The 55780-nt window shown below is 58.7% G+C and carries 59 protein-coding genes, 1 tRNA gene, 1 pseudogene and 1 riboswitch (2 of these 62 cut by a window edge); of the genes and pseudogenes, 30 read left to right on the top strand and 31 right to left on the bottom strand.

The window, feature by feature from the left end; all coding sequences use genetic code 11:
- On the bottom strand, nt 1-380 hold the 5' portion of the coding sequence (gene lipB / locus EGT36_RS14210) for a lipoyl(octanoyl) transferase LipB (protein WP_037092803.1). 352 nt of this gene lie to the left of the window's left edge; the window shows 380 of its 732 coding nt (coding positions 1-380); its start codon is at nt 378-380; the stop codon falls past the left edge of the window.
- Nucleotides 381-569: 189 nt separating this feature from the next.
- Between lipB and EGT36_RS14205 the strand changes: the two genes are divergently transcribed.
- Together EGT36_RS14205 and EGT36_RS31315 are read left to right on the top strand one after the other, a co-directional pair.
- Nucleotides 570-654: transfer RNA gene (locus EGT36_RS14205), tRNA-Leu, on the top strand.
- 622 nt (nt 655-1276) lie between these two features.
- Nucleotides 1277-1504, top strand: a pseudogene (locus EGT36_RS31315) (PAS domain-containing protein); the annotation flags it as partial.
- A 171-nt stretch (nt 1505-1675) separates the two neighbouring features.
- Here the strand turns inward: EGT36_RS31315 and EGT36_RS31310 are convergent.
- Nucleotides 1676-1843 (bottom strand): Thivi_2564 family membrane protein, encoded by a 168-nt coding sequence (locus EGT36_RS31310; protein ID WP_003502827.1) that lies wholly within the window; start codon nt 1841-1843, stop codon nt 1676-1678.
- Nucleotides 1844-1967: 124 nt separating this feature from the next.
- Here EGT36_RS31310 and EGT36_RS14190 point away from each other — a divergent pair, with 124 nt between their 5' ends.
- A complete protein-coding gene (locus EGT36_RS14190; protein WP_004441881.1) occupies nt 1968-2396 on the top strand; it encodes an OsmC family protein in 429 nt (142 codons plus the stop codon).
- 3 nt (nt 2397-2399) lie between these two features.
- On the opposite strand, the gene EGT36_RS14185 is transcribed toward EGT36_RS14190, so the two are convergent.
- Genes EGT36_RS14185 through EGT36_RS14175 form a run of 3 tightly spaced genes read right to left on the bottom strand, consistent with a single transcriptional unit; the run spans nt 2400 to nt 5512 of the window.
- Nucleotides 2400-2894 (bottom strand): peptide deformylase, encoded by a 495-nt coding sequence (locus EGT36_RS14185; RefSeq protein ID WP_037092801.1) that lies wholly within the window; start codon nt 2892-2894, stop codon nt 2400-2402.
- 18 nt (nt 2895-2912) lie between these two features.
- Nucleotides 2913-3212, bottom strand: coding sequence for a hypothetical protein (locus EGT36_RS14180; protein ID WP_037092799.1), 300 nt, complete (start codon nt 3210-3212; stop codon nt 2913-2915).
- The gene (locus EGT36_RS14175) at nt 3212-5512 is read right to left on the bottom strand and encodes an FdhF/YdeP family oxidoreductase (RefSeq protein ID WP_037092798.1); all 2301 of its coding nucleotides are present in this window, start codon (nt 5510-5512) and stop codon (nt 3212-3214) included. The genes EGT36_RS14180 and EGT36_RS14175 overlap by 1 nt, the downstream gene beginning before the upstream one ends.
- A gap of 393 nt (nt 5513-5905) precedes the next feature.
- On the opposite strand from EGT36_RS14175, the gene mgtE reads away from it, so the two are divergent.
- Together mgtE and EGT36_RS14165 are read left to right on the top strand one after the other, a co-directional pair.
- Nucleotides 5906-7333 carry a magnesium transporter gene (gene mgtE, locus EGT36_RS14170; protein ID WP_022556183.1) on the top strand — a complete coding sequence of 476 codons (1428 nt, stop codon included), beginning with the start codon at nt 5906-5908 and terminating at the stop codon, nt 7331-7333.
- 74 nt (nt 7334-7407) lie between these two features.
- The gene (locus EGT36_RS14165) at nt 7408-7794 is read left to right on the top strand and encodes a MerR family transcriptional regulator (protein WP_004441868.1); all 387 of its coding nucleotides are present in this window, start codon (nt 7408-7410) and stop codon (nt 7792-7794) included.
- Nucleotides 7795-8039: 245 nt separating this feature from the next.
- Here the strand turns inward: EGT36_RS14165 and EGT36_RS14160 are convergent, their stop codons facing one another.
- Together EGT36_RS14160 and EGT36_RS14155 are read right to left on the bottom strand one after the other, a co-directional pair.
- On the bottom strand, nt 8040-9005 hold the full coding sequence (locus EGT36_RS14160; RefSeq protein WP_125270481.1) for a heparan-alpha-glucosaminide N-acetyltransferase: 966 nt from the start codon (nt 9003-9005) through the stop codon (nt 8040-8042).
- Nucleotides 9006-9073: 68 nt separating this feature from the next.
- Complete coding sequence (locus EGT36_RS14155) at nt 9074-9766, bottom strand: DUF599 domain-containing protein (protein ID WP_006697428.1); 693 nt, start codon at nt 9764-9766, stop codon at nt 9074-9076.
- Between the two features lie 501 nt (nt 9767-10267).
- Between EGT36_RS14155 and cobU the strand changes: the two genes are divergently transcribed.
- From cobU to ccoP, 5 genes are all read left to right on the top strand, one after another.
- Nucleotides 10268-10789 carry a bifunctional adenosylcobinamide kinase/adenosylcobinamide-phosphate guanylyltransferase gene (gene cobU, locus EGT36_RS14150; RefSeq protein ID WP_037092844.1) on the top strand — a complete coding sequence of 174 codons (522 nt, stop codon included), beginning with the start codon at nt 10268-10270 and terminating at the stop codon, nt 10787-10789.
- A gap of 237 nt (nt 10790-11026) precedes the next feature.
- A complete protein-coding gene (gene ccoN, locus EGT36_RS14145) occupies nt 11027-12649 on the top strand; it encodes a cytochrome-c oxidase, cbb3-type subunit I (RefSeq protein WP_035208797.1) in 1623 nt (540 codons plus the stop codon).
- 9 nt (nt 12650-12658) lie between these two features.
- Nucleotides 12659-13390, top strand: coding sequence for a cytochrome-c oxidase, cbb3-type subunit II (gene ccoO / locus EGT36_RS14140; protein WP_006697431.1), 732 nt, complete (start codon nt 12659-12661; stop codon nt 13388-13390).
- A 12-nt stretch (nt 13391-13402) separates the two neighbouring features.
- A complete protein-coding gene (locus EGT36_RS14135; RefSeq protein WP_004441852.1) occupies nt 13403-13555 on the top strand; it encodes a CcoQ/FixQ family Cbb3-type cytochrome c oxidase assembly chaperone in 153 nt (50 codons plus the stop codon).
- Between the two features lie 2 nt (nt 13556-13557).
- Nucleotides 13558-14421: a cytochrome-c oxidase, cbb3-type subunit III gene (gene ccoP, locus EGT36_RS14130; RefSeq protein ID WP_125270480.1), complete on the top strand. Its 864-nt coding sequence runs from the start codon at nt 13558-13560 to the stop codon at nt 14419-14421.
- 123 nt (nt 14422-14544) lie between these two features.
- Here ccoP and mazG read toward each other — a convergent pair whose 3' ends face one another.
- From mazG to EGT36_RS14115, 3 genes are read right to left on the bottom strand one after another with little or no spacing between them, the layout of a single operon-like run.
- On the bottom strand, nt 14545-15390 hold the full coding sequence (mazG, locus tag EGT36_RS14125; protein ID WP_037092793.1) for a nucleoside triphosphate pyrophosphohydrolase: 846 nt from the start codon (nt 15388-15390) through the stop codon (nt 14545-14547).
- 52 nt (nt 15391-15442) lie between these two features.
- Nucleotides 15443-16030, bottom strand: a complete 588-nt coding sequence (locus tag EGT36_RS14120; protein ID WP_037092792.1) for a deaminase — start codon at nt 16028-16030, stop codon at nt 15443-15445.
- Nucleotides 15996-16304, bottom strand: a complete 309-nt coding sequence (locus EGT36_RS14115; RefSeq protein WP_022556178.1) for a hypothetical protein — start codon at nt 16302-16304, stop codon at nt 15996-15998. The genes EGT36_RS14120 and EGT36_RS14115 overlap by 35 nt, the downstream gene beginning before the upstream one ends.
- Between EGT36_RS14115 and cysG the strand changes: the two genes are divergently transcribed.
- The 5 genes from cysG to EGT36_RS14090 all read left to right on the top strand — a co-directional run bounded on the left by cysG (nt 16290) and on the right by EGT36_RS14090 (nt 21215).
- Entirely contained in the window at nt 16290-17753 is a 1464-nt protein-coding gene (cysG, locus tag EGT36_RS14110; RefSeq protein WP_125270479.1) for a siroheme synthase CysG, read from the top strand. The two genes, EGT36_RS14115 and cysG, sit on opposite strands and share 15 nt — an antisense overlap.
- Nucleotides 17746-18060 carry a DUF2849 domain-containing protein gene (locus tag EGT36_RS14105; RefSeq protein WP_004441838.1) on the top strand — a complete coding sequence of 105 codons (315 nt, stop codon included), beginning with the start codon at nt 17746-17748 and terminating at the stop codon, nt 18058-18060. The genes cysG and EGT36_RS14105 overlap by 8 nt, the downstream gene beginning before the upstream one ends.
- Nucleotides 18061-18068: 8 nt before the next feature.
- The gene (locus EGT36_RS14100) at nt 18069-19739 is read left to right on the top strand and encodes a nitrite/sulfite reductase (RefSeq protein ID WP_035208803.1); all 1671 of its coding nucleotides are present in this window, start codon (nt 18069-18071) and stop codon (nt 19737-19739) included.
- Nucleotides 19740-19749: 10 nt separating this feature from the next.
- Nucleotides 19750-20256 (top strand): DUF934 domain-containing protein, encoded by a 507-nt coding sequence (locus EGT36_RS14095; protein ID WP_004441835.1) that lies wholly within the window; start codon nt 19750-19752, stop codon nt 20254-20256.
- Between the two features lie 146 nt (nt 20257-20402).
- Complete coding sequence (locus EGT36_RS14090) at nt 20403-21215, top strand: ferredoxin--NADP reductase (RefSeq protein ID WP_022556175.1); 813 nt, start codon at nt 20403-20405, stop codon at nt 21213-21215.
- 58 nt (nt 21216-21273) lie between these two features.
- Here the strand turns inward: EGT36_RS14090 and EGT36_RS14085 are convergent, their stop codons facing one another.
- Nucleotides 21274-22560, bottom strand: coding sequence for an MFS transporter (locus EGT36_RS14085; RefSeq protein ID WP_081950689.1), 1287 nt, complete (start codon nt 22558-22560; stop codon nt 21274-21276).
- A gap of 193 nt (nt 22561-22753) precedes the next feature.
- On the opposite strand from EGT36_RS14085, the gene EGT36_RS14080 reads away from it, so the two are divergent.
- Nucleotides 22754-23257, top strand: a complete 504-nt coding sequence (locus EGT36_RS14080; RefSeq protein WP_037092791.1) for a hypothetical protein — start codon at nt 22754-22756, stop codon at nt 23255-23257.
- 28 nt (nt 23258-23285) lie between these two features.
- Here the strand turns inward: EGT36_RS14080 and EGT36_RS14075 are convergent, their stop codons facing one another.
- The 6 genes from EGT36_RS14075 to EGT36_RS14050 form a co-directional block, all read right to left on the bottom strand.
- Nucleotides 23286-24089 carry an endonuclease/exonuclease/phosphatase family protein gene (locus EGT36_RS14075; RefSeq protein ID WP_006697439.1) on the bottom strand — a complete coding sequence of 268 codons (804 nt, stop codon included), beginning with the start codon at nt 24087-24089 and terminating at the stop codon, nt 23286-23288.
- 166 nt (nt 24090-24255) lie between these two features.
- Nucleotides 24256-24813 (bottom strand): fasciclin domain-containing protein, encoded by a 558-nt coding sequence (locus EGT36_RS14070; RefSeq protein ID WP_006697440.1) that lies wholly within the window; start codon nt 24811-24813, stop codon nt 24256-24258.
- Nucleotides 24814-25061: 248 nt separating this feature from the next.
- Nucleotides 25062-27926 (bottom strand): aminomethyl-transferring glycine dehydrogenase, encoded by a 2865-nt coding sequence (gene gcvP / locus EGT36_RS14065; RefSeq protein WP_125270478.1) that lies wholly within the window; start codon nt 27924-27926, stop codon nt 25062-25064.
- Nucleotides 27926-28288 carry a glycine cleavage system protein GcvH gene (gcvH, locus tag EGT36_RS14060; protein ID WP_004441817.1) on the bottom strand — a complete coding sequence of 121 codons (363 nt, stop codon included), beginning with the start codon at nt 28286-28288 and terminating at the stop codon, nt 27926-27928. The genes gcvP and gcvH overlap by 1 nt, the downstream gene beginning before the upstream one ends.
- Nucleotides 28289-28315: 27 nt before the next feature.
- Entirely contained in the window at nt 28316-29455 is a 1140-nt protein-coding gene (gene gcvT / locus EGT36_RS14055) for a glycine cleavage system aminomethyltransferase GcvT (protein WP_037092789.1), read from the bottom strand.
- A gap of 150 nt (nt 29456-29605) precedes the next feature.
- A riboswitch (glycine riboswitch) is annotated at nt 29606-29693 on the bottom strand.
- Nucleotides 29694-29860: 167 nt separating this feature from the next.
- The gene (locus EGT36_RS14050; RefSeq protein ID WP_006697443.1) at nt 29861-30046 is read right to left on the bottom strand and encodes a DUF3008 family protein; all 186 of its coding nucleotides are present in this window, start codon (nt 30044-30046) and stop codon (nt 29861-29863) included.
- Nucleotides 30047-30217: 171 nt separating this feature from the next.
- Between EGT36_RS14050 and EGT36_RS14045 the strand changes: the two genes are divergently transcribed.
- Both EGT36_RS14045 and EGT36_RS14040 read left to right on the top strand, forming a co-directional pair.
- The gene (locus EGT36_RS14045) at nt 30218-30598 is read left to right on the top strand and encodes a hypothetical protein (RefSeq protein WP_037092838.1); all 381 of its coding nucleotides are present in this window, start codon (nt 30218-30220) and stop codon (nt 30596-30598) included.
- 89 nt (nt 30599-30687) lie between these two features.
- Nucleotides 30688-31662, top strand: a complete 975-nt coding sequence (locus tag EGT36_RS14040; RefSeq protein ID WP_037092788.1) for a copper chaperone PCu(A)C domain-containing protein — start codon at nt 30688-30690, stop codon at nt 31660-31662.
- A gap of 212 nt (nt 31663-31874) precedes the next feature.
- Here the strand turns inward: EGT36_RS14040 and EGT36_RS14035 are convergent, their stop codons facing one another.
- Nucleotides 31875-32204 carry a hypothetical protein gene (locus EGT36_RS14035; protein WP_037092787.1) on the bottom strand — a complete coding sequence of 110 codons (330 nt, stop codon included), beginning with the start codon at nt 32202-32204 and terminating at the stop codon, nt 31875-31877.
- A gap of 200 nt (nt 32205-32404) precedes the next feature.
- On the opposite strand from EGT36_RS14035, the gene crcB reads away from it, so the two are divergent.
- From crcB to EGT36_RS13995, 8 genes are all read left to right on the top strand, one after another.
- Complete coding sequence (gene crcB, locus EGT36_RS14030; protein WP_006697447.1) at nt 32405-32782, top strand: fluoride efflux transporter CrcB; 378 nt, start codon at nt 32405-32407, stop codon at nt 32780-32782.
- 66 nt (nt 32783-32848) lie between these two features.
- Complete coding sequence (locus tag EGT36_RS14025; RefSeq protein WP_022556167.1) at nt 32849-33838, top strand: RluA family pseudouridine synthase; 990 nt, start codon at nt 32849-32851, stop codon at nt 33836-33838.
- Nucleotides 33839-33844: 6 nt separating this feature from the next.
- Nucleotides 33845-34510, top strand: a complete 666-nt coding sequence (locus EGT36_RS14020) for an HAD family hydrolase (protein WP_037092784.1) — start codon at nt 33845-33847, stop codon at nt 34508-34510.
- A gap of 32 nt (nt 34511-34542) precedes the next feature.
- A complete protein-coding gene (locus tag EGT36_RS14015) occupies nt 34543-35337 on the top strand; it encodes an ATP12 family chaperone protein (RefSeq protein ID WP_037092783.1) in 795 nt (264 codons plus the stop codon).
- 60 nt (nt 35338-35397) lie between these two features.
- The gene (locus EGT36_RS14010) at nt 35398-35886 is read left to right on the top strand and encodes a hypothetical protein (RefSeq protein WP_125270477.1); all 489 of its coding nucleotides are present in this window, start codon (nt 35398-35400) and stop codon (nt 35884-35886) included.
- A gap of 200 nt (nt 35887-36086) precedes the next feature.
- Nucleotides 36087-37619, top strand: a complete 1533-nt coding sequence (istA, locus tag EGT36_RS14005) for an IS21 family transposase (RefSeq protein WP_125270476.1) — start codon at nt 36087-36089, stop codon at nt 37617-37619.
- The gene (istB, locus tag EGT36_RS14000; RefSeq protein WP_125270475.1) at nt 37609-38403 is read left to right on the top strand and encodes an IS21-like element helper ATPase IstB; all 795 of its coding nucleotides are present in this window, start codon (nt 37609-37611) and stop codon (nt 38401-38403) included. The genes istA and istB overlap by 11 nt, the downstream gene beginning before the upstream one ends.
- Nucleotides 38404-38612: 209 nt before the next feature.
- Nucleotides 38613-39002 carry a RidA family protein gene (locus EGT36_RS13995; RefSeq protein WP_004441786.1) on the top strand — a complete coding sequence of 130 codons (390 nt, stop codon included), beginning with the start codon at nt 38613-38615 and terminating at the stop codon, nt 39000-39002.
- 58 nt (nt 39003-39060) lie between these two features.
- Here EGT36_RS13995 and fghA read toward each other — a convergent pair whose 3' ends face one another.
- Genes fghA through EGT36_RS13980 form a run of 3 tightly spaced genes read right to left on the bottom strand, consistent with a single transcriptional unit; the run spans nt 39061 to nt 41064 of the window.
- Nucleotides 39061-39894, bottom strand: coding sequence for an S-formylglutathione hydrolase (gene fghA, locus EGT36_RS13990; RefSeq protein WP_037092782.1), 834 nt, complete (start codon nt 39892-39894; stop codon nt 39061-39063).
- Nucleotides 39895-39923: 29 nt separating this feature from the next.
- Nucleotides 39924-40583 (bottom strand): DUF1345 domain-containing protein, encoded by a 660-nt coding sequence (locus tag EGT36_RS13985; protein ID WP_037092780.1) that lies wholly within the window; start codon nt 40581-40583, stop codon nt 39924-39926.
- A gap of 25 nt (nt 40584-40608) precedes the next feature.
- Nucleotides 40609-41064 (bottom strand): YaiI/YqxD family protein, encoded by a 456-nt coding sequence (locus EGT36_RS13980; RefSeq protein ID WP_037092779.1) that lies wholly within the window; start codon nt 41062-41064, stop codon nt 40609-40611.
- A 162-nt stretch (nt 41065-41226) separates the two neighbouring features.
- Between EGT36_RS13980 and EGT36_RS13975 the strand changes: the two genes are divergently transcribed.
- Complete coding sequence (locus tag EGT36_RS13975) at nt 41227-41679, top strand: DUF5680 domain-containing protein (RefSeq protein WP_037092778.1); 453 nt, start codon at nt 41227-41229, stop codon at nt 41677-41679.
- A gap of 50 nt (nt 41680-41729) precedes the next feature.
- Here the strand turns inward: EGT36_RS13975 and EGT36_RS13970 are convergent, their stop codons facing one another.
- Nucleotides 41730-42386 (bottom strand): peroxiredoxin, encoded by a 657-nt coding sequence (locus EGT36_RS13970; protein ID WP_037092776.1) that lies wholly within the window; start codon nt 42384-42386, stop codon nt 41730-41732.
- Between the two features lie 219 nt (nt 42387-42605).
- Here EGT36_RS13970 and EGT36_RS13965 point away from each other — a divergent pair, with 219 nt between their 5' ends.
- Nucleotides 42606-43253 (top strand): glutathione S-transferase family protein, encoded by a 648-nt coding sequence (locus EGT36_RS13965; RefSeq protein ID WP_037092774.1) that lies wholly within the window; start codon nt 42606-42608, stop codon nt 43251-43253.
- A 44-nt stretch (nt 43254-43297) separates the two neighbouring features.
- On the opposite strand, the gene EGT36_RS13960 is transcribed toward EGT36_RS13965, so the two are convergent.
- Nucleotides 43298-43927, bottom strand: coding sequence for a DUF1062 domain-containing protein (locus EGT36_RS13960; RefSeq protein WP_037092773.1), 630 nt, complete (start codon nt 43925-43927; stop codon nt 43298-43300).
- A 482-nt stretch (nt 43928-44409) separates the two neighbouring features.
- Between EGT36_RS13960 and EGT36_RS13955 the strand changes: the two genes are divergently transcribed.
- Together EGT36_RS13955 and EGT36_RS13950 are read left to right on the top strand one after the other, a co-directional pair.
- Nucleotides 44410-45576: a S41 family peptidase gene (locus EGT36_RS13955; RefSeq protein ID WP_286083965.1), complete on the top strand. Its 1167-nt coding sequence runs from the start codon at nt 44410-44412 to the stop codon at nt 45574-45576.
- A gap of 387 nt (nt 45577-45963) precedes the next feature.
- A complete protein-coding gene (locus EGT36_RS13950; protein WP_125269937.1) occupies nt 45964-46701 on the top strand; it encodes a hypothetical protein in 738 nt (245 codons plus the stop codon).
- 5 nt (nt 46702-46706) lie between these two features.
- Here the strand turns inward: EGT36_RS13950 and EGT36_RS13945 are convergent, their stop codons facing one another.
- The 8 genes from EGT36_RS13945 to EGT36_RS13910 all read right to left on the bottom strand — a co-directional run.
- Nucleotides 46707-48128 carry an ISNCY family transposase gene (locus tag EGT36_RS13945; protein ID WP_125269936.1) on the bottom strand — a complete coding sequence of 474 codons (1422 nt, stop codon included), beginning with the start codon at nt 48126-48128 and terminating at the stop codon, nt 46707-46709.
- A 281-nt stretch (nt 48129-48409) separates the two neighbouring features.
- Nucleotides 48410-50191: a chloride channel protein gene (locus EGT36_RS13940; RefSeq protein ID WP_004441767.1), complete on the bottom strand. Its 1782-nt coding sequence runs from the start codon at nt 50189-50191 to the stop codon at nt 48410-48412.
- 21 nt (nt 50192-50212) lie between these two features.
- The gene (locus tag EGT36_RS13935; protein WP_107339682.1) at nt 50213-51043 is read right to left on the bottom strand and encodes an MBL fold metallo-hydrolase; all 831 of its coding nucleotides are present in this window, start codon (nt 51041-51043) and stop codon (nt 50213-50215) included.
- 2 nt (nt 51044-51045) lie between these two features.
- The gene (locus tag EGT36_RS13930; protein WP_037092836.1) at nt 51046-51828 is read right to left on the bottom strand and encodes a TatD family hydrolase; all 783 of its coding nucleotides are present in this window, start codon (nt 51826-51828) and stop codon (nt 51046-51048) included.
- An 11-nt stretch (nt 51829-51839) separates the two neighbouring features.
- Nucleotides 51840-53390 (bottom strand): methionine--tRNA ligase, encoded by a 1551-nt coding sequence (gene metG / locus EGT36_RS13925; protein ID WP_037092766.1) that lies wholly within the window; start codon nt 53388-53390, stop codon nt 51840-51842.
- A 250-nt stretch (nt 53391-53640) separates the two neighbouring features.
- Entirely contained in the window at nt 53641-54666 is a 1026-nt protein-coding gene (locus EGT36_RS13920) for a DNA polymerase III subunit delta' (RefSeq protein WP_037092765.1), read from the bottom strand.
- Nucleotides 54659-55333 carry a dTMP kinase gene (tmk, locus tag EGT36_RS13915; RefSeq protein WP_037092834.1) on the bottom strand — a complete coding sequence of 225 codons (675 nt, stop codon included), beginning with the start codon at nt 55331-55333 and terminating at the stop codon, nt 54659-54661. Before tmk ends, EGT36_RS13920 begins: the two co-directional genes overlap by 8 nt.
- 137 nt (nt 55334-55470) lie before the next feature.
- Nucleotides 55471-55780: the final stretch of a D-alanyl-D-alanine carboxypeptidase family protein gene (locus tag EGT36_RS13910; RefSeq protein ID WP_037092832.1), read on the bottom strand. The gene runs 863 nt beyond the window's last position; the window shows 310 of its 1173 coding nt (coding positions 864-1173); the start codon falls outside the window, past its right edge; the stop codon is at nt 55471-55473.

Genomic DNA, 55780 nt, shown 5'->3' with positions numbered 1-55780 from the left:
CGGATGATGACATCCTCGAGTGCCGCCACATAGGCGCGGACATCCTGGCGGCGGCGTTTGAGATCAAGCATGACGTAAGCGACCCGCTGGCCGGGGCCGTGATAGGTATATTCGCCGCCGCGCCCCGTGGCGAAGACCGGGAAACGATCCGGTTCGATCAGATCGGCCACATCGGCGCTGGTGCCGGCCGTATAAAGCGGCGGATGCTCCAGAAGCCAGACGAGTTCGTCTGCCTCGCCAGCTGCGATGGCGCTAACCTCGCGCTCCATTTCCTCTACCGCCTGCTCGTAAGGCACGAGGCCATCAGAGATTCGCCAGCGAACGGCCGGCGAACCGGCGGCGGGGAGCATTTTTGTCTCGATATCCGTGCGTGTGAGCATGAAAAAGTCCTTTCCACAGCCTTCTCGCAAAATGGCGTCACGGCCGCAACCCCAGCATTTCCGGGCTTCCTGCATATAGGATGGTGCAGTGCGATTTTTAATTTCAAAAAACTGTCACGACGCTCTTGTGCACCCAAAATCCTTTTGCTACATGCACCCCCGTCGGCGCAAGTCGACGCCTACCACGATGCGGTCGTGGCGGAATTGGTAGACGCGCAGCGTTGAGGTCGCTGTGGGGCAACCCGTGGAAGTTCGAGTCTTCTCGACCGCACCAAAGAAACCCGCTTCGGCGGGTTTTTTCTTTTTTAGCCAATCAGTTAGCCCTGACCCCACAAGACGCCAGGCTGCGTCGGAGCCAATTCGGCTACCGTGTTTTATCTTGCCGTCAGCATTATAAAAATTACGGGCGGCAAATCATTGACCCGACGCCGCCCGAATTGAATGGCCGGACTGAACTAGCGTCGGTAACGCTGTCCGTCCCCGACACGGTAGGGGTCCCCATCCATTACCTGATCCATTCGCCACTCGTTTCCACGATATGGGCTATGCCACGTCTGGCATCCGGCCAGAAAGACGGTTGCGGTCAGCAATCCGAAAGTAAGGGCGGCTCGCATCATCTTGAACTCCTCGAAATGTCATCCCAGCCATGTAGGCGCACGCCCGCATGTTTGCGATACCTCGTCGGAATTTGTCGTCCGTTTTAGAACGGCGCAACAATTTGGATTGCTGGAAAATTCCGGTGGATATTGATGCACGCTTTGGTAGCTCGTCTGCTCCCCCCACAAAACGAGGGGTGGAATATGAGAGGTCTGATGTTAGCTTTTGTCAGGAAATAATATCCGGGGGTTTTCGTGCAGGGGGACAAGACGGATTCAGACAATGCGCTCGGTTATTACATGTGGAGCATTTCCGACAACAGGCTGATCATGGATGCGATTACCGCGGAATGCCATGGATTTTCCGAACCGGTTGCATCACGCGGGGTAACGATCGAGGAGATTCTGGAAAGGATCGATATTGAGATGCGCGATCGGGTGGCACAGGCCATTTTCGACAGCATCACCACGGGCGTCTTTTTCGATCAGCGTTACAAGGTCAACCTGCCTGACGGCTCTAGCCGATGGATCGCGGCAAAGGGCAGGGCGATCTTCGATCCGGAGGGCACGCCTTTTCTCGGTATAGGCAGCGTCCGGGATATCACGCTGAAAAAACTTACCAGTTTGAACCACGCCAGTAACGACAACAAAAAAGAGGCGGCTTTCGCCGCCTTTTTTCGTCTGCGCCTTGCCGGGACATCAGAACACGGCGAGATATTTCAACAGCGAAATAATGCCGATAATAATGACGATAACCTGTGCGATCTGTTTGGCGCCGCCGCCAACGGGCAGTCGCGCGATGAGCCACAAGACAAGCACAATCACCAGGAAGGTGATCAGAATGCTGACGAGCGTAGATGTAACCATATGTCCCAGCTCCCTATTGAAATTCGATATTCAACGATGGTTCACCGTTGCGTGAGTAAAAAGGCGCCAGCCGGTATTTTGTTCCATGTGGTCGATTGCGCGCGATTAAATTAGGATTTTCTGAATGACCGAGAGCGTGAGGATGAAATCGAGGCCGGTCGGCGCTTCCGTCAGCGTGGGGCGGCTTGGCCGTCCTCATGTGTCGTCGGTCACCGGTGGCGCTCTGGACATCGTCACGGGGATTTCGGAGCCAGGGTTTAACCCAATCGATCTTTTATACTCCTCGCTGGCCGCCTGCCTGGCGCTCAGCGTCCGCATCGCAGCCAGCAGCTTGGGACTGCTCGATCTGTTCGAGGGTGTTCGTGTTGATGTCTCCGGCGAGAAATCGGCTGATGAGCCCTATCGCATCATCCGCTTCGACATTCGGATGGAGATCGCCGGAAACTTCAACGCTGCGGAGCGACTGGCGCTTGCGCACAGGGCGGAGGATATCTGCACCGTCAGCAACACGCTGAAGGGCGATGCGGAGTTTGTGCTGTCGATTACCAGCTGACGGTTACGGCTTCCTCGACTTTTCCCATTTCTTCACCAGCCGGTCGCGTTTCAGCTTCGAAAGCCGCTTCACCCAGAAAATGCCGTCAAGCTGGTCAATCTCGTGCTGGATGCAGATGGCGTGAAATCCCTCGACGGCCTGACGGTGCTCCGTGCCGTCGATGTCCTGAAACCTCACTTCGATCTTGGATGGCCGCTCCACTTCGTCCGTGAAGCCCGGCATCGAGACGCTGCCCTCCACATGTCGCATGGTCTGCGTGGCGCGGCCGATGATTTCGGGATTGACGTAGGTAAGAACCGTCCCCGGCGTCAGTTCCAACACAAAAACACGCTGCTTCACGCCGATATGGGCGGCGGTGATGCCGACACCCGGGGCGGCGCGCATCGTGTCGATCAGGTCGCTGACAAGATCCTGCAATTGCCCGTCAAACACCGTGACCGGCTCGCAGATTTCCGATAAGCCGGGATGCGGATAGGGCAGGATAGGCCTGGTTGCCAAGGAAATGCTCCGTTCGTTTCAAATCCGGGCGGCGGCGGCGAGCGCCTTTCCCTCCGCCGTCGCTTCCAGGAAGCTGCGCTGGGTGCGGGTATCGCGTCTCGTCACCTGCACGAAGCGCGGTGACAGACCGGCGATTTCGCGCAGAACGAGGGCATGTGCAAGACCCAGCCTGTTGGCAATGCCGCGGCTGTCTGTGGCTATATTGAAGTCGACCGCAATCAGTATCGCCGCGCCGGTGGATGTCAGCAAGGGCTGCGATCGCTCTTGAACCCGTGCCACCGCAGCCATGAAGGCATCAGCGGACTGTTCCTCATTCATCAGGAGGCATCCGGGCGCAGGCGGACGGACACGAGCACGGATTTAGACGTCGGTGTAAAACTGTCTTTGCCATAGCTCGACAGCGGCACCAGCACATTCAGTTCCGGATAATAACCGCCGATGCTGCCCCGCGGAATATTGTAGGGCACCAGCCGGAAATTCTGTGCGATGCGTTCGACCCCATCGCCATATTCGCCAACGACATCGACACGCTGGCGGGAATGGGCGCCGAGCGCTTGCATATCCGCCGGGTTCATGAAGATGACGTGGCGTTCGCCATAAACGCCACGATAGCGGTCGTCCATGCCGTAGATCGTGGTGTTGTACTGATCGTGGCTGCGGAAGGTCTGCAGGACGAAAAGGTTCTCGCGCGTGAGCGCCTGCTGGTGTTCGGTCTGTTCGGGCAGGGGGCCGCTGAAGAAGATCGCCTTTTTCGCCGGTGTGTTCCATTGCCGTTCCGCAGCCCTATTGGGCAGACGGAAGCCGCGCGGCACGCGAACGCGTTCGTTGAAATTCTCGAAGCCGGGAATGACCCGCTCGATCATGTCGCGGATAAGATCGTAATCATCAGCGAGCGCTTTCCAGTTCACAGGCCCGCTGCCCAGCGTCGCTTCTGCGATGCCGGCGATGATGGCGACTTCCGAGCGCAATTCGTCCGACGCTGGTGGATTGATGCCGCCGGAGCCGTGCACCATGCTCATGGAATCCTCGACCGTGACGATCTGCGCCCGGCCTGCCGAATTGCGGTCGATCTCGGTTCGCCCCAGGCAAGGCAGCACGAACGAGGTTTCGCCCGGCACGAGATGCGAATGATTGAGCTTGGTGGCGATGTTGACGGTGAGCTTCTGATTTTCGAATGCCTTGATAATAAGCGGGCTATCGGGCGTGGCGCGCAGGAAATTACCCCCGAGCGCAATGAAGGCTTGCGCCTTGCCCTCAAGCATGGCCGCCACAGCCTCCACCGTATTGTGGCCGGGCTTGCGCGGCATGGTAACGCCGAGTTCCTTTTCCAGCGCATCGAGAAGTGCGGGCGGTGCTTTTTCATCGATGCCGACGGTGCGGTCGCCCTGAACGTTGGAATGACCGCGCACGGGGCAAAGGCCCGCACCGGGACGACCGACATTGCCGCGCAGCAACATGAAATTGGTGATCTCGCGCACGATGACGACCGAGTGACGATGCTGAGTGACGCCCATGGCCCATGTCGCGATGACGGAGCCGGCCTTCATGTAGATGTGGGCGGCTTCTTCGATCTCCTCGCGGGTGAGGCCGGACTGGTCGAGAATGGTCTCCCAGCTCGTCGCTTCGACGGCGGCACGGTAGGCCTCGAACTCCGCTGCATGTTCGGCGATGAAGTCGTAGTCGATGATGGCGGGTTCGCCCGCCGCCCTTGCGGCGTCGTCAGCGGTGAAGACCGCCTTGCTCATGCCGCGCACCGCCGCCATGTCGCCGCCCTGGCGCGGCTGGTAATAATTGGTGGCAATCTTCGTGCTGCCGCCACTGATCATCTCGATCTTGTCCTGCGGGTCTGCAAAGCGCTCCAGCCCCTTTTCGCGAATGGGATTGAAGACGGCGATCCGGGCGCCGCGCAGGGCGGCGCGGCGCAGGTCGCCCAGCATGCGCGGATGATTGGTGCCCGGGTTTTGCCCGATCACGAAAATCGCGTCGGCCTTTTCAAAGTCCTCGAGCAGCACCGTTCCCTTGCCGACACCGATCGATGCGTTCAATCCGACACCGCTTGCCTCGTGGCACATGTTGGAGCAGTCGGGGAAATTATTGGTGCCGTAAAGCCGCACCATCAGCTGATAAAGGAAAGCCGCCTCGTTGGAAGCGCGGCCGGACGTATAGAATTCAGCCCGGTTCGGGTTGTCGAGATTGTTGAGGATGCTGCCGATTTCGGTAAAGGCCTCGTCCCACGATACGGGCAGGTATTTGTCGCTCATCCGGTCATAACGCATGGGATGGGTGAGACGCCCCTGTTTTTCCAACTCGTAATCGGACCAGCCGCGCAGTTCGGAGACGGTGTGGCTGGCGAAGAACTCCGGCGGCACGCGGGCTTCGGTCGCTTCCCAGGATACCGCCTTGACGCCGTTTTCACAGAACTCGAAAGAGGAGCCGTGTTCCGGATCGCCCCAGGCGCAACCGGGACAGTCAAAACCATCCGGCTGATTGGTCTTCAACAGGGTGCGGACGCCCGAGATCGGTGCCCCGGATTCCAGAAGGCGCTTGCCGACGCTTTTAAGTGCGCCCCAACCGCCTGCGGCGGACGATGCCTTGCCGATGAAACCCGTCTTGCTCATGGTTTGCTACCCCGAAACTGACTTTCCGCGTCCGGTCGGCGCGGTTTGTCCTTTGTCAAAAATATCTTCAGAAGCGCCCATCCGCATCGGCTGTCAACGCCTTTGTTGTGCGTTGCGGTAAAACCGGCGTCATGGCTCTCAACCTCGGCTGCGGAACGGCGTAAAGGGTGCGGGCGTTGTCGTAAAATAAGCGGCACGGATCGGCTATTCATGCTTATAAGCCGCACTCCGCCCGGTCCTGCCGGAGAGGCGAAGAGGAATGACGAATGGAATTTTCGCGACACGCGCGAAGCTTAGGTATTTGCAGCTATCCGGTTGTTGACAATATGCTTTTTAACGCCATTCTGCCTTCGAATCCGAGCATTGCGGCATTTGAATACAAGGGGACGCCAGATGACAGACCGTGACGACGACGCTGTCGCGCCCGATGAATTGAAGCCGTCGGATGCCCCGTCGGATATTTATGCCGAAGATGGCTCGGTGCGTTCCGATTTTCTGACGATGGTGGGTGCGGCAATCGCCGATCGCGACCTCTTGTTCCTGCGCAAGAATGTGGCGCGACTGCATGAATCCGAACTCGGAGACCTGCTTGAATCCATTCTCCCGGAACAGCGCCACGCGCTTGTGCGGCTGCTCGGTTCCGATTTTGATATGACGGCGCTGACCGAGGTGGATGAAGGTATCCGCCTCGATATCGTCGATCAGATGTCGAACGAGCAGATCGCTGCCGGTATCGGCGAACTCGATTCGGACGACGCCGTCTACATTCTTGAAGACCTCGACGACGAGGATCGTAAGGACATTCTCTCGCAGCTGCCCTTCACCGAACGCGTGCGGTTGATGCGGGCGCTGGACTATCCTGAGAGCTCGGCCGGTCGGCGCATGCAGACGGAATTCGTCGCCGTGCCGCCATTCTGGACTGTCGGGCAGACTATTGATTATCTGCGAGAGGAGGAGGAACTCCCGGATTCCTTCACCCAGATTTTTGTCATCGATCCCACTTTCAAGCTGGTCGGCGCGCTCGATCTCGACAAGGTGCTGCGGGCCAAGCGCCAGGTGAAGATCGAAACGATCATGCATGAGACAAACCATTCCATTCCAGCCGAAATGGACCAGGAAGAGGCAGCGCAGCTCTTCGAGCAATACGACCTTCTGTCCGCCGCCGTGGTGGACAATAACGGCCGGCTGGTCGGCGTGCTGACCATCGATGACGTGGTCGACGTCATCCAGGAAGAGGCCGAGGAAGACCTTCTGCGTCTCGGCGGTGTGGGTGACGAAGAGTTGTCGGACTCCATCGCCAGCACGTCGCGTTCCCGCGTTCCGTGGCTCGCCGTCAATCTCATCACTGCCTTTCTGTCCGCTTCCGTCATCAGCCTGTTCGATGCGACGATCCAGCAGATCGTCGCGCTGGCGATCCTGATGCCTGCGGTTGCCGGCATGGGCGGCAACGCCGGATCGCAGACCATGACGGTATCGGTGCGCGCTCTCGCCACCAAAAGCCTCGATATCAACAATGCCGCCCGCATCATCCGGCGCGAGGCGGGGGTGGGCATTCTGAACGGCATGCTGTTCGGCTGCGCCATCGGCGTTGTCGCGGCGCTATGGTTTCAGGACATCCATATTGGGGGCATCATCGCCACGGCCATGTGTCTCAACATGCTCGCGGCGGCCCTGGCGGGAATTCTCATTCCGCTCGTCCTCGACAAGTTCGGAGCTGACCCTGCCGTCTCATCTGCCGTCTTCGTAACGGCGGTGACGGACATTGTCGGGTTTTTTGCCTTCCTGGGAATAGCGACCTGGTGGTACGGAATTTCGGGATAGGCAAGGTCGGCCATAAAATTGACTTTTACGTGAAGGTCAAATAATAATGATCCGGTTAGGAATCGGATAGGCCCGTGAACAAATATTATAGCATAACCGAACTGACCCGAGAATTCGGTGTTTCCACCCGCACACTCAGATTTTATGAGGATGAAGGGTTGATCCATCCTGAGCGGCGCGGGCGCACCAGGCTTTTCCGCGCTGCGGACCGCCGTCTCATTCAGGAAATCCTGCGCGGTCGCCGTATCGGTTTCACGATAGCCGAAATCCGCGAGATCATTCAGGTCTACAAGGAGCCGCCGGGGGAATCGGGCCAGCTTGTGCTTCTGATGAAGAAGGTCGATGAAAAGCGCGCCGATCTTCGGCAGAAGCGCAAGGATATCGAGGAGACGCTGGCGGAGCTCGACAATGTCGAAGAAGCCTGTCTGACGCGTCTTGCCGAAATCGGCGTTGGGACCTGAGCACTGCTTTTTAGTGGTATCGGATATTCCGTTGACGCAACTGTCGTGAACGTCTCCAAGACGCTCCGCTTTACTTCATTGGAAACGAGCGGGTTCCGCTAGCCTTTTCCCAGCCGATGAGAATGTCGCGGGGACATTGTCTCGATTTATCACCGACGTTTGCCCCCTGATCCGACCCTTCGGGCCACCTTCTTCCCGGAAAGGGGGAGGAAAGACGGCGACCGCTGACGCTCTGGCTGCCTGCGCTACTGCGCCTCAACAGTGCACTGCTGTGCCACTTCGCTGACCTTCGTCTGCTGATCCGCGGTCAGCTTGCCTTCCATCATGATGTCGAAAAGGCTTTCCGCCTGGAGCTTCTCCAGCGTGCAGCCGCAGAAGCGCTGGCACAGCTCCAGCCCGTTCGCCTGTTCGACGCAGCTTTTTTCGCAGCTTGATTTGTATAGTTCGACCTGATCGACAGGCGGGGGCGGGGCGACGAGCGACAGGGTGTAAACAAGGCCGATTAATACCGGCTGGTGGATGAGATAGAAGGCAAGGCTGTGACGGCCGGCGCTTGCAAAAAGGTTGCGAGGTGAACTCGGGCTTCGAAAGCGGTCGAGCCAGCCGCGCGGCGAGACGAATTGCGAGACCGCAAGCCCGGCGAGGAACGGCGCAAGCCAGGGCAGCAGCGGGACATAATCATTCGAACGGGGTGGCTGGGTGGAAAAGCCGATCCAGGCCAGCCATTTTGCATTGAACAGTTCGGATTGCAGATATTGCGGCAGGATAAAAGCAATCACAGCGAAAAGCAGTGTCACGGCTGCGGGTGCCCTGAGGAACAACAGTCCCACGAGGCTTGCGGCGGCAATATTATGCAGGATGCCGAAGAAGATGAAGCTGTCCGGAAAGGCAAAATAGGTGGCGATGGTGATGAGCAGCGCCGAACCGGCCACCGTGGCGAAACGCTTGCCGAAGGATGGCCAGTTCACGCCCTTGCCGTGGGCGAGAAACAGGCTGAAACCCGCAAGGAACAGAAATGACGTGGCGATGCCGCGTGCGTAAAGCTTCCAGAGGCCCGTGGTTGCCGTGCCTGGTTCGAGATAACCGAAATATTCCAGATTCCACGTGAAGTGGTAGGACGCCATGGCGATGAGGGCCAGCCCGCGGAGCGTGTCGAGGCCGCCTATGCGGCCTTTACGGCGGTTTTCGTCGGCGACTGTGTTTGTGTCCATGGTTTCCGTTTTTCAGCTTTCGGTAAGGCCGGTGTCTTGCTCGGCTTGGCCCTTGAAGTGCGGCTATTTCAAGGCCTGTTTTCTTCCATGATGGCGCGTCGCGCCTCGGAAAAGAACTGGCGGCGCAAGAGCGCGACAATGATGATGACCGTGCTGGCGATGAAGACATAGGGGCTGATGAACCAGCCGAGATAACCGATGGACAGAAAGATGGTCCGCAGGCCGTCATTGAAGTTCTTGGCGGCGATGATGTTCATCTTGATGACGTTCTCGGCCGCGCGTTCCGCCGCCTCGCGGTCGGCGCCGACGTCGTGCACCATGGGAATGGCGCCGAAGAGGATGGTGCAATAGTTGAACAGCCGGTAGGACCAGCCGAATTTGAAGAAGGAGTAACCGAAGAGACAGGTGAGCCCGATGACCTTCAGTTCAAAAGCCGTGCGACCGGCATAATGCACGAAAGGCATGTCGCGAAACACCGACTCGACCTGCTCGGTCGCCCCCAGAAGGGCAAAACATCCGCCGATGGCGAAGATGGAGGTGGAAGCGAAAAAGGCGGTTCCGTTCTGCAGGCCGGCCATGATCTGTGTGTCGATCATCTTCAGGTCGCGCTTCAGCGAATTCATGATCCAGTCACGACGGCGCTCGGCCATGGCCTGGTTGAGGCTGGCGCGCGAAAACAGCCTCGTTCCCGTCGTCACATGGGTGTAGGCGGCCCATAGAAGGATGAAAACGACAATCGCGATATAGTCGATGACGGTCATTACGGGCAGGCCACCTTGCTGTTTGCGAATCTTCGAAACCATATTGATTTGAAGGCCATGGCAAGGCAATGGCGGCGGCTGACGTCACTCCCATATTCTCTTTTGGCGTTGCGGTTTCATCATTCGGTTTAACGCTAACTTTCCGGTAACCAAGTCGCTTTATCAGTCCTGTCGCGGACGACAGGTCTGCCGGTTCCGGGTTAAGGTTTTGCGTACCGGTTCCGCCTGGTTTTTCACCAAAGGCAGGGACGGATTGACAGGATGGACGTTCGCACCTAGCTTTTCTTCCGGACCGGTGTTTCCGGTATCCGGAGCATCAAGACTGATATGCCCCGCATCCTGCAGGCAGGTCTTGTTTTTTCCGGCCCGGTATCAGCGGCAGTCCGGCGTGAGCAACCGGGGGACGCCTTTTCTACGAATCGTTCCCTTCATGTCCGCCTGTCACTGGCTCGCGACCCGGCGAAGATGCCGGTCCGTTTATTTTCTTCCTTCAGGTTTCCCATGACAGATAATAACCGCTCCGTTTTCATTCTTGGCGGCGCGCGCTCCGGCAAATCGCGTTTTGCGGAAGAGCTTGCCATAAAGGCGGGCGGAAACCTGCATTATCTGGCCACCGGCCGGGCTTGGGATGACGAGATGCGTGACCGGATCGCCCATCATCAGGCGCGGCGTGGCGGCGAATGGACCACCCATGAAGCGCCCGTCGATATCGCCGCCATGTTGGAGCAGCTGGACCGGCCGGACAATGTCGTTCTCGTCGATTGCCTCACTTTGTGGCTTACCAATCTGATGATGGAAAATGCGGATTTCGATGCTGCCTTCGCGGCACTTGAGGCGGCGATCCTGTCGGCTCGGGCGAAGCTGATTTTCGTCTCCAATGAAGTCGGTCTCGGCATCGTGCCGGAAAATCGGATGGCGCGGGAATTCCGGGATCATGCGGGGCGGCTGCATCAGCGAATCGCCGCCGTTGCCGGTGAGGTCTTTTTCGTCGCCGCCGGGTTGCCCCTGAAAATGAAGGGCTGAAGCGGCACCCGCGAAAGCGCGGTCGACATCGCCGCACTCCAGCTTAGAGGCAAATTTCCCCTGCAAATGCGAGCCGCATTTTGGCGAGGCTGCGGGAGCTTTGCTTTCTTGATCTGGATCAAGGTCGCTTCCCATTCCCGGTGGCAATGCTCCAACCGACGCAAAGGCGCACGTCCGCTCTCCCAGGCGCATGCAGTGCCTTTCGTCGGTCGGCTTGCACGTTGGGGGAAACCAACAATGAACTACACACTGGAAACCGCGATCGTGGCCCTTGGGGCCTTTCTCGCGTTGCTCGGGGCGGCATTCGCCCATGACAGTCTTTTCGCCGCCCATATGTGGGTGCTGTTCTTTACGCTGCTGGTCAGCACGGTGCTTCTGTTGCGCCGTGTCTCCTTTGCGCCCGTCGATCCGGCCGCGCGGGCCCGGCGCAAGTCGGAATATTTCGACGGAGTCGTACGATACGGTGTCATCGCCACCGTCTTCTGGGGCGTCGTCGGCTTCCTGGTCGGCGTCGTGGTGGCGCTGCAGCTTGCTTTTCCGGATCTCAACATTGCGCCCTATTTCAATTTCGGCCGTGTAAGGCCGCTGCACACGTCGGCGGTGATCTTCGCTTTCGGGGGAAATGCGCTGATCGCCACCTCATTCTACGTGGTGCAGAGAACCTGTCGGGCACGCCTGTTCGGCGGCGATCTCGGCTGGTTCGTGTTCTGGGGCTACAACCTCTTCATCGTCATGGCCGCCACCGGCTATCTGCTCGGCATAACGCAGGGACGCGAATATGCGGAGCCGGAATGGTATGTCGATATCTGGCTGACGATCGTCTGGGTTGCCTATCTCATCACGTTCCTCGGCACGATCCTGACGCGCAAGGAGCCGCATATCTATGTGGCGAACTGGTTCTACCTGAGCTTCATCGTGACGATTGCCATGCTGCACATCGTCAACAACCTCGCCATTCCAGTCTCTTTTCTCGGCGTCAAGAGCTACTCCGCCTTTTCGGGCGTGCAGGACGCGCTGACGCAATGGTGGTATGGCCATAACGCCGTCGGCTTCTTCCTGACGGCCGGCTTCCTCGGCATGATGTATTACTTCATTCCGAAGCAGGTGAACCGCCCGGTTTATTCCTACCGCCTGTCGATCATCCACTTCTGGGCGCTGATCTTCATGTATATCTGGGCAGGCCCGCACCACCTGCATTACACGGCACTTCCGGACTGGGCTCAGACGCTTGGCATGGTGTTCTCGATCATGCTGTGGATGCCATCGTGGGGCGGCATGATCAACGGCCTGATGACGCTTTCTGGCGCCTGGGACAAGATCCGTACCGATCCCATCGTGCGCATGATGGTGATGGCGGTTGCCTTCTATGGCATGGCCACCTTCGAGGGCCCGATGATGTCGATCAAGGCCGTCAACTCGCTCAGCCACTATACCGACTGGACCATCGGCCATGTGCATTCGGGCGCTCTCGGCTGGAACGGCATGATCACCTTCGGCGCGATCTATTATCTGACGCCCAAGCTGTGGGGCAGGGACCGTCTTTACAGCCTGCAACTCGTGAACTGGCACTTCTGGCTCGCCACGCTCGGCATCGTCATCTACGCCGCCGTCATGTGGGTGGCCGGCATCCAGCAGGCGCTGATGTGGCGCGAATATGATAGCCAGGGCTTCCTTGTCTATTCCTTCGCGGAATCGGTGGCAGCGCTGTTCCCCTATTATGTGATGCGTGCACTGGGCGGCCTGATGTTCCTCAGCGGCGCGCTGATCATGGCCTACAACGTCACCATGACCATCCTCGGTCATCAACGCGAGGAGGGCGCCAGCAAAGGCGCGGCTCCTTCGCTGCAGCCCGCTGAATAGGAGGGGCCGATGTCCATACTCGACAAACACGGCGTCATCGAACGTAACGCCACCCTGCTTCTGGTCGGCTCGCTGCTGGTGGTCTCGATCGGCGGTATCGTGGAAATCGCACCGCTCTTCTACCTCGAAAACACCATCGAGAAGGTGGAAGGCATGCGGCCCTACACGCCGCTGGAGCTGGCCGGGCGCAACATCTACATTCGCGAGGGATGTTATGTCTGCCACAGCCAGATGATCCGCCCGTTCCGCGACGAGGTGGAACGTTATGGGCATTACAGCCTGGCGGCGGAATCCATGTACGACCATCCGTTCCAGTGGGGTTCGAAGCGTACGGGGCCTGACCTGGCGCGCGTGGGTGACCGTTATTCAAACGAATGGCACGTGCAGCATCTGGCTGATCCACGCTCGGTGGTGCCGGAATCGATCATGCCGTCCTATGCCTTCCTCAAGACAACGCCGCTCAAGATCACTGACATCTCCATGGAGCTGAAGGCCAACCGTGCTGTCGGTGTGCCCTATAGCGACGAGATGATCGAGAAATCCGCGGCCGATCTCGCCGCCCAGGCGGACCCGAATGCGGATTCGTCGGAACTGCTGACGCGCTATCCCAAGGCCAAGGTCGGCGATTTCGACGGCGATCCGGCAAAGCTCACGGAGATGGATGCGCTGGTCGCTTATCTCCAGATGCTCGGCACGCTGGTCGATTTCTCGACCTATGACGATGCCGCCGGTTACCGGTGAGGAGGCGGAACGATGGAAACCTACACGGCCATGCGCCACTTCGCCGATAGCTGGGGCCTGCTTGCCATGACCCTGTTCTTCGCCGGCGTCGTCATCTTCACGCTTCGCCCAGGCTCGAAAAGGGCCGCGGACGATGCGGCCAGCATTCCGCTCAGGGAGGACTGAACATGTCCGAAAAACACATCGATAAAATCAGCGGCGTCGAAACCACCGGCCACGAGTGGGACGGTATTCGCGAATTGAACAACCCCATGCCTCGCTGGTGGGTGTGGACATTCTACGCCACGATTGTCTGGGCCATCGGCTACACCATCGCTTTTCCGGCATGGCCGCTGATTTCAGGTGCAACCCAGGGCGTCCTCGGCTGGAACAGCCGTGCCGAAATCGCCGCGGACCTGGCCGATGCCAGACAGTCTCAGAGCATCTATGTCGACAAGATCGCCAATTCGTCGCTTGCCGACATCCAGGCGGACCCGACGCTGATGCAATTTGCCCTTTCGGGCGGTGCTGCCGCTTTCAAGGTCAATTGCATTCAGTGTCACGGTTCTGGCGCGGAGGGCGGGCAGGGTTATCCCAACCTCAATGACGACGACTGGATGTGGGGCGGCAGCGTCGATGATATCTATACGACGGTGAAGCACGGCATCCGCTTTCAGGATGATCCAGACACACGTGCTTCGGAAATGCCGGCCTTTGGCGATATACTGCAGCCGGATGAAATTCGTCAGGTTGCCGCTTATGTGTTCAGCCTCACGGGAACGCCTTCCAACCCGGTGCTGGTGGAACCCGGAAGGCAGCTGTTTGCCGACAATTGTGCCTCTTGCCATGGGGACGATGCCAAGGGCAACCGCGAATTCGGTGCACCCAATCTTGCCGACGTCATCTGGCTCAAATCTCATGGCGAAGAGGGGATCGTTTCGCAGATACGCTCTCCCAAGCATGGCGTCATGCCCGCCTGGGGTGAGCGCCTCGGTGACACGACGGTCAAGCAGCTTGCGATCTTCGTGCACTCGCTGGGCGGCGGCGAATAAGAGCGTCTGAGCAAAAGCAGGGGCCGCATCATGCGGCCCTCGACTGTTTCCATTCTTCTTCGATGATGCAGCTCGGCTGCGGGCGGAGAAAACCGGCGCTCGAGCCGCGAGGCGTCCCGCCCCTCAGGACGTGACCTTATCGAGCGAGCGTTCGATGCGCTTTGCCGCTTGCCAGAGATCCTCCATCCTTTCGAGGCTTGCTTCCTCCAGCGTCTCGCCATTTTCGCCAAGCGATTTTTCGATGTGGTTGAAGCGCCTGCGAAATTTCGTGTTGGTGCCGCGCAGCGCGTTTTCCGGATCGGCCTTGACGTGACGGCCGATATTGACGAGGGCGAAGATCAGGTCGCCCAGTTCATCTGAGACCTTTTCAGGCCTTCCTTCCTCCAGCGCTTCGCGCAGTTCGGCGATTTCTTCTTCGATCTTGTCGAGAATGGGGGCGGGGTCCGACCAGTCGAAACCGACGCGCGCCGCCTGCTCCTGCAGTTTGAGCGCTTCGGTCAGCGCCGGCTGGCTGCGTTGCACGCCGCCGAGAAAGCCGGCCTTGAAATCCTCCGTGATGCCCCGGCGCGCACGGCGCGCTGCGCGCTCGCGTTTTTCCTCGGCCTTGATCCGGTCCCACTGCAGCTTGACGCTGTCGGGCGTATCGGCCTCGGAGGCGGCAAAGACATGCGGGTGTCGGCGGATCATTTTCGAGGTGACGGCATGCACCACATCGCCGAAGGCAAACTCACCGCGCTCTTCGGCGATACGCGCATGAAAGACGACCTGCAACAGAAGATCGCCCAGTTCTTCGCAAAGATCGTCCATGTCCCTGCGCTCGATGGCGTCGGCGACTTCATAAGCCTCTTCAATCGTATAGGGCTTGATCGTCTCGAAGGTCTGGACGACATCCCACGGGCAACCGGTTTCCGGCTGGCGCAGGGCTTCCATGATCTCGATCAGGCGGGAAATGTCCTTCGAGGCTTCCATATGCTCAAACCTTCGCTTGTGTTTATGCCGGTCCGGCCGTCCAGTTCCGCGCTTAATTCAGAGGAATATCGTTGCCGCCCTTCGACGACTGATAGCTGGTGGACAGATCGTCATAGGCCGCCTTGATGCGGGCGGTCTGCGCCTTCAACGTGCTTTTCAGCGGATCCTCCTCGACTTCCACCAGATCGGTGATGAAATACGAGTTCCAGAAAGCGTTGTTGCGGCGATAGCCGCCCGGCTCCAACCCGAAGACTTCCTTCAGGATTTTCAGATCATGCGGGATAGCGAAAGCGTCGCGCGAATCCTCGTGGCTGAAGAAGGAGTAGAAATTGTCGAAACCGGCCCAGGTGATGGCGGACATGCACATGGTGCAGGGTTCGTGGGTGGAGAGGAAAATCAGGTCCTTCGTATTCGGCTTTTCGCCCAGTTCGTAAAACCGCTTCAGCGTATGCACCTCGCCGTGCCAGAGCGGATTTTCCAGCTCGTTGTTGGTTTCCGCAACCACCAGCGACAGGTCGGACTTACGCAGGATTGCCGCGCCAAAAACCTTGTTGCCAAGGCTGACACCGCGCGCCGTCAACGGCAGGATATCGTGTTCGATGACATCAAGAAGGCGGGCGGAAAGTGGCTGGCTGGTCAAGGGGGCGGTCCTTCTTGCCGCTTGTATAAAGCGGTCTTCGCATGGAAAACAGATGGCAAATTGTCTTCCCTTGTTCGGCGCGGGGGCCGGGTTTGTCAAGGGATTCGCGCTGCGCTTGGAAGCCTCCAGGCGTGCGGGAAACAGAGGCCGGTTTGTTTTCCTCCAAAACCGGGGTGTTCGAGAAATAAAAATCCAGGTGCCGGAAAGGCTTGAATTTCTGTTTCTTCAATCTTGCGCCGCGATGCGGGATATATGTCCAATGCACAACGAACATGATTTTTCCGCTGCCAGCGATCGCCTTTCAACCTTCCCCGCGTTCTTCCGGGTCGAGGGCAGGCAGGTTGCGGTCTTCGGAAATGGCGATGAGGCCTTCGCAAAGGTCAGGCTTCTTGCCAATACCAATGCGCATATCGTTGCCTATGCCGACGAGCCGGAGGCTGATTACGCAACTTATCTCCGCGAACACGGCATCGATCATCGGCCTCATGCTTTTGCCAGCCATCTGATCGACGGTGCGACCCTGGTTTTTGCTGCAACTGGCGAGGCTGTTCTGGACAGGGACATCGTTGCTGCCGCGCGTTCCCGGAAAATCCCCGCCAATGCGGTGGACCAGCCGGAATTCTGCGATTTCTTCACGCCGGCGCTTGTGTCCCGGGCACCCGTCGCGGTGGCTATCGGCACCGAAGGGGCAGGGCCGGTGCTCGCGCAGATGATCCGCGCGCGCATAGACCAGATGCTGTCGCCGTCACTTGGCAAGCTCGCACATCTTGCCGTGCAGTATCGCGGTGCAGCGGAACAAACCGTACCGAAGGGCGCGTTGCGGCGCAATTTCTGGCGGCGATTTTTCTCCGGTGCAGTTGCGGATGCCGTCGCCGTCGGCGACGCCCCGGCCGCCCATCAGGCTGTCGACCGTCTTCTGCGGTCGCCTGAACGCAGCGAAGGCCGCGTATGGCTTGTCGGCGCAGGGCCCGGTGCGGAAGATCTTCTGACGCTGCGCGCGCAGCGCGTGCTGATGGAAGCCGACGTCATCGTTTACGATGCGCTGGTGCCGCAGGCGATCATCGATATGGGCCGTCGCGACGCCGAGAGGCTCTCGGTCGGCAAGCGCAAGGGCTGCCATAGCAAGTCGCAGGACGAGATCAACCGCCTGCTGGTGCGTCTCGGCAAGGACGGCAAGCGCGTCGTACGCCTCAAATCCGGCGATCCCCTGGTTTATGGCCGTGCGGGCGAGGAGATGTCAGCGCTGCGCGATGCCGGCATCGCTTACGAGATCGTGCCTGGCATCACGTCGGCCTTCGCCGCCGCTGCGGATTTCGAACTGCCGCTGACGCTGCGTGGTGTCGCCTCGTCGCTGATTTTCACCACCGGTCACGATCTGACAGGCGATGTTCTGCCCGACTGGGCCCGGCTTGCCGTTTCCGGTGCGACCATTGCCGTCTATATGGGCCGCAGCGTCGCTGCCTCGGTGGCCACAAGGCTTATCGAAGCGGGGCTCGGTGTGGAAACCACCGTCGCCGTTATCGAAAACGCCAGCCGCGCGGATCGCCGCCTGCTGCACGGAACATTAAACGATCTGCCCGACCTCGAACATCGCGATGAACTGACCGGTCCTGTCATGGTCATCATCGGCGATGTGGTGGCGGGCGCCAATTTCGACAGGTCCGAGGCGCTTGCGCTTGCCGGAAGGCCAGCGGACCTCAAACGGGAGTATGTAAATGGCTGACAAGGTTTTGACCGCCAACCGCCTGAGCGATGGCATTGCCGTCTGGCTCGACGCCAACGGCGAATGGACGGAAAACCTGCAGGGCGCAATCGTCGCCCGCCATGCGGAAGCGGTCGCCTCGTTCGAGGAGATCGGCAAGCGGGATTTTTCCGCCAACAAGGTCGTTGACGTTAATATCGTCGACGTTGTGGAAGAGAACGGCAAGCTCTGGCCGACGCGCCTGCGCGAGCGCATTCGAGCCGCCGGCCCGACCGTGCACTATGCGACCGGCTACAAGCCTGCCGATGCAGCATTTATCGCAGTCTGAGGAAGAATATGTACCGTTACGACGAGTTCGATCACGCATTTGTTGAAGGCCGCGTGGCGCAGTTTCGCGATCAGGTTGAGCGCCGGCTATCCGGTGAGCTGGCCGAGGACGCATTCAAGCCATTGCGCCTGATGAATGGTGTCTATCTTCAGCTGCACGCCTATATGCTGCGCGTCGCCATCCCCTACGGTACGCTGAATTCCAAGCAGATGCGGATGCTGGCGCATATCGCCCGTAAATACGACCGGGGTTACGGCCATTTCACCACCCGTCAGAACATCCAGTATAACTGGCCGCGCCTCTCTGACACCCCGGATATCCTCTCCGAACTGGCAAGCGTGGAAATGCACGCGCTGCAGACCTCTGGCAACTGCATTCGCAACGTCACGGCGGATCATTTCGCTGGCGCTGCGGCCGACGAGGTTGCTGATCCGCGTCCTTATGCCGAGATCCTGCGCCAATGGTCTTCCGTGCATCCGGAATTCTCGTTCCTGCCGCGCAAGTTCAAGATTGCAGTGACGGGTGCCGAACGCGATCGTGCGGCCATTCAGGTTCACGATATCGGCCTGCATCTGAAAAAGAACGACAAGGGCGAGATCGGCTTTGCCGTTTATGTCGGTGGTGGACAGGGGCGCACGCCGATGATCGCCAAGAAGATCCGCGACTTCCTGCCGGAAGAAGATCTCCTGTCCTATACCACGGCCGTGATGCGGGTTTATAACCTGCATGGTCGTCGGGACAACAAATACAAGGCGCGCATCAAGATCCTCGTGCATGAGACGGGTGCGGAAGAACTGGCCCGTCAGGTCGAGGTCGAATTTGCGGAACTCAAGAACACCGAATTGAAGCTGCCGGATGCCGATATCGCCGCCATCACCGCCTATTTCGCGCCGCCGGCGCTGAAGGACCGGCCGGAAGGCTGGGAAAGCCTGGCGCGCTGGAAGCGCGCCGACGAGGGCTTTGCCCGTTTTGTCGAGCAGAACGTCGCCCCGCACAAGCATCCGGACTACGGCATGGTAACGATCTCGCTGAAGCCGATCGGTGGCATCCCGGGCGACGCGACGGATGAGCAGATGGAGCTGGTCGCCGATATTGCCGCGGAATATGCCTTCGACGAAATCCGCATCAGCCATGAGCAGAACATCATCCTGCCGCATGTGGCGCTGGCTGACCTCGAGCCGGTCTATCGTGCACTTGCAGGCGCGGGTCTTGCGACCGCCAATGCCGGGCTCATCACCGATATCATCGCCTGTCCCGGGCTGGATTATTGCGCGCTTGCCAATGCGCGCTCCATTCCGGTGGCGCAGGAAATTTCTACCCGCTTCGGTTCGCCGGAGCGTCAGGCGGAAATTGGTGAGCTGAAGATCAAGATTTCCGGCTGTATCAATGCCTGCGGCCACCACCATGTCGGTCATATCGGGCTGCTGGGCGTGGAAAAGAAGGGTGCGGAACTCTACCAGATCACGCTTGGCGGATCGGGTGACGAAAACACCTCGATTGGTGAGATCATCGGTCGCGGCTTCGAACCGGAAAAGGTGACCGACGCGGTTGAAACCATCGTCGACACCTATCTCGGGCTTCGCCTTTCAAAGGAAGAGAATTTCCTTGAAGCCTATCGCCGCGTCGGGCCGCAACCGTTCAAGGATGCGCTCTACGGTTCCGCCGCCGAAGCCGCCTGAGGAGAATGTCATGACGAAAATCTGGACCCGCGACGGCTTCGTGGAGAACGATCCCTGGGTGATCGAAACGGAAGAATTAAAAGCGGTGGCTGAGCAGAAGTCCGTGCTGCCGCTTGCCGATTTTCTGGTTCGTGCGGCCGAAAGCAACGATATCGGTCTCGGGGTGCTGATTGCGCCGGCCGATGATGTGACCCGGCTGGAACCTTATCTCGACCGTATCGAGCTTGTCGCGGTGAGTTTCCCGGCTTTCAATGACGGCCGTGGTTTCAGCCACGCGTCGCTGCTGCGCAGCCGCCTCGGTTTCACAGGCGAGGTGAGGGCGATTGGCGACGTGCTGATCGATCAGGTGCCGCTCATGCTGCGTACCGGCTTCACAAGCTTTGCGGTGACGAATGGTACGGCGATCCGCCGCCTGTCCGAAAATCGCCTGCCGGAAATTCCGGTCTATTACCAGCCGACGGCCAGGCCTGCGAGCGACGGCGAGGCTTATAGCTGGCGTCGGCGTGCGTCTCTGTGACACGTTGCACGGAAATATGAGTTTCTGATACATATTTCCTACGCACATGGCAGTATTGACATTCTCATGCCTTCAAACCGGAGCAGAAATGGTATAATTGCCCGGTCGGAGAATGTCGCTCATCGAATAGAATGGACGGAACCTAAATGAACGCGCCAGCCAAGACGGAAGATTTCGCGATCAAGATACCCGATGGTGTTTATGCCGAGACGGTTTTGTCGGTGGAACATTATACGGATCATCTGTTCCGTTTCCGCATGACGCGTCCGGCCGGCTTCCGTTTTCGTTCCGGCGAATTCGCTATGATCGGCCTGATGGTCGGCGACAAGCCGATCTATCGCGCCTATTCCATCGCCAGCCCCGCCTGGGACGAGGAGTTGGAATTTTTCTCGATCAAGGTCCCGGACGGCCCGCTGACCTCCCATCTTCAGGCGATAAAGCCTGGCGATACCGTTTTGATGCGCAAGAAGCCGACAGGCACGCTGGTTCTCGATGCGCTAACGCCTGGCAGACGGCTTTACATGTTCTCCACCGGCACCGGCATTGCGCCTTTCGCGAGCCTGATCCGCGATCCCGAGACCTATGAGAAGTTCGAAGAGGTCATCCTCACCCATACCTGCCGCGATGTGGCCGAACTGAAATACGGTTTCGATCTGGTCGAGGAAATCAAGAACCACGAGTTCCTCAGCGAGATTGTCGGCGACAAGCTAAAGCATTATGCCACGGTGACCCGCGAAGATTATCCCTTCAAGGGCCGCATCACCACGCTGATCGAAAACGGCAAGCTGTTTTCCGATCTCGGCGTACCTGCGCTCGATCCGGCCATTGACCGCGGCATGATCTGCGGTTCCTCGGCGATGCTCAAGGATACCAAGGAACTGCTTGAGAATGCCGGTCTTACCGAAGGCGCCAACAACAAGCCTGCCGAATTCGTGATCGAACGCGCTTTCGTCGGCTGACGGAACACGGTCTACGACATGTAAGGAGGCCAGATGGCCTCCTTTTCTGTTTGCGCCGTTACTGCCTTCCTTGAGACAGGCCATCATTATTCTGTTTAGGCGCTATCTCGTTGCGATAGAGCAGGAAAAGCCCGATGGCGATTGCCGCAATGCCGCCGCCGACAAGGTGCGACAGTGAATAACCGCCCTTCGTCACCAGCCAACCTGCGACGACATTGCTGAATGACGCGCCGATGCCTTGAACCATCATGACGCTGGCAAGACCGACATTAAAGCGGCCCGTGCCCTTCAAAATTCTCTCCACCGCAACCGGCGTGACTATTCCGAGCAGCCCCGCTCCTACACCGTCCAGAAACTGGACGGGGAAAATGACCCAGAAGTCCGTAAAGGCGGAAGCGAGAACGCCGCGGATCGGCAGCGCGACGAGCGCGATGATAAAGACGGTTGAGAGACCGAAACGTCGTATCAGCCAAGGCGCCATGGCGGCGACGAAAATCATCGCAAATTGCGCGACGCCGGTAATGATCGCAGTCGTGCGGAAGGGTGTCTGAAGTTCGATGGCGAAATCCTGCGCGATCAACCGGCCCATCGGCGCGTTGCCGAAGTGGAAGACGAGCAGGATGATGGCCAGAAAGATAAGTCCGCGTTCCTGCAGCAAGACCGCGATGCCGGATGGACCGGGTTCGCCCTTGTCTTCGCCAAGGCCGCGCGCCACCTTGTGGTCGATGCGTTCGGGGTCGATGGCCGCCGTCGCGACCAGAGCGCCCGCAGCGGTCAGCAGCATCAGGCCGATGATGCCGTCCATGCCGAAGAAAGTGACGACCACATAAGTCGCGAAGAGCGATGCGAAATTGCCGCCGTGGTTCCAGAACTCGTTGCGCGAAATCTGATGGGAAAACAAGCGCTCGCCGACAAGGCCGAGCGTGAGGCCGGCAAGCGCCGGGCCGACCACGGCGCCGACGACGGCCGTCATGATCTGGCCGGTCCAGACGATCCAAACATCGGGAAAGATCAAGGTGATCAGCGCGCCGATGGTCACGAGGACGACGGGTATGGCAATCAGCGTCCTTTTCCACGTCGTTCCATCTACCAGGGCGCCACAAAGCGGCGTGGCGAGCAGACCCACGAGGCCGCCGACCGTGGCGATCATGCCCAGCGAGAGCGAAGACCAGCCCCGTGTCGCCAGAAATGCATCCAGAAACGGCCCGAGACCGTCGCGGGCGTCGGCGAGAAAGAAATTCAGTGCAGCAAGGGCAAAAAGCGTGCGATCCGAGATGCCACCGCTATGCGGCAGGCCGCCGGAAGGAAGGCGGCCGTGTGGTGCCGCAACGCCTACAGTCGTCATGAAAATACTCCGATAAATATGCAGGGAATCGAAAAATTGATCGAGGCTGGCGAGAAACATCTGTGCCCGCATTTGGTTGCATTGGCACGACATCAGCAGGGATGTTCCGATATTTTTGCCCGTTGCGGGATTAGCTGGAGGAACGTTTAACGGCATTTGTGAGTTAGGCTTCGTGGAAAAACGGATAATCGCCATGAAGATCAAGGCTCTTGCAGTTTTATTTTCGGTCGGATTGCTCGCGACCCAGCCTGCTTACGCGGACGAGGGCGCTTTTCTCTCCTCGCTGAAGGGCACGTGGGCGGGAAAGGGAACCGTAATTACCCGGATCGGCACACCACCCATTAACGTCAGCTGCACGCTGAATTCCAACGCGGGATCATCGTCACTCAACATGTCCGGCACTTGCCGCGGTCTTCTGGTGGTAAGGCGCGCGATCGCAGCCGATCTCTCGGAGAAGGGCGGGCGCTATAGCGGCGCCTATAGGGGCCCTTCCGGTCGGCCGTCCGCACTATCGGGCACAAGAAAAGGAAACGCCATCAATCTGACGGTGCGATGGAACCGCGATATCAACGGCGACCGCGTTGCCGCCATGACCATCGAAAAGGTCGGTGCCAACGGCTTGCGGCTGCGCACGACCGATAAGGACGGCAGGACCGGCAAGACAGTGGTGACGAGCGACATCCAGCTGGTGCGTTGAAGAGCTTAGGCATAGCATCTCCACTTCTTCAGCTGAATTCAAGCAGCAACGGGCAATGATCCGAGACTTCGGGCTGCCTAACGACGTCGAAATGATCAACTTTCACAGCCGGATTGACCAGCAGGTAGTCGGCATATCTGTTCTGTTTGGCGTAATGTGAGGTTCTGGTATCTGTGAATCCGCGGGTCGTGACGAGCTCGACAAGATTGAGTTCATTCAACACGGTAAAGGTTTCGCTGTCGGGCAGGACATTAAAATCGCCGCAAACGATGACCCGGTCGCCATCCTCCGCAATGTTCTTGACGAGGTTCACAAGTCGTTTTGCCTGCGCCAGGCGGGCGGCGGTATCGTGTTTGCCGTCGAGGTCGCGTAGCCCATGCATATGGGCAATGACAGCCGGCTGTCCGGTGGCAAAGTCGAAAACCCTAATGGCGTGACCGGTGCGTGACCGTGGATGATCGCCATATCCGTCCGCAGAAAAGGTCCCATGGACGAAGCCCTGTGCCTGGGCAACGATGGCGATGGACTTGCGAACGAATGTGGCCAGTCCCCATTGGGAAAAATATCTAGTCGTACCGTGCCAGAGATCACCCTGCGCCGCGGGGCAGAATATCGCGACATGATCCGGCAGGGCATCGGCGACATCGCGGAGGAAATTCGCTCTCTGCGGAAGCTCGATGCCGTGATCACGATAGGTCAACCAATCCTCTTGGGCAGCGGGCGTATGCACCACTTCCTGCAGGCACAAGATATCCGGGTCGGACAGGGAGATGTAAGGGACGAGTTCGTCGTGGAGCTTTCCGCCCCAACCGTTCAGGCAGATAAGGCGCATGCACACTCCATCGCTTGATTGTGTGATCCGATTTAGCATGGAAGCGATGAAGATCAATCACACCCCATTCTTTTTCACTGCCGGGATTACGCCCACCTGAATGAGGAAGGCCCGAATTGCTTCGGGCCTTAGTCGTTCGAGCCCACATTGGCGCTGCGGCGCTGCCTTACATTTTCGGCAGCAGCACCTTGTCTATGACATGTATGACGCCGTTGGATTGTTTAACATCAGCGATGGTGACATGGGCGACCGTGCCATTCTCATCGGTGAGTGTGATTTTTCCCATGCTTTCTTTTGCCTTGAGTACGCAACCGCCGACCGTCTTCACGTCGTGCTCGCCCTTGTCATCCTTGATCATTTTTTCGATGGCGGATGACAGTGCATTGGCTGCAACGACGTGGCAGGTGAGAACCTTGACCAGCTTCTGCTTGTTCTCTGGCTTCAGAAGATCGTCGACCGCGCCTTTCGGAAGGGCCGCGAAAGCCTCGTTGGTGGGTGCAAAAACCGTAAACGGTCCTTTGCCCTGAAGTGTTTCCACAAGTCCGGCAGCCTTTACCGCGGCGACGAGGGTCGTGTGGTCTTTCGAGTTCACCGCATTTTCAACGATGTTCTTGTCCTCGAACATCGCCGCGCCGCCCACCTTGGGGTTCGCGGCATAGGCCGAAACCGTGCCGATGGAAAGAGCTGCAGCCAGCGTCAGGGCGCGAACGGAAAGCTTGTACATCATTATTCCTCCTTGTGACATCCAAGGCCCCGAAAGGTGGCTCTTCCAGCGGCCGCTATCGGTTATCCGTAGCGACACAAGAGACGGAAGCCGGTCTCGCAAAGTTTCAGGCGAGCCGGAAAAAAAAGATAAATGGCTGATTTAAAACATGGTCCCGGCGCGCGAAAGCCGAGGGTTCGTCCTGCGACGGGACGGAAAACGAAAAAGCCCGGATCGCTCCGGGCTTTCTGTCTCGAACGAAGGACAGCTTATTCGGCCGCCTCGGCATAGGCCTCCATCGGCGGGCAGGTGCAGATGAGGTTGCGGTCGCCATAGACATTGTCGATGCGGTTAACCGGCGACCAGTATTTGTCGATGCGGAATGCGCCGGGCGGGAAGCATCCCTTTTCGCGGCTATAGGGACGGTCCCATTCGCCGACGAGGTCCTCGACCGTATGGGGCGCGTTCTTGAGCGGATTGTTCGTCTTGTCCGCGCGGCCTTCCTCGATGTCGCGGGCTTCCTCGCGGATGGCCAGCATGGCATCGCAAAACCGGTCGAGTTCCGCCTTGGTCTCGGATTCCGTCGGCTCGATCATCAGCGTGCCGGCAACCGGCCAGCTCATGGTCGGCGCGTGGAAACCGCAGTCGATCAGGCGCTTGGCCACGTCATCGACAGTCACGCCGCAGCTGTCTGCCAGCGGGCGGGTGTCGATAATGCATTCATGTGCCACGCGTCCCGTTTCGGATTTGTAGAGCACGTCATAAGCACCCTTCAGCCGCTCGGCGATGTAGTTGGCGTTGAGGATCGCAACCTTGGTTGCCTGCGTCAGCCCTTCGCCGCCCATCATCAGGCAGTAGCTCCAGGAAATCGGCAGGATGGACGGCGAACCGAACGGGGCGGCAGACACCGCACCCTCGCGGCCGTCGGTCGCCGGATGGCCGGGCAGGTAAGGAGCAAGATGCGCCTTGACGCCGATCGGCCCCATGCCCGGACCACCGCCACCGTGCGGAATGCAGAAGGTCTTGTGCAGGTTAAGGTGCGAAACGTCGGAGCCGATATCGCCGGGACGGGCAAGGCCCACCATGGCGTTCATGTTCGCGCCATCAAGATACACCTGACCGCCATGCTTGTGGGTGATCTCACAGATCTCGCGAACCGTCTCCTCGAACACGCCGTGAGTGGACGGATAGGTGATCATGCAGCATGAGAGGTTTTCGGCGTACTGCTGTGCTTTTGCACGGAAATCATCAATATCGATATCACCGTTGTCCCGCACTTTCACCGGCACCACCTTCATGTCCACCATCTGCGCCGAGGCAGGGTTGGTGCCATGCGCCGAGGTCGGAATGAGGCAGACATCACGGTGTGTCCCGCCATTGGCGAGGTGATAATTGCGGATGGTCAAAAGCCCGGCATACTCGCCTTGCGCACCGGAATTCGGCTGCATGGAGAAGGCGTCGTAACCTGTGACCGAGCACAGCTTTTCGGAGAGATCGTCGATCATCTCCTTGTAACCGAGTGCCTGATCGGCCGGTACGAAGGGATGGATGTCGGAAAATTCCGGCCAGGTGATCGGCAGCATCTCTGCCGTCGCATTGAGTTTCATAGTGCAGGAACCGAGCGGGATCATCGAGCGGTCGAGCGCCAGATCGCGGTCCGAAAGACGGCGGATGTAGCGCGTCATCTCGCTTTCGGCACGGTTCATGTGGAAGATCGGATGCGTCATGTACTGGCTGGTACGCAGCAGCTCCTTCGGCAGGCGATAGTCCGGCGTGAAATCCGAGACCGAGAAATTGCCGCCGAAAGCGCGCCAGACGGCTTCCAGCGTTGCCGGGCGCGTACGCTCGTCAAGGCTCATGCCGATCTTGGTGGCGCCGACCTTGCGCAGGTTCACACCTTCCGCGACGGCCGAGCGCAGGATGACGCCCTGCATATGGCCGACCTCGACGGTGATCGTGTCGAAGAAGGTCTCCGGCTCGATGGTGTAACCGAGCTTTTCCAGTCCCTTGGCCATCAGCACGGCCTTCTGGTGGGTCTGCTGGGCAATCGCCTTGATGCCCTGCGGGCCATGGAAGACGCCGTACATCGAAGCCATGACTGCCAGCAGCACCTGCGCCGTGCAGATGTTGGAGGTGGCCTTCTCGCGGCGAATATGCTGCTCGCGGGTCTGCAGCGACAGGCGATAGGCGCGGTTGCCGCGCGCATCGACGGAGACGCCGACGAGACGGCCCGGCATGGAGCGCTTATGCGCATCCTTGACGGCCATGTAAGCGGCATGCGGACCGCCATAGCCGACCGGCACGCCGAAACGTTGCGAGGTGCCGATGGCGATGTCAGCGCCCATTTCGCCGGGAGATTTCAGCAGCGTCAGGGCCAGAAGATCGGCGGCGACGGCGGCAATCGCGCCTGTCTGATGCAGGCGGGAAATCAGGCCGGAGAAATCGCTGACATGTCCGTGCGTGCCGGGATACTGGAAGATCGCGCCAAACACGTCGACCGGATCGAGATCGGTGAATGGGTTGCCGACAATCACCTTCCAGCCGAGCGGGGCCGCACGGGTCTCGATCAGCGCGATGGTCTGCGGATGGCAATTGGCATCCACGAAGAAGGCGGTCGCCTTGGATTTCGCGACGCGCTGGCACATGGCCATGGCTTCGGCGGCCGCAGTCGCTTCATCGAGCAGCGAGGCGTTGGCGACGTCAAGGCCGGTCAGATCGCAGACCATGGTCTGGTAGTTCAGCAGCGCCTCAAGTCGGCCCTGGCTGATTTCCGGCTGGTATGGCGTATAGGCCGTGTACCAGGCCGGGTTTTCCAGAATGTTGCGCTGGATGACCGGCGGCGTGATGGTGCCGTAATAGCCCTGACCTATCAGCGAGGTCAGGACCTGGTTCTTGTTTGCCGTCTCGCGAAGACGATCCAGCGCCTCACGTTCGGTCAAGGCCGCACCCCAGGTGAGAGGCACTTTTTGACGGATGGAGGAGGGAACGGTGGCGTCGATGAGCGCGTCGAGGCTCTTATAGCCGACGACCTTCAGCATCTCGGCCATTTCCGACGGCGACGGCCCGATGTGACGCCGGTTGGCGAAATCATAGGGCTGATAGTCGGTGAAATGGAATTCGGTGGGCGTCGTCATTACGCGATCAGCTCCTTGTAGGCTGCCTCGTCGAGCAGCGTATCGGCATCTGCAACGTTGGAAAGCTTGAGCTTGAAGAACCAGCCGGCGCCTTGAGGATCGGAATTGACCAGCGAGGGGTCGTCGACGATGGCCTGGTTGATCTCGACCACTTCGCCATCCAGCGGACAATAGACATCGGAAGCCGCCTTGACGGATTCAACGGTTGCGGCTTCTCCATCCTTGGAGAAGGTGGCACCCACTTCCGGCAATTCGACGAAAACGAGATCGCCGAGCTGTTCAGCGGCGTGGCTGGTAATGCCAACGGTGGCGACATCGCCTTCGAACTTCAGCCATTCGTGTTCTGCAGTAAATTTCAGCATCGTGTTCTCTCCGGAGATGGGATGAAATTATCGTTTGTAGGTGGGCTTGATGAAGGGCAGGGCGGCGACGGTGACGGGCAGATATTTGCCGCGCACTTCCGCGAAGATCGCAGTGCCGGGAGCGGCGTAAGAAACAGGCACGTAACCCATGGCGACGGGGCCTTCGACCGAAGGACCGAAACCGCCCGAGGTCACTTCGCCGATTTCCGTCTTGCCTTCAGCATCCGCAAAAAGCTTCGAATGGCCACGCACCGGTGCCTTGCCCTCGGGCTTCAGGCCGACGCGGCGGCGCGATGTGCCGTCCTTCAGTTCACCAAGAATGCGTTCCGCGCCCGGGAAACCGCCTTCGCGATCACCGCCGGCGCGGCGCGCCTTCTGGATCGCCCATTCCAGCGATGCTTCGATGGGGGAGGTCGTGGTGTCGATGTCATTACCGTAAAGGCAAAGGCCTGCTTCCAGCCGCAGGCTGTCACGCGCGCCAAGTCCGATGGCTTCGCAATCGGGATGTTCGAGCAAGGCCCTGGCGATCTCTTCTGCCTTGTCTGCCGGCACGGAAATTTCAAAGCCGTCTTCACCGGAGTAACCGGAGCGGGAGACGATGCAGGCAACATCGTGCAGCGGCACCTCCTGCACGTCCATGAATTTCATCTCGGAAACGCCCGTCCAGAGTTCGGCCAGTACCTCCTCGGCGCGGGGGCCCTGCAGCGCGATCAAGGCGCGGTCCTCGAGAAGGGTGATTTCGCAGCTGTCTGAAAGATGCGCCTTCATATGGGCGACGTCGGCATCCTTGCAGGCCGCGTTGACGACGACGAAAAGGTGATCGCCGCGATTGGTGATCATCAGATCATCAAGAATGCAGCCCTTGTCGTCGGTGAAGAAACCGTAGCGCTGGCGGCCTTCCTTGAGGCCGAGAATATCCACCGGCACCAGCTTTTCCAGTGCCTGTGCGGCATCTGAGTTGTTGCCGGACTTTGCCTTCACAATCACCTGACCCATATGGGAGACGTCAAAGAGGCCGGCTGAGGTGCGGGTTTGAAGATGCTCCTTCAAAACGCCGGCCGGATATTGCACGGGCATGTCGTAACCGGCGAATGGCACCATGCGGGCGCCAAGCGACAGGTGCAGGGAATGAAGCGGCGTGGTTTTCAGCGCGGCGGTATCGTCCAAGGACGCCTCCAGGGTTGCGCGAGCAATCGCGCGGGCTCAGGTCGTGGCGCAGATGCGCCGGTTCAAGAGCCCCCTCTGTCCTTGTCGCCTGAGATTGTTATCCCTTCGGCGAGCCGTCCTTATGAAAGGTGGCTTCTCTCCAGAGTTCCGTCGTCATCGCTGGTCCTTTTGCCTGAGAGTTTCCGGGGCGGTTGCTCCTTCGGCACCGCATTGAAGCGGTTTCTCCCAACGATGATGCGACGCTCATTATCTTCGAAGACCCGCTATTGGCAAGGACCAAATGACGCATCTGAACAGATTCTTGCTCCATCTGCGCCATCATCCCTCATCTCTCTCGCAACGACGTTTTGATATTGTCATTCCGTCATCATTCCAACGAATGGGAATGGCGGTGGAAAGACGCCGTCATTCCGATTTTTTTGCCGGCAGACCCTTGCGTTTCGTTGAGGCAAAATCCTCAAGTTCCTTTTCCGTCATGGACTTCTCCATGCTTTTTGAAGCACCTTTTAAACTGGATTTCTTCGTTTCGCCCCTTTTGGCGGCGAGTGCTGCACCCGCGGCTTTCTGCTGGGCTTTCGATTTGGCAGGCATGTCATGTCTCCCTTAAACGATCCGTGTTGCAGGAAAATGCCGCCTTGCGGCGATTGTTCCTCATACACGTCAAGCCTGCGGCAAAATTCCCCTTTGAAATCGAAGGGAAGCGCGATATCGCATGAGATCATGGGCGCACATCGAAAAAGACGGCTGACAGGGATCGAGAAAATGCTTCGCATTTTCTGTGCAATCCTGATGCTGTCGCTCGGTTTTGCCCATAGGCCGGCGCTTGCCGCAGCCGCCGCAGTCGCGCTCGATGAGAGCTACCGGCTGCCTGATGGCACCTTTGCGGAGATCTGCCTCGGCCATGGCGGCGGGGTGAATGCCTCGCATGCCAAGGAGGGGCCCGCCCATTCGGGCGACGCGATCCTGTTTTGCGAGGCCTGCCTGCTGGCCTCGTCCATTCTTCTTCCGGTCCCCGACAAGGAAAGCTGGCTGAAGACCGAATTTGCCTGGCTTGAGAACCGCCCGTCCACCGATTGGCGTTTCCACCCGGTCCCGACGATCCGCAAACCGGTCGCACGCGGCCCGCCAGCCTTGTCCGCCTGATTTTTCATCTTACAGGATCATCGCCGCCGAACCGGTGGCAAGAAACGGCTGCTTGAACCCGAAGGGCTGGCAGTCGCAGGGACAGACAAATGAAAACCACCAAGATCATCACATCGACCCTTTTTATCGCCGCGGTTTCCACCGCGCAGGCTTCTGCCCACGCCACCTTCGTTGACGGCTCGGCCGAACAGGAAAGCACTGTCGTCGCCGCTCTTCAGGTGCCGCACGGTTGCGAAGGCGGGCTTGCCACGACGGAAGTGCAGATCAAGCTGCCGGAGGGCTTCATTTCCGCCAAGCCGCAGCCGAAGGCCGGCTGGGAGCTGGAGGTCATCAAGGGCGATTACCGGAAGGCCTATAAAAATCACGGCAAGGAGATCAAAAGCGGGCCCGTCGAAATTCGCTGGAAGGGCGGCAATCTGCCGGACGAATTCTACGATACCTTTGCCGTGCAGGGGAAGGTTTCGAGCGTCGAGGTGGGGCAGGAACTACCCTTCAAGGTGACACAGCTTTGCGGCGACAAGGGCAAGGTTTCCTGGGATGAAGTGGCTGCAGCCGGTGTCGATCCCCACTCGCTGAAAAATCCCGCGCCGACCATCAAGGTCACCGCCAATGCCCATGCGGGCGGACACGATCACGCAGGCATGAGCATGGATATGGATGTCGTGAAGGCTGGCAATCTCGAAGTGTCTGGCGGCGCGACGAAGGCCATGTTGCCGGGCCAGCCCGTCGGTGGCGGTTATGTGACGATCAAGAATGGCGGCGATAGCGACGACAAGCTGATCGGAGTCGAATCGTCTGCCGCCGGACGCGCTGAAATCCATGAAATGGCCATGGTCAATGACGTGATGAAGATGCGCAAGCTGGACGAGGGCATCGTCATTCCCGCCGGTCAGACCGTGGAATTGAAACCCGGCGGCCTGCACATGATGTTCTTCGACGTGAAGAAGCCCTTTGCCGAAGGAGACAAAGTGCCGGTAACGCTGATCTTCGAAAAAGCCGGGAAGGTCGACGTCATACTGTCTGCGGGAGCTGCCAAGGGCGGCGGCGACCATCAACATAATTGACCAATGAAAAGCGGCTACCGGAACGCGTGACAGGTCCGGTAGCCGCAAGATTTCTCATTTGTCCGGTCTATTGTTTCGGCGCCGCGGCGGAAAACGGATGACGCTCGCTTTTGGTGATTTCCGGAAGCCGGGTGTAGATATCTAGAAACTCAACCTGACACCAAGCTGAATGCCACTCCCGCAACGACAGGGTTGAAATCTAACAAGCGACATCAGGATGTCTGTATATCATCCTGATTCAAAAGAATATCATCTGCTTTTTGGGGGAGGTTGTTTTCCTCGTATGCCTCCACGGCCTGCTCAAGCGTCGCCTGCGGTTCCTGATGCTGGCTGGCGACGGTCAGGAAATAGAGGGTGAGGGCTGGTGGCTTGATCACAGTCATCATGCCGCGAAGCTGGAAGTCGTCGCTGTTCTCGGCCTTGCGCGCGAGTTCGTGAATGGCCTCTTCGACCTCGCTCCGGCGCGGCACGCGCTGTGACGGTTTTACAGCCTCCAGCGCATAGGCTGCCGTGTTCGCAGAAACGGAAAGAACCTGTGTCATCCAACCTCCGGCCATCGTTGCCGACCTTCAAAAACCGCAGGTTAGCATCTGCGTGTTGTTGGAAGGCTAAATCGCGGAGGCGCAATTTAATCGTATTTTAACAGCTGGCAGCGCCCGGCCAAGGGTTTCGCCGGCGGTTTACGTGGTCTAAAAATCTAAGCGGACCGTGAGGTCCGGCCGTTCCCTCCGGAGATAAATGCATGATCAATATAGTCCTCGTCGCAGCGGGCGGCGCCATCGGTTCCGTCTTCCGTTATTTGGTCGGCGTCTGGAGCGTCCGGCTGGCGGGGGTGAATTTCCCCTGGGGAACGCTTACGGTCAACGTGGTGGGTTCTTTCCTGATCGGTCTCCTGGTGGAGCTCGTGGCACGACGTCTGAATGCCTCGATGGAAATGCGTCTTTTTCTCGTGACCGGCGTGCTCGGCGGTTTCACGACGTTTTCATCTTTTTCGCTCGATGCTGTCTCGCTTTTTGAACGCGGCGCGCTCGGTCTTTCTGCCGTTTACGTTCTTGCGAGCCTTTCGGTTTCCATCGCTGCGGTTTTCGCCGGGCTGGCCTTGGGCCGCAACTTGTTCTAAAGGCTTGATCCAAACGGCGCGCCGAAGAAACGGCTGCGCGATCAGGACAGAGAGACTGGAAAATTTATGGCAGGTATCGAGCATATCAAGGTCGAGGCCGACGAGGCCGGTATGCGCCTCGATCGCTGGTTCAAGATTCACTATCCGGGGCTTGGGTTCGGGCAGTTGCAGAAGCTGCTGCGATCCGGCCAGGTGCGTGTGGATGGTGGCCGGGTGAAGACGGACGCGCGGGTGCAGCCGGGACAGATGGTGCGCGTGCCGCCGGTCGATTCCGATATGAAGACCAAAAGCGGTCCGATCGGCTCTAAGGACCTCAAACATTCCGCCGATGGCGAGCTGTTGGCACGAATGCTGCTGCATGAAGACGACAAGGTGTTCGTTTTCAACAAGCCTGCTGGCATCGCCGTTCAGGGCGGCTCGGGGGTGACCCGGCACATTGACGGCTTGCTGGAAGCCTGGACCAACCAGAAGGGCGAAAAGCCGCGTCTCGTGCACCGGCTGGATCGTGATACGTCGGGTGTGCTGGTGGTTGCCCGTACCAGAGGTGCCGCGCAAAAACTGACCGCCGCCTTCCGCGAACGCGACACCAAGAAAACCTATTGGGCGCTCGTCAAAGGCGTGCCGCGCAAGCACCAGGACAAGATTTCCACCTGGCTGGTCAAGGAACAGACGATCGACGGCGACCGCATGCGCATCGCCAAGCATGGCGAGGAGGGCGCCGATCACGCCGTGTCCTATTACCGCGTCATCGATACCGCCGCGCAGAACCTCGCCTGGCTGGAAATGGAGCCCTATACCGGCCGCACCCATCAGCTTCGCGTGCACGCGCTGCATATGGGGCACCCGATCATCGGCGATCCCAAATATTACATCGACGATCCAAACTGGGATTTTCCGGGCGGCATCCAGAAGCGCCTGCATCTGCATGCGCGCCATATCGACATTCCGCATCCGAATGGCGGCCGGCTTCGGGTCAGCGCACCCCTGCCGCCGCATATGGTACAGACCTGGAACCTGCTCGGTCTCGACGTGGCCGATGGCGATAGGGAAGACTGACGGCAGATGAAACTGGTTCTTTTCGATTGCGACGGAACGCTGGTGGACAGCGCGGGCCTGATCCATGCGGTCATGGCCGATACGTTCGCCGATTTCGGCAAGCCGCGCCCCGATATCTCCGAAACCAAGGCGATCATCGGTCTGACGCTGGATATCGCCATCGCCCGCATGCTCGGCAAGGCGCATGTTGATGACGAGGTTCAGGCGATGACCCAGCGTTATAAGGAAATCTACCATCCGATCCGTGCACGTCCGGGGATGATCGAGCCGCTTTTCGAGGGCATCGCCCCGCTGATCGACACCCTTTCAAGGCGGGATGACGTGCTGATCGGTGCGGTGACGGGCAAGGGGAGGCGCGGGCTGACCCACATTCTCGAAACCCATGGATTTGCCAGGCACTTCATTGTCTCGCGCACGGCGGATGATTGCCCTTCCAAGCCGCATCCGGCCATGGTGATGGAATGCTGCCATGAAACCGGCATGGTTCCGGCCGATACTGTCGTTATCGGCGACGCGGTCTATGATATGCAGATGGCAAAAGCTGCGGGCGCAAAAGCGATCGGCGTCGCCTGGGGTTATGCGTCCATCGACGAACTCTGGACGGCGGGCGCCGATGCGGTCGTCAGCCACCCGCGTGAAATCCCGGTCTATGTTCCGACCGATAATCCTTAATTATCCTTTCTACCGACCGATGAGGATGTGCCATGCGTGATCTCCTGAACGACCTTTCGGAAGGCCTGAGTCACCCCGATCCGATCTTGCGCGCGCAGATCCAGATGCAGAAACCGCTGCCCAAGCGGTTCTACAAGGATGTGACGGTCGGCGAGGCGGCAGAGGAAGGCTTCACCATCCTTCTAGACGGCAAGCCGTTGCGCACCCCCGCCAAGAAGCCGTTGGTCGTGCCGTCGAGGTCGCTCGCGGAATTGCTTCGCGATGAATGGGACGCCCAGACCGAGGTCGTCAATCCGGTTGTCATGCCGGTGTCGCGCCACGTGAACACGGCCATCGACGGCGTCGCCAATGATACGCAGGCGGTTTTCGAAGATATATTGCGGTTTTCCTCCTCCGATCTCCTCTGCTACCGCGCTGGCGAACCGGAAGCGTTGGTCGCGCGCCAGACGGACCATTGGGATCCCTTGCTCGACTGGGCGGCCAATGTACTTGGCGCGCGCTTCATTCTGGTGGAGGGAGTCATGCATCGCGACCAGCCGCGGGAGGCCATCGCCGCCTTTGCAGTGACGCTGAAAAAATACGATACACCGATCGCGCTCGCGGCACTCCACACCATGACGTCGCTGACAGGGTCTGCCATTCTGGCGCTGGCGCTGGCGGAAGGAGAGCTGACGCTTGAGGAAGCCTGGGCGCTTGCCCATCTGGATGAAGACTGGACTGCGGAACAATGGGGTGAGGATGAGGAGGCGCTGGAGCGCCGGGCCGTCCGTCTCATCGACATGCGTGCCGCGGTCAATGTTCTGGAGTCTCTGACGAGCGCATCTTAACGCTTTTCTAACCCTGATCGACGATCATCAGGCTACCTCACGTAAGGGGAGCCGCAGATCATGACAACCATGCTGAAACGCCTTGGCATTATTGTGCTGGCGTGTTTCATGCTCATGTCTTTCAGGCTTGAACCGGAAGCGACCAGTGCCGATCGGCTGCTTTACGACGTGCGCGGCGCGTTTGTTGCAGCACGACCGGATGTGGCGCCGGCGCTAATGCAGTCCATTCATGCGCAGGTTCAGAATGCGATCAAGACCACAGCACGGGGAGAGACCCGACCGCGCGTGGTGCTGACCATCCGCCTTGCATCCGTCACACGCGGTCCCTTCCTTTTCGGTGAAAAGGCCTCCGCCAAGGTCATCGTGCGGGCCGCCGCCGTGGCCACGGGCGAGGTGATCGCCGAAGCCAAATTCACCGCCACCGTCGTCAGCTTCGATGACGAGGCTTTAGAGCAGGAGCTTGCTTATGGCGTTGCCGAGCGGGTGATCCGCGAATTCAGATTGAACCGGCCGGGTCGGACCACGCTGGCGACGGCGCTGTTTCCATAGATTGGACCAAAGGCGTGAGCGGGACTGCGGCAGTCATCCGCGCGCCATCGCCGGAAACCATCTTCTGCTTTGACAAAGTGCGTCTCGATGTTGGTTTCCACGCAGAAGTGAGCCGGTTAGGCGCATAATTTCCATTGAGAATTGAGCCATGTGAACCTTCCCCCAACGCGGTGAGCGACGGGGGCAACGGAGTGATCCACATGGGACTTTTAAACATCATCCGCCGGATGGCGCTGCGTGAGAAGCAGTCGATCCGGGAGATCAGCCGGCGCACCGGGCTGTCGCGCAACACGATCGCGAAGTATCTGAACGCCGGTACGATCGAGCCGACGTTCACGATACCGGAACGGCCGAGCAAGCTCGATCCTTTTGCCGATAAGCTGGCGGCTTGGCTGAAGACCGAGGCCGGGAGGTCACGCAAACAGCGTCGAACTCTAAAGCAGCTTCATGCCGATCTGGTGGTTCTCGGCTTTACCGGCTCCTATGGTCGGGTTGCCGCCTTCGCCCGTGATTGGCGGGCTGACCGGCAACGTGAGCAGCAGACGACGGGCCGTGGCATATTCGTCCCGCTGTCTTTCCGCCCAGGCGAAGCATTCCAGTTCGATTGGAGTGAGGACTATGCCGTGATCGGCGGCGAGCGCACGAAGCTTCAGGTCGCACATATCAAGCTATCGCACAGTCGGGCTTTCCTGGTCAGGGCTTACCTGCTGCAAACGCATGAGATGCTTTTTGATGCCCATTGGCACGGCTTCAGGGTGTTTGGTGGGGTGCCCGCGCGGGGAATATATGACAACATGCGCACCGCAGTTGATCGCGTCGGCCGCGGCAAGGAACGACAGGTTAATCTCCGCTTCCTCGCGATGACGAACCATTACGTCTTTGCACCAGAGTTCTGCAATCCCGCCGCGGGTTGGGAAAAGGGTCAGGTTGAGAAGAACGTTCAGGATGCTCGGCCGCGGCTGTGGCAACAGATGCCTGACTTTCCGGATTTGCTGTCTTTGAACGTCTGGCTGGAGCAGCATTGCCAGGACCTATGGCGGGACACGGCGCACGGGAGTCTGCCCGGTTCGATCGCGGATGTTTGGGGTGATGAACAGCTTGCTTTAATGGCATTGCCCGCCATGTTTGACGGCTTCGTCGAGCAAAGCAAACGTGTCTCACCAACATGCCTGATCACCTTCGAGCGTAATCGTTACAGCGTGCCGGCATCGTTTGCGAACCGTCCTGTCAGTCTGAGGATTTATCCCGAGCGGCTGGTCGTTGCAGCCGAGGGAAATATCCTCTGCGAACATCCGCGGATTATAGAACGCAGCCACGACAAGCCGCCGAGGACGATTTATGACTGGAGGCATTACCTTGCGGTCATCCAGCGCAAACCCGGAGCTCTGCGCAATGGTGCGCCTTTCCTGGAATTACCGCTGGCCTTTCGACAACTGCAAGACCAGATGCTTCGCCGTGCCGGTGGTGATCGGGAGATGGCCGACATCCTCGCTCTGGTGCGTCATCACGACGAACAGGTTGTCGTCAGGGCTGTGGAACTGGCTCTGGATCAAGGCGTGGCGACCAAGACGCATGTGCTGAATCTGCTGCATATGCTGATTGACGGCAAAACGACCGACGGCCCCGACATCGACACGCCGCAGGCGCTGACCTTGGTACGTGAACCCAAGGCCAACGTCGAACGTTACGATGGCCTACGTGTCAGGATCGTGGGAGGTCGCCATGCGTCATGATCCGGCCAGCGCCGCCGTCGTCATCATGCTGCGTAGCCTGAAGATGTATGGCATGTCTCAAGCGGTCACGGACCTGATCGAGCAAGGTGCTCCGGCCTTCGATGCAGCCGTGCCGATCCTGTCCCAGTTGCTGAAAGCCGAGATGGCTGAGCGTGAGGTCCGGTCCATCGCCTATCACATGAAAGCTGCCCGCTTCCCTGCCTACAAGGACATCTCCGGATACGACTTCGCCGCCAGCGAGATCAATGAAGCGACGGTGCGCCAATTGCACAGATGCGAGTTCATCGACGGGGCGCAGAATATCGTGCTTGTCGGCGGACCGGGCACAGGCAAAACACATGTGGCGACCGCCCTCGGCGTCCAGGCTATCGAGCATCATCGCCGAAAAGTCCGCTTCTTCTCGACCATCGAATTGGTCAATGCGCTCGAGCAGGAGAAGGCTAAAGGCAAGGCAGGTCAGATCGCTGAGACGCTGGTTCGTCTCGATCTGCTGATCCTCGATGAACTCGGATACCTTCCGTTCAGTGCTTCAGGCGGAGCGCTCCTCTTCCACCTGTTGAGCAAGCTCTACGAGCGCACCAGCGTCGTCATCACCACCAACCTCAGCTTCAGCGAATGGGCCACCGTCTTCGGCGACGCCAAGATGACGACAGCTCTGCTCGATCGCCTGACCCACCGTTGCCACATCCTGGAAACCGGTAACGACAGCTTCCGCTTCAAGGCCAGCTCGGCCGCAGCAGCACAGAAGAGAGGAGAAAAGGCCAATCCCTTGACCAAAGCCTGATCAGAAAACCATACTTAGAGGTGGCTCACTTCTCGGTGGAAAAACCGGCTCACTTCTGCGCGGAAACCAACACGTCTCGATATTCACATACGTCACGTATCTCAATTGACATGCGTCGTGTAGGTTACTATCTCACATACGCAACGTATGTGAATTGGGCGTCCGGAGTTCTTCTTCCGACGCCACTCAGCCAAAAAGAGAGATGCAAGATGAGCAAACGCGAGGCAATTTTTCCCGCAGACCGGCACGCGCTTTACGAACAGCACGGTTACTCCGCGGCAATTCGGTCGGGTGACCTTCTTTTCGTTTCCGGCCAGGTCGGCAGCCGTGCCGACGGAACGCCCGAACCCGACTTTGAGCGTCAGGTTCGGCTTGCTTTCGAAAATCTCGCGGCCACGCTCAAGGCCGCGGGATGCACGTTCGACGATATTGTCGACGTGACGACGTTCCATACCGACCCGCAGAACCAGTTCGGGACGATCATGGCCGTTAAGCAGGAGATTTTCAGCAAACAGCCTTATCCGAACTGGACCGCCGTCGGCGTCAACTGGCTTGCGGGCTTCGATTTCGAGATCAAGGTGATCGCCCGCATCCCGTGAGATGCGGTCGGCCTGAAGGGGCGGCGTTCGCAGGCGCCGCCCGCTTTGTGTTTGCCGCTTATCCGAGCCGTTCGGCATGCCATTTCAGATGATCGTCCATGAAGGTGGAGATGAAATAATAGGAGTGATCGTAGCGGTCGTGCAGGCGCAGCGTCAGGCCGATATCCGTGCCTTTGATCGCCTCTTCGAACAGCCATGGCCGCAGGCCCTTTTCCAGGAAACTATCGGCCTTGCCCTGATCGATCAGGAATTCGGGAAAACGCGCACCGTCCTCCACCAGTGAGCAGGCGTCGTATTGACGCCATGCTGCCCGGTCCGGTCCCAGATATTTTTCCAGCGCCGGTTCCGACCAGTCAGCGGAGGAGGGAGCCACGATCGGCGCGAAAGCGGAGCAGCTTTTGAACCGTTCGGGGTTTTTCAGGGCGATTGTCATCGCGCCGTGGCCGCCCATGGAGTGGCCGAAAATGCCCTGACGGCTCATATCGGCGCGGAAATGCTGGCCGACCAGTGCAGGCAACTCCTCCGTCACATAGCTGTACATCCGGTAGTGCTCCGACCAGGGTTCCTCGGTCGCGTCGATATAAAATCCCGCGCCTTTGCCCATCTGCCAGTTGGTCAGTTCATCCGGTACGTCATTGCCGCGCGGACTGGTGTCGGGGCACACGATGATGAGACCAAGTTCGGAAGCCATGCGGCGATATTCGCCCTTCTCCATGACATTGGCGTGGGTGCAGGTGAGGCCGGAGAGATACCACAGGACGGGGCATGGCTCGTGGATTGCCTTCGGCGGTACGTAAACCGCAAAGGTCATCTCGCATTTCAGGGTCTCGGATACATGGGAAAATACGCCCTGCATGCCACCAAAGGCCGTATTTTGCGAAATAATGTTCATGAAGCCATTCCTTTGAAAAAAAATCCGGTTCAACCGGCAAGCGAGACTGCGGCATTGACGGCTGCCGCTACCAGAACCGTGTTGAAGAAGAAAGAGCCGATGGAGTGCAGCAACGTGACCTTGCGCATGGCGGTCGTGGTCACACCCACGTCCGAGGTCTGCGCCGTCATGCCGATCACCACGGCGAAATAGAGAAAGTCGTAACCGCAGGGCTCTTTGGTCGCGGGGAAGTCCATGCCGCCGCGATGCTGGCGCTTGCCGTCGACCGTGTGCGGACGCCAGTAAAGATGCGCGTAGTGCAGGGCCGTCATGGTGTGGATAGTCAACCAGCCGAAAATCACCGAGGCGAAAGCGATGACCAGCGTCCAGACGGTTTCACCGGTATGGTTTAGCGCCTGAAAAAGGGACACCACGGCGACGGTCACTGCCAGCAGCGTCACGGCGATGATGGCAATTGCGGGGAGATCGTCGCTGTCGGCATGGGCTTTCAGATGCTGCGCCGTCAATTTGGAAAGACGAAAGGCAACCAGCGTCAGATAGGTCAGGAAGAAAGAAACTGCCGCGATTTCTATTGCCACGGAAGGCGCGAGAGCCAATGCAATACCGAGGCCGGAAGCCCCGACAAGAACGGCGATGAAAAAAGGTTGATGGCGGCGATAGGTATTGCTGTTGGAGCTGGCCGGGGTCATGGGTTGGGCCTTTCTGCTTGCGGCATCACTTTTTGACACGGCGGCAGAAACGGTCAAGGGTCTCCAGAAAAGCGGATCGATCGCGTGGCGAAAAAGCGGCATTATAGCCCTTGCTTTCACCGGTTTCGCGCAGATGTGCACCTAGGTCTCGCATCGCCGTTGCCATGCCGATATTCGACTGGTCGAAAACGCGGCCAGTCGGACCCGTCACCAGTGCGCCTTTGGCAACACAGCGTCCGGCCAGCGGCACATCGGCGGTAACGACGATATCGTTCTCGCCGGCATGATCGGCAATCCAGTCGTCCGCCGCGTCGAAACCGGCGGAAACAATGACATTTCTGATCATGGGGTCGCGTGACGGGCGCAGACCGGAATTGGCAACAAAGGTTACCTCCAGCCCATGCCGCTCCGCGACCCTGAGGATTTCCGGCTTCACTGGACAGGCATCGGCATCGACGTAAATTTGCGGATTTTGCTGCATGGACACTCTTTTGGATCGTTCTGCCACGCTTCTAAGCGCAAATGCTGCGATTACCAAGCCCGCGATTGGTAAATTGCGGGCGAGGCAAGGGCAGGGCGTGGCGCTTGCGAAGGATCCGGAAATGAATTATGTTCCCCTTATGTTCTTTCCCAAAAGGGTTCGATGCTGGAAGAGTTCATAGTGAGGGCCAAGTCCGCCACATATGTTGGCGGGGGCAATAAATCCGCCACGCCCACTCGCACGGGATCGCATGATCTTGGCTATCGCGACGGAGACTGGCACTATATCGACAGCTATTTCGGCGGAACCGATTTCATCGGTCAAGAGGTCGTCTGGCACCGGGGGACAGCCATGTGGGCGATGAACTATCACGGCCGCATCCTCCGGCCCGATATGATCGACGCCACAACGGCCGGCATGGTCATTCAACGTTCGCTTTCCACGCTCTATCGGGAAGGGCGGTTTCTGGGCGGCTTCACGCACTCGGTGGAGAATTTGGTCTATGTCGACACGAATGCAGGCGAATTTCAGTCGTTCACCGGCGTCGAGCGCATTTATCTCGGACATTTCGAGACGTACCGGCTCGACTATCATGGCGGGGTCATAAAGCCATGAAAATTGCGATGATGGGGCGATGATGTTTCGCCGCCCCATCAGGCTTCAAATCAGCCCGGCTGCTTCGTCTTGCGCAGATAGGGAAGAACCGTGTCATAGGAACCAAAACGCGCAATCGCATCCTCATTGGAGACGGCGGCGGTAATGATGACGTCTTCGCCTTGCTTCCAGTTGGCTGGCGTCGCCACTTGGTGTTTCGAGGTCAGCTGGATGGAATCGATGGCGCGGAGGATTTCCTCGAAGTTGCGGCCGGTGGTCATGGGGTAGGTGAGGACCAGCTTGATCTTCTTGTCAGGACCGATGACGAAGACCGAGCGTACGGTGGCGTTATCGGCCGGTGTGCGGCCTTCCGAGCTGTCGCCGGCGCCGGCCGGCAGCATGTCGTAAAGCTTCGCGACCTTCAGGTCCTTGTCGCCGATCAGTGGATAATCGACATTGAAGCCAGTGGCGGTGCGGATGTCGTTCTTCCATTTTTCATGGCTTTCGACGGGATCGACCGAGATACCGATGATCTTCACACCGCGCTTTTCGAATTCCGGCTGCAGGCCGCCCATGGCGCCGAGTTCGGTGGTGCAGACCGGCGTAAAATTCTTCGGATGCGAAAACAGGACCGCCCAGCCATCGCCAATCCAGTCGTGAAAGCTTATCGGACCATGGGTGGTCTCGGCGGTGAAGTCGGGCGCTATATCGTTGATACGCAGGCTCATCTGGTGCTTTCTCCCTAATCATTTGAACTGAAAACTGATGGTGCGGCAATCCGTCTCCAGCGCAGGAGCTTAGAGTTTTTGCGTGAAATGGCCAGCCCTTTAGCGTGTGCCGACAACACGATGCGTTGTTTTCGCTCATTCCGGCGCCTATTGTGACACAACGCCAGGTAACAGAATTGCGGGGGGCAATTTTGCATGGGGGAGTGATGGAGAACAGCAATGACAATCACCATTACCGCCTTTGAACGCTCGCCCGATGGCGGCAAGGGTCTTGCCCGCGACATGCGTGTCCGCTGGGCACTGGAGGAAGTGGGGCAACCGTACGAGGTTCGCCTTCTTTCCTTCAAGGCGATGCGGGAGCAAGGGCATCTTGCACTTCAGCCCTTCGGGCAGATCCCGACCTATGAGGAGGGCGATCTCGTCCTGTTCGAATCCGGTGCGATAATATTCCACATAGCCGAGCGCCACGCCGGCCTGTTGCCGCGGGAAGCGAACGCGCGGGCGCGCGCGATCATGTGGATGTTTGCGGCGCTCAGCACCGTGGAACCGCCGATAGTCGAGCATTTTGTCGCCGGTTTTGTCGAAAGGGACAAGAGCTGGCATCGCGAACGCCTGGAGATCGTCGATGAACGTATTCGCAAGCGACTTGGCGAACTGTCCCAGCGACTGGGTGAGGGCGAGTGGCTCGACGGCGCGTTCAGCGCCGGCGACCTGTTGATGATATCGGTGCTGCAACGGATAAAAAGCTCGGGCATTCTCGATGAATATGCGAACCTTGCAGCTTATGTGGCGAGAGGCGAGGCGCGTCCCGCCTACCGACGCGCATTTGCCGATCAGCTGGCGGTTTTCAAAGCCGCATCGAACTGATTGATACCATCGCGAGGGCCCGAACTTCAGGCCCTCGCTGTGCGCTAGCACTCCGCCGTGACAGATTTCCACAAACATGCCGGATCGAGGCCATCGCACCGCTCGATCACGATCCGCGTGCCGTTTTTCACCTGGCGTCGCCATGGATCGGAGGCGTCGCCGTGCGTGCGAATCCGGCCGCCGCGCTGAAGCCTTTGTAGAAGCGACCGCGAGAGCCCGAGCTCAGACGCCAGCAGGCGGTCGAGGCGTATACCGGTCTGGAACGGAACGATGAGATCAATTTCCGCCACGGCCCAATCCGGAGATTCATCCCGTATCTGTTTCACGATATCGAATTCGGGAAACTCGTCGACGCGCGGCGATCTGCGTCTCAACGCCTCGAGATTGAACGTTTCCAACCTTATCCATTGCGGGTCATTGTTCTGCAGCGCCTCGAGAACAGAAGGGCTGATGTCGCGAATAGTCCGCCGCTCAAAGATCGGCCGGTTCCAGCTCCTGTCGCATATCCGGCATCTGTATATGAGCCAGGCATCCAGCTTGCGGCCATTGGCATTGAGGCGGATCTTGCCGCTCGGCTGAAATGGCCTCGCTTCTCCGCATCCGCTGCAGGCAATCCAGGGCTGCGGCGCGGTTCTGGGTGTAACGGTCCACTGGACCCGAAATATATTGCACATAGTCGGTTGGTCTTCCATTCGGAAGTCCACCAAGATGGTGCAGGAGAAAACCCATGCGGGAACGGCGTGGCGGTGTTCTGGAGTGGTGAAGAGCTGAAACAGCATAGCTGCGCAGGGCACATTGTAACGATGCCAGACCGGTCTCTTGCCACCACCCGATGAACATGATCATGCGGCGATAGCCGGTGGCTATCCGCACAGGGTGAAACTGGATTGAGACCGGTATTTACTTAGGCAAAGTCTACCTCGATGCGCCAATGCTCTTCGCCAGGAGCAATAACACATAAACGGCGGCAGATGGAGTCCCTCATAGAAAAGACGACCAAGTTTTTATCTTTGGACTATTTATAATAAATACAATGGCTTGTCGGCTAATGTTAAACTAATATCAGAAATGCATTTTACGGGGAGAGGGGAAGGTCTGGCTCAAGTCCAATCTGGACATCGACAGACAGCTGTGCGCATCGTGGATCATGTCACTGATGCAAGACCTCGAGAAAATTCTGGACACTGTCCTGCCAGTCGATCCCAGCTTTCGGCGCATCGAACCGACGATGATAGATCGCTGCATTTATGATACCCGACGATACGCTTTGGAGGGCTCCAAAGAGGCCTTTCTGTTTTCCGCGATGCGCCTGCTTGCGCTTCCCGACAACGGACACACACGGTTGATCCCGAACGATTCCATTTCGGTGCTCCCGCTGAGGTTTGTAAGCGTTGGAACGGCGGTGCAGTTAACTGACACGGCACTGGAAACAACTGTGCCAAGAGGGGAGCTGATAGCAGTCAACGGCACACCCCTTAGCCAGATTGAAGCCGCCGCAGGGAAATTTCTGGCGGGAACGCGCCAGCGGAAACGGGTGATCGGACCGATTCTCCTCGCATGGCCATATGCATTGGCCCATCTCGGGTTTTCTTCAAAAGAGAGTAGCACTGAATATCGCCTGAAAGGCCAGAATGGGCAGATCACCGACCTGAAAGTGGAGAACCGGCTTACCGTTCCGGCATCGATGCTCTACCCGAGAAACGAGCATGGCAAGGCTGACCCGGCCTGGAAACCTCGGACATTTGTGGAGATTGAGGACCGGCAGGAGTTTGGGCTTTCAATATTATTGCCGAGTTTCTTCGACCCAAGCGAAAGTGCGCTGCCGAAAGCCATCTCCGCTGCGGCGGAGCGCGTGAGAACCTGCGGGAACAACAAACTCTTGATTGATGTTCGCGGAAACACCGGTGGCGATTTTCTTCAAACTATGCCCTTGATCGACGCCATCTCTGAAAACGCAGGCAGGCAGGTTGTTGTGCTTGTCGATAAGTTTACGTTTTCTGCAGCGATAGTATTTGTGGCCATTCTCAAACATCGTCTGGGACGTAGGCTCAAGCTCGTCGGGGAAGAAATGGGCGACGGCTTGACGTTTTTTGCCGAGGGAGGGTTGCTCGATTTGCCGACCAGTGGAGCGGTCGTTCGATACTCATCAGCCTTTCACGACTGGGAGAACGGAACCAGCGACGAAACCACACCGGCTGAGATCGCACAGCAAATGGTTCCTGCAGGAAAACTGCATCTCGATTTGGAATGGATCGAAGGGCCTGCCGCTGAGGTTTCACAAGAAGCGTTCCATCAGCGAGTTTTAAAGGTTCTGTGTGATTAGACGAGGGGCCATTTATGCCAGCGAGCGATCTGGCTTCTCTCATCGATGCCGATATTGGGACGGGCGTGTTTCACTGAATGTGCCTTGCAGGAGACAACCCATAGGAACATTTGCAAATCGACGTCATTCTCGAAACCGCCAGCGCGCATACGATGTCAAAGCTGAATAGAGGTGCGACGTCGCCAGCCAGTTAGAAATGCGACACTCGGCATCTCGTCTGGCTCTGACGATCAGCCCCCGATCCGACCGGCTGGTCCGGGTTGCAAGGAAGGAGCGGGGGCGGGTGAGGGACACCTTCCTGCTTTAGCTTTCTCAGTAGCAATTGTTCCGTCGCCGCCTGATACTCTTTTGCACCTGCGTGGGGCAGGTAGGGGTCAAAGCCACACGATGCTTCCGGAAATCAAATTGCAGCGTGAAGTCGATGTCGCCGCGCTGTCACCACTTCTTCGAGGTATGCTTCTTTCCGTTGCCTATGCTGACGGTGAGGGTGGCATCGGATTAACAGCCACCGGCGCCATGAACCGCAAGTTCGTGCATTGGGCCGCTGTGCACTTTCTCTGGCCAGGGTTCACAGCTGAGGATCTCTACAGCATGAACAAGGTGCTCAATGAGCGCGACATGCCACCGCTCTGGGTCGTGCGCGACATGACCCGTCATCTGAAGCTTCTTCGCCGGAAAAAGGATGTGCTGCTGCCAACCAGACGCGGCCGGGAGTTCCTGGTGAACCCGCAAGGCTTCTTCGATCTCGTCGCCACGGATTATCTCTATTCCTATGTCCACGCCACGGAGCGCAAAGAGGAGGTCCAAGCGCGGTTACGCTGGTGGCGCATGTTCCTCAACCTTCTCAATATCAAGGCCAGAGAAGGGTGCACGCCATTGGAGCTTGTGAAGATCCTCCACCCAGACTTCGAGCCCCTATCTGAGACCGAAATGACACTGGAAGCCTGGGAGCTAAAATCCGATCTCCAATATGGTGTCCTGCGGCGCCTGTGCTGGCTGGGCCTGCTTTATGAGGCACGAGAAGGGCTCACGCTTCTTCAAGACGGAGCCTTCCACAAGACGCCGCTTTGGTCCGCCTGCCTGCAGCTGGAATCAGATACACAAAGCGACATCGGCGTGCACTGACAATCTTATTCCGCCGCTGGTTGCCTCAATAACGCTTTCTCTCGCCGTGCAATCACCGCCGGATCGTTCATGTAATCTGTCCTCGGCTTACGGCCACGCTTCTGATAGCCGTTCCCCGTGCTGCCGTCGCGAATGCCGAACATATGATCCGTCTGCCCGGTGCGGCGAGGGCCGCTTTTGCTCCGTTGCTGTTCTCGTCCAGCCTGCATCTCGGCGACGATCGACAGCATGTCGTCCAGACGCTTGTTCTCGACGACTTCCGGGCGATGGACCGACCGCAGCTTGTCAAAGGTTCTGTAGGGTAGGGCAAAACTCTCGTGCATGATCTCGAGGCGACCGTCCGGATAATCGCAAACAATCACCTTTTGGCCGGCCAGAGGCCTGGAAACGTCGGTCGGATCGAGAATGAACAGCACCTTGTCGTAGCGCAGCGTCAAAGCCTGCGACAGCGTGCGAACTTCCTTGCGGCACATGACGCCATCAAGGTTCTCGTGACCGGCCAACTGCCGGTGCATGTCCTTCGGATTGCGCGGTTCCTTGCCGAAACGCGCGTTGAAATCTAAAATGAACTCAGGCGCATACGCGTTGGCTTCCTCGATCGTGTCGATGCCGCGAAGCCGCATCTCCTTGACCAGCCGATCCTGCAATGTCTGGTTGGCACGTTCCACACGGCCCTTGGCCTGCGGGGTGTTGGCACAGATGATGTCGATGTTCAGCTCATAAAGCGCCCGGCCGAATTGTGTCAGGCCGCTCGTCCGGTCCTTCTGCGACGCATGGGTCGAACGAAAGACGCCGTGCTTGTCGCTGTAGAAGGCCAGTGGTTTGCCCCATTGCTGCAGATATGCCTTGGTCGCGCGCAGATAGTCGAATGTGTTCTCCGATCCGGCAAACCGTAGATGCAGCAGCTTGCCGGTCGCGTCATCGATATAGACGAGTAGGGCGCATTTGGGCCCACGGTTCTCGAACCACCAGTGATGCGAGCCATCGATCTGCACCAGTTCGCCAAAGCAATCACGTCGGCCGCGTGGCTGGAAAACCCGTTTCTTGCGTTCTCTACGTGAGACCCAGATACCAGCCTCGGTCATCCATTGCCGCAGCGTCTCCTTAGCCACAGAGATCCGGTGCAGCTCGATCAGCTTCTCACGCGCCAGCGTCGGACCGAAATCCAGATAGCGTTCGCGGATCAGATCCAGCGCCGCATTGCGAAACTCCTCGCTGTGGCGCCGATTGCTCGGCCGTGATCGCTTCTTGGAAACAAGGCCAGCCGGACCATCCCGGTCATAGGCCTGTAGCAGCCGATGGACCTGGCTTCGACTTAGGCCGAGCCGTTCGGCAGCCTCGACGACGCTCAGGCGTTCGTCACGGATCTTCTGGATGATGTCGAGGCGATGCAACTCTTTCTGCGACATGGTGATCATAAAGGACATGACGACTCCGACCGCTCATGGTCTCAACCAGGCTGAAGATCGTCATCCTTGCTCCCAACGTTAGCTTTGACCAGTGCGTCGAGAGGCGAGACTGTCGCATCTCTAACTGGCCCAACTGTCGCATTACTAAATAGCCCTTACATACGATAATCGCATAAGATAGATTATGGAACTTTTTGTGCTTAATTGCCGGGAATGCCGTAAGCTGTCAGATCGCGGCGCCGTTGCCTCATCATTGAAAAGCGCCGCTTGTCGCATTGAAAGATCCATATCCAGGTCGATCATAATTCTCCTGATGCCTCTCGGCGTCGCAGATCGAGCTCTTCACTGTAGCGTCTCAGCGTGTGACTTTCGGTAAGCAGGCCAACGGGACGATTTTCGATCTTGTCGTTGACGACGACGAGTGCTTCGCTTTCCGCCGCGTCAAAGGCTGCCGCCGCTTGCCGTGCATTCATGGTCGGCAGCAATACGTCGTTCTTGTAGTGCAGATAGGTCTCGAGGCTGATCTTGCTTGGGTCGCGATCCATCGGATCGGCATAGATTTCCGGCACGAGAACGATCCCGGCATAACGCCCGTCATCGTGGGTCATGATGACCCGCTGCGTTGAACCGAGCGGGAACTTCTCCTTGAAGGCCGGAAGCCCCATGCTGACATTGGCCTTGCGGATGTCAGCGCGCATCATCTTGCCCACCGTCAGGTCGCGGATCCAGCCGATGTCATGGGCGCTGCGAATGCTCTCACCGCGCAGGTGAAAACGCCAGGTGGCGAAGGAGTAGCCGAAGGTAGTGCGCACCACCAGCGATGTGGTGATGACGGCGGCAAGCACGAGCGCCGTAATCTGGAAGTCGCCGGTCAGTTCCAGCGCCAGAAATGTCATTGTCAGCGGACCGCCGATGATGGCGGCGGCAAAGGCGCTCATGCCGATCACGGCGTAGACGATCGGCGCTGTCGAGCCATAGCCGATATAGGGCGCGCAGAGGGCGAAAATCTTGCCGAGCAGCGATCCCATGAACAGCGAGGCGAAAAACAGGCCGCCGCGGAAATTCGAACCTATCGAGATCGCGCTGGCCGCCGCCTTCAACAGGAACAATCCTGCAAGCCCGTAGATCGTCAGGTCGGCATCGATGTTGAGATGCAAGGCTCCATGGCCGCTCGAGAGAACCTGCGGTGAAATCAACGCCAGCCCACCGACAACGATGCCGCCAAGCGTAGGACGCAGCCAGCCAGGAATAGCGCTTTTGCGCGCCGTCTCCTCAATGAAGGACACCGCCTGCATGAGCACGATACCGATTGCCGCGCACACAACCCCAAGGAAAATAGCCGGCACGTAATCGGCGGGCGTCACGCGGCTGGCATCGACGATATCGATGGAAAGGCCATGGCCGCCAATCAGGCCGATAACGGTTGTCGCCACCAGCGCCGAAACGATCAGCGGGGCGAGCGTGACGACTGTATAGGTGCCGATGATGAGTTCGATGGCGTAAAATGCGCCAGTCAGAGGCGCGTTGAAGGCGGCCGCGATGGCGCCCGCGGCGCCGCAGCCAACGAGGATGCGCATGTCCCCTCGCCTCAGTTTCAGCTTGATGCCGATCTTCGATGCGACGCCGCTGGCAATCTGCGTGTAGCCCGCCTCAAGCCCGACAGATGCGCCAAAACCGTTGGAAACGATGTTCTGCACGCAGACAATGATGCTGTCCGTGAGCGACAGGCGGCCACCATGCAGCGCATTTGCCTCGATGGGGTCGACCATCGGCTTTTTGCGGGTTTTGGAGAGGATGAAGATGATCAGCCCAAGCAGGACACCGCCCATGATCGGCCCCACCAGCACGATCTGTCCGGAAAGATCGCTGCTGCTCAGGCGTTCAACGCCAAAGACGAGCACATGCAATGCCGTGCTCAAAGCGCCGATCAAGGCCACCAGCAGGCCGGCTGCGATGCCGATGAGCACGGCAAGCGCGACGAGGCCGAGTTCGCCGCGTCGGAACATGGCGCGCAGGCGGCTGGCGCGCAGATTGTCGAAGAAGCTCGCCATACTCGGTGCACGGAAAGGCTTAGTCGACATGCTGTTCCTTTTCAGGCGGCGTCAGGCGGTTTCGAGATCGATCTCAATTTCGAAACGCATCTGATCATAAGCCGGTTCAACATGATCAGGCGTTTCCTGCATCACCGTCTCATAATCGAGCGGAATATGCATGTGGGTCAAGATCGCCCTTTTGGGTGCCAGTGTTTCGATCCAGCCGAGCGCCTGTTCGAGTGATAGATGGCTGGGGTGGTAGCGATATTGCAGGGCGTCGATGATGAGCACCTCAAGTCCGGCGAGTTTCGGCAGGCTTTCGGCCGGAAAATCGCTGACATCGGTGCAATAGGCCACATCACCAATGCGAAAACCCAGAGAATGGACGTCCCCATGCTGTTGCATATGCACCCCAAAGGCGATTGGTCCTCCTGCTCCATCAATAACAACCGGCTCGTTGATATCGGCAATCAGATAAGGCCGGACAATCGGTGGATAATTGCTGCCCGCCGGCGTCTCGAGACAATAGGCAAAACCATCGCGGATGCGCGCCATGGTAATGGGATCGGCATAGATCGGGACGCGGCTTTTCTGGAGTGCGAAATAGATGCGCAGATCGTCAATGCCATGCAGATGGTCGGCATGAGCATGGGTGTAGAGAACGGCATCGATAGCCTCCACCTTCGCGGCGATCATCTGCTCGCGAAAATCAGGACCAGTATCGATCACAACGGTCGTTTTGCCGCCATCCGGACCGATCTGTTCCACCATGAAGGCCGCACGCGTGCGCCGGTTCTTCGGATTATCGGGGTCGCAGGCGCCCCAGTCGCCGTTAATGCGCGGCACGCCGGGTGACGAGGCGCATCCGAGAACCGTGAAGCGGCGACGGTAGATTGCCACGCCTACACCCTTGTCATCTTGGAAAAGCAGCGGAAGGCATTTTCGGTGGTGATCTCGGCCATCCGCTCGAAGGAGATGCCATGCACCTCTGCTAGAACCTCCGCGGTATTGACGACGTAGGAAGGCTCGTTGCGTTTGCCACGCCAGCGCTTCGGCGCAAGATAGGGTGCGTCCGTTTCTACCAGCAGCCGGTCAAGAGGCACGGTTGCAGCGATATCGCGAATATCCTGCGACTTTGGGAAGGTCAGAATGCCTGAGAAAGACACATATCCGGCAAGCTCGACACCCGTTTTTGCGAGCTCGGGACCAGCGGAAAAGCAGTGCAAAATGAAAGGAAATGCGCCCTTCCCGCTTTCGGAGCGCAGGATGGCGGCCATGTCGTCATCGGCACTGCGGCTGTGAATGACAAGCGGCAGCTTCGTTCGTCTCGCCGCCTCGATATGGCGAAGAAGGCCGGTCTTCTGGTCTTCGGGCTTCTGCGTGTCGTAGAAGTAATCCAGACCCGCCTCTCCGATCGCTACGATCTTCTCATGACTCTCGGCAAGCTGCACCAGCTCATCGGCGGAGATATCCAGTTCCTCATCGGCATTGTTCGGATGGGTGCCGACCGAGCAAAAGACTGACGGATATTTTTCCGTGATCTTCAACAGCTCCGGCAGACGACGCACCCGGGTCGAGATCGTCACCATCTGGCTCACGCCGGAGGCATGGGCGCGAGCGATGATGTCGTCGCGCTCCGCCTCGAAATCAGGAAAATCCAGATGGCAATGGGTATCGATCAGCATCGTGGTCGCCTTCACGCTTCCGGCGCGACGTAACGCGGAAAGACTGGCTTCGGAGCTTCCAGTGGTGTCCCCGGCACCAGACGACCGGCTTCGCCCAACGCCGTAAAGTCGCGCTTATCGGCTGGCGCCGCAACGAGATCGAGCAGCTTTTCGCAGGAACCCGGCATGATGGGCTGCAGGAGAATGCCGATCTGGCGCACAACTTCCGCCGTGACGTAAAGCACGGTGCCCATCCGCTCAGGGTCGGTCTTTTTCAGCGCCCAAGGCTCCTGAGAGGCGAAATAGCGGTCGGTCTCGGAAACGACGGCAATGATGGCGGCTACCGCGCGGTGGATGAGTTGCTTGCCCATCTCCTCCCGGCAAATGGCGAGCAGACCGTCTGCAGACGCCAGCATCGCCTTGTCTTCGTCGGTGAACGGACCGGGTGTGGGGATATTGCCGTCGCAATTCTTGACGATCATCGACAGCGAACGGCTGGCGAGATTGCCGATGCCATTGGCAAGATCGGCATTGATGCGGGTGGCAATGCCCTCTTCGCTATAGCTGCCGTCCTGGCCGAAGGAGACTTCGCGCATGAAGAAATAGCGGACCTGATCAAGGCCGAAATGGTTCACCAGATTGGCGGGATCAACGACATTTCCGAGCGACTTCGACATCTTCTCGCCCTTGTTGAGCAGGAAGCCATGTGCATAAACGCGCTTGGGCAGCGGCAGCTTCGCGCTCATCAGGAAGGCTGGCCAGTAGACGGCGTGAAAACGAATGATGTCCTTGCCGATGATATGCACGTCGGCCGGCCAATACTTCGCCCGCGGTCCGTTCCTGTCTTCGAGGTAACCCGTTGCGGTGATGTAGTTGGTCAGTGCATCGACCCAGACATACATCACGTGCTTCGGATCATTGGGAACCTTGATGCCCCAGTCGAAGGTGGTGCGGGAAATCGACAGGTCCTTCAGACCGGATTTCACGAAGGAGATGATTTCGTTACGGCGTTCCGCCGGACCGATGAAGTCGGGGTTTTCCTCATAGAGCTTCAGCAGCTTGTCCTGGTACTCGGAGAGCTTGAAGAAATAGCTTTCCTCCTCCACCCATTCCACCGGCGTGCCCTGCGGGCCGTAACGGACGCCATCGGCGCGCACTTCCGTCTCGTCCTCGGCGTAATAGGCCTCGTCACGAACGGAATACCAGCCGGCATAGCTATCCTTGTAGATGTCGCCGCTCTCGGCCATCAGGTTCCAGATATTGCGCGAGGTCTCGTGATGTCGTTCTTCCGTCGTGCGGATGAAATCGTCGTTCGAGGCGTTGAGCAGCTTGCCCATCTCGAGAAACTGATTGGAATTTCGTTCCGCGAGTTCTTCCGGCGAAACGCCTTCCGCACGTGCCGTCTGCTGCATCTTCTGGCCGTGTTCGTCGGTGCCCGTCAGGAAGAACACATCCATTCCGTCCAGGCGCTGAAAGCGTGCCATGGCGTCCGTTGCGATCAGTTCATAGGCATGGCCGATATGCGGCTTGCCGTTGGGATAGGAGATCGCGGTGGTGATGTAGAATGGTGTCTTGTCTGTCATGACGGTCTATCGACTTTACGCGCTGTTTTTTGGATAGACCGCTCTTAAACCATTGTTCGCAGCAGCGAAAGAAAAAGCTACCGAATTGGTACACTGATATCAATATTGCCGACTATTCGTCATCCTCGGGCTCGAGCCGAGTATCCATTAATTTCAGCGGGTTGTGGATTCCCGTGTCAATCCCGGGGGTAATGCGGCTTAGAGTGGGCCAATCCGAAAAGGCAACTTCGGTCCTCACGATTTTCCGGCCTTAGACGCCCCGGATATCCTCAAGAATGGAAATCACCATCTGTTTCTTGTCAAGATTATAGGCCTGCGCCACGGTGATGCGTTCCGAGAGCGCCGAAGAAAGCCGTGCCAGCCTTTCCGCAGCCGTGATATCGCCCGTCATGGCCGCCGCGCGCGCGCGCGCCATCAGATCTTCCGTTACATGTTCCATGAAAAAACCGAGGACGATGTCGCCATCCTTCTGGGCCAGGATCTCGGCGAGCTTGTGCATCTGTTTGCGGGCGCCCGGCCCGTCGGCATTCATGACTGCGGCAAGGGCCTCGACAATATCGGAGCCGCCGTAGTTCAGCAGCTTCAGCGCCTGCGCAACGCTACCCTTGGAGGCGGCAAGCAGGGCATCGCGCTTTTCCTCCGAGAGATTTATGCCGAGATGATCGAGCGCCTGCACCATGGCCGAATCCGAAAGCGGCAGCAGCCTGAGCGGCATGCAGCGTGAGCGGATTGTCGGCAGCAATTTTCCCGGTGCGTGGGAGAGCACGAGAAACATCGCCCTTTTGGGCGGCTCTTCCAGTATTTTCAGGATCGCGTTCGCGGCATTGCGGTTGAGATCATCGGCGGGATCGATGATGACGATGCGCCAGTTGCCGGTGCCCGAGGTCTGCGAGAAAAAATGCCCTGCCCGTCGCACCTCGTCCACCGTGATGGCGGATTTCACGCGGCCGGTCTTTTCATCCACGGGCCGGGTGAGATGCAGCAGGTTATGCGAGGCGCCGGCGGTGATCTGCCGGCTGACCAGCGACTGCGGATCGGGGTCCGGCAGAAACTCCGGCGCCGACAAAGGATCGGGATGGTTCAATACATGATTGGCGAAACGGAAAGCGAGCGTCGCCTTGCCGATGCCCTCCGGCCCTTCGATGAGAATGGCATGATGGCCTTTGCCAGAGCGATAGGACTGCGCGAGAAACGCCTCCGCCTCCTCATGGCCAAAAAGCGTCGTGTTCTGCTGCGGCGCGATTGCACCGTCGAGAACGCCCTGGACCTCACTCATGCGCCCTGCCCGCCTCGGTCCCCAGCTGTTCGAGCAAGGGCTCGACGAAGGACATGACATCCTCCGCAACTTTTTCTTCCGGCTGATCGGCATTGACGATGCGGCAGCGACGCGGCTCGGCAAGCGCGATATCGAGATAGGCTTCCCGCCGCTTCTCGTGGGTTTCGATTTCCTCTTTCTCGAAGCGATCGGGCTTCGCGCCTTCTTCCGCACGCTTTCTGGCGCGGGCAAGGCCTTTTTCGGCAGCGATATCGAAAATCAGTGTCAGCTCCGGAACGACGCCATCAATCGCGATGCGCTGCAGCGTCTCGATGAAATCCGGCTCCAGATTGCCGGTCGTGCCCTGATAGACGCGGGATGAATCGAGAAACCGGTCGCAGAGCACGATCTCGCCGCGCTCCAGCGCAGGGCGAATGACCTCTTCGACGTGATCGTTGCGCGCTGCGGCGAACAGGATGGCTTCCATCCGGACGCCAAAGGGCTCCGCCGCACCGGATAGGAGAACATGTCTTACGGCCTCCGCACCCGGCGAACCGCCGGGCTCACGCGTTACGACCACCTTGAAGCCACGATCGCGAAGCGCCTCGGCAAGCGTGCGAATCTGCGTCGATTTGCCGGCGCCTTCGCCGCCTTCGAAGCTGATGAACAATCCGGTCTTTTCGGCCAATGTCACGTCCTGCAAGGAATTCACGTCAATGTTGAAATGCCTGTTTACAGCATCGGACCGAAATGTGTGAAGCGCTTTTCAGAAAAACCGGTGCCTGAACAAAAGCATAGGAGAAATGGCGCGTGCTGAACCGCACTTCACAGCCAGAACAGCAGAAGTTCTTTCAATGCTCCTGCGGCATTCTGGGTGAGCGAACCCTTGTTCACCCGGCTCTTCGTATAGAGCGGCACTTCGCGCATTAGACGCTCGCCCGAGAATATCTTCAGCGTTCCGGCATTCGCCCCGACATCGAGCGGCGCGTTCAGCGGCCAGCGATAGACGATACGTCCGGAGAGGCGTTCCGGATTGTTGACGGGCACCAGGACGCTGACATCGTCCTTCGGAGAAAGGTCGACATAGGAGGCATCGCCGCCATACACGCTGACGGAGCCAACCACTTCATCTTTG

This window comes from Agrobacterium sp. FDAARGOS_525 (assembly GCF_003938925.1).
Taxonomy (GTDB): Bacteria; Pseudomonadota; Alphaproteobacteria; order Rhizobiales; family Rhizobiaceae; genus Agrobacterium; species Agrobacterium pusense.
The sequence above is the reverse complement of the archived record's forward strand: the minus strand, read 5'-3'. Positions and strand labels throughout refer to the sequence as shown.

Coding starts and splice junctions, on each gene's coding strand:
- EGT36_RS31310 (WP_003502827.1), bottom strand. CDS start 1,843: ATGGTTACATCTACGCTCGTCAGCATTCTGATCACCTTCCTGGTGATT.
- EGT36_RS14190 (WP_004441881.1), top strand. CDS start 1,968: ATGACCGAGAGCGTGAGGATGAAATCGAGGCCGGTCGGCGCTTCCGTC.
- EGT36_RS14180 (WP_037092799.1), bottom strand. CDS start 3,212: ATGAATGAGGAACAGTCCGCTGATGCCTTCATGGCTGCGGTGGCACGG.
- EGT36_RS14175 (WP_037092798.1), bottom strand. CDS start 5,512: ATGAGCAAGACGGGTTTCATCGGCAAGGCATCGTCCGCCGCAGGCGGT.
- mgtE (WP_022556183.1), top strand. CDS start 5,906: ATGACAGACCGTGACGACGACGCTGTCGCGCCCGATGAATTGAAGCCG.
- EGT36_RS14160 (WP_125270481.1), bottom strand. CDS start 9,005: ATGGACACAAACACAGTCGCCGACGAAAACCGCCGTAAAGGCCGCATA.
- EGT36_RS14155 (WP_006697428.1), bottom strand. CDS start 9,766: ATGACCGTCATCGACTATATCGCGATTGTCGTTTTCATCCTTCTATGG.
- cobU (WP_037092844.1), top strand. CDS start 10,268: ATGACAGATAATAACCGCTCCGTTTTCATTCTTGGCGGCGCGCGCTCC.
- ccoN (WP_035208797.1), top strand. CDS start 11,027: ATGAACTACACACTGGAAACCGCGATCGTGGCCCTTGGGGCCTTTCTC.
- ccoO (WP_006697431.1), top strand. CDS start 12,659: ATGTCCATACTCGACAAACACGGCGTCATCGAACGTAACGCCACCCTG.
- EGT36_RS14135 (WP_004441852.1), top strand. CDS start 13,403: ATGGAAACCTACACGGCCATGCGCCACTTCGCCGATAGCTGGGGCCTG.
- ccoP (WP_125270480.1), top strand. CDS start 13,558: ATGTCCGAAAAACACATCGATAAAATCAGCGGCGTCGAAACCACCGGC.
- mazG (WP_037092793.1), bottom strand. CDS start 15,390: ATGGAAGCCTCGAAGGACATTTCCCGCCTGATCGAGATCATGGAAGCC.
- cysG (WP_125270479.1), top strand. CDS start 16,290: ATGCACAACGAACATGATTTTTCCGCTGCCAGCGATCGCCTTTCAACC.
- EGT36_RS14115 (WP_022556178.1), bottom strand. CDS start 16,304: ATGTTCGTTGTGCATTGGACATATATCCCGCATCGCGGCGCAAGATTG.
- EGT36_RS14105 (WP_004441838.1), top strand. CDS start 17,746: ATGGCTGACAAGGTTTTGACCGCCAACCGCCTGAGCGATGGCATTGCC.
- EGT36_RS14100 (WP_035208803.1), top strand. CDS start 18,069: ATGTACCGTTACGACGAGTTCGATCACGCATTTGTTGAAGGCCGCGTG.
- EGT36_RS14095 (WP_004441835.1), top strand. CDS start 19,750: ATGACGAAAATCTGGACCCGCGACGGCTTCGTGGAGAACGATCCCTGG.
- EGT36_RS14090 (WP_022556175.1), top strand. CDS start 20,403: ATGAACGCGCCAGCCAAGACGGAAGATTTCGCGATCAAGATACCCGAT.
- EGT36_RS14085 (WP_081950689.1), bottom strand. CDS start 22,560: ATGACGACTGTAGGCGTTGCGGCACCACACGGCCGCCTTCCTTCCGGC.
- EGT36_RS14080 (WP_037092791.1), top strand. CDS start 22,754: ATGAAGATCAAGGCTCTTGCAGTTTTATTTTCGGTCGGATTGCTCGCG.
- EGT36_RS14075 (WP_006697439.1), bottom strand. CDS start 24,089: ATGCGCCTTATCTGCCTGAACGGTTGGGGCGGAAAGCTCCACGACGAA.
- EGT36_RS14070 (WP_006697440.1), bottom strand. CDS start 24,813: ATGTACAAGCTTTCCGTTCGCGCCCTGACGCTGGCTGCAGCTCTTTCC.
- gcvP (WP_125270478.1), bottom strand. CDS start 27,926: ATGACGACGCCCACCGAATTCCATTTCACCGACTATCAGCCCTATGAT.
- gcvH (WP_004441817.1), bottom strand. CDS start 28,288: ATGCTGAAATTTACTGCAGAACACGAATGGCTGAAGTTCGAAGGCGAT.
- EGT36_RS14050 (WP_006697443.1), bottom strand. CDS start 30,046: ATGCCTGCCAAATCGAAAGCCCAGCAGAAAGCCGCGGGTGCAGCACTC.
- EGT36_RS14045 (WP_037092838.1), top strand. CDS start 30,218: ATGCTTCGCATTTTCTGTGCAATCCTGATGCTGTCGCTCGGTTTTGCC.
- EGT36_RS14040 (WP_037092788.1), top strand. CDS start 30,688: ATGAAAACCACCAAGATCATCACATCGACCCTTTTTATCGCCGCGGTT.
- EGT36_RS14035 (WP_037092787.1), bottom strand. CDS start 32,204: ATGACACAGGTTCTTTCCGTTTCTGCGAACACGGCAGCCTATGCGCTG.
- crcB (WP_006697447.1), top strand. CDS start 32,405: ATGATCAATATAGTCCTCGTCGCAGCGGGCGGCGCCATCGGTTCCGTC.
- EGT36_RS14025 (WP_022556167.1), top strand. CDS start 32,849: ATGGCAGGTATCGAGCATATCAAGGTCGAGGCCGACGAGGCCGGTATG.
- EGT36_RS14020 (WP_037092784.1), top strand. CDS start 33,845: ATGAAACTGGTTCTTTTCGATTGCGACGGAACGCTGGTGGACAGCGCG.
- EGT36_RS14015 (WP_037092783.1), top strand. CDS start 34,543: ATGCGTGATCTCCTGAACGACCTTTCGGAAGGCCTGAGTCACCCCGAT.
- EGT36_RS14010 (WP_125270477.1), top strand. CDS start 35,398: ATGACAACCATGCTGAAACGCCTTGGCATTATTGTGCTGGCGTGTTTC.
- istA (WP_125270476.1), top strand. CDS start 36,087: ATGGGACTTTTAAACATCATCCGCCGGATGGCGCTGCGTGAGAAGCAG.
- istB (WP_125270475.1), top strand. CDS start 37,609: ATGCGTCATGATCCGGCCAGCGCCGCCGTCGTCATCATGCTGCGTAGC.
- EGT36_RS13995 (WP_004441786.1), top strand. CDS start 38,613: ATGAGCAAACGCGAGGCAATTTTTCCCGCAGACCGGCACGCGCTTTAC.
- fghA (WP_037092782.1), bottom strand. CDS start 39,894: ATGAACATTATTTCGCAAAATACGGCCTTTGGTGGCATGCAGGGCGTA.
- EGT36_RS13985 (WP_037092780.1), bottom strand. CDS start 40,583: ATGACCCCGGCCAGCTCCAACAGCAATACCTATCGCCGCCATCAACCT.
- EGT36_RS13980 (WP_037092779.1), bottom strand. CDS start 41,064: ATGCAGCAAAATCCGCAAATTTACGTCGATGCCGATGCCTGTCCAGTG.
- EGT36_RS13975 (WP_037092778.1), top strand. CDS start 41,227: ATGCTGGAAGAGTTCATAGTGAGGGCCAAGTCCGCCACATATGTTGGC.
- EGT36_RS13970 (WP_037092776.1), bottom strand. CDS start 42,386: ATGAGCCTGCGTATCAACGATATAGCGCCCGACTTCACCGCCGAGACC.
- EGT36_RS13965 (WP_037092774.1), top strand. CDS start 42,606: ATGACAATCACCATTACCGCCTTTGAACGCTCGCCCGATGGCGGCAAG.
- EGT36_RS13960 (WP_037092773.1), bottom strand. CDS start 43,927: ATGTGCAATATATTTCGGGTCCAGTGGACCGTTACACCCAGAACCGCG.
- EGT36_RS13955 (WP_286083965.1), top strand. CDS start 44,410: ATGCAAGACCTCGAGAAAATTCTGGACACTGTCCTGCCAGTCGATCCC.
- EGT36_RS13950 (WP_125269937.1), top strand. CDS start 45,964: ATGCTTCCGGAAATCAAATTGCAGCGTGAAGTCGATGTCGCCGCGCTG.
- EGT36_RS13945 (WP_125269936.1), bottom strand. CDS start 48,128: ATGTCCTTTATGATCACCATGTCGCAGAAAGAGTTGCATCGCCTCGAC.
- EGT36_RS13940 (WP_004441767.1), bottom strand. CDS start 50,191: ATGTCGACTAAGCCTTTCCGTGCACCGAGTATGGCGAGCTTCTTCGAC.
- EGT36_RS13930 (WP_037092836.1), bottom strand. CDS start 51,828: ATGCTGATCGATACCCATTGCCATCTGGATTTTCCTGATTTCGAGGCG.
- metG (WP_037092766.1), bottom strand. CDS start 53,390: ATGACAGACAAGACACCATTCTACATCACCACCGCGATCTCCTATCCC.
- EGT36_RS13920 (WP_037092765.1), bottom strand. CDS start 54,666: ATGAGTGAGGTCCAGGGCGTTCTCGACGGTGCAATCGCGCCGCAGCAG.